At 64.2% G+C, this 56,602-nt stretch carries 53 protein-coding genes and 1 pseudogene (2 of these 54 cut by a window edge); 29 read left to right on the top strand and 25 right to left on the bottom strand.

Annotated elements, in window-relative coordinates:
• Window positions 1-378 carry the 5' portion of an ATP-dependent helicase HrpB gene (hrpB, locus tag EH240_RS15950; RefSeq protein ID WP_124999781.1) on the bottom strand. Its footprint begins 2,205 nt before the window's first position, so the window shows 378 of its 2,583 coding nt (coding positions 1-378); its start codon is at window positions 376-378; its stop codon lies beyond the left edge, outside the window.
• 329 nt (window positions 379-707) lie between these two features.
• On the opposite strand from hrpB, the gene EH240_RS15945 reads away from it, so the two are divergent.
• The 14 genes from EH240_RS15945 (at window position 708) to EH240_RS15880 (ending at window position 13,804) form a co-directional block, all read left to right on the top strand.
• Window positions 708-2,039 carry an ABC transporter substrate-binding protein gene (locus EH240_RS15945; protein WP_124999780.1) on the top strand — a complete coding sequence of 444 codons (1,332 nt, stop codon included), beginning with the start codon at window positions 708-710 and terminating at the stop codon, window positions 2,037-2,039.
• Window positions 2,040-2,146: 107 nt separating this feature from the next.
• Window positions 2,147-3,094 carry a carbohydrate ABC transporter permease gene (locus EH240_RS15940; RefSeq protein ID WP_124999778.1) on the top strand — a complete coding sequence of 316 codons (948 nt, stop codon included), beginning with the start codon at window positions 2,147-2,149 and terminating at the stop codon, window positions 3,092-3,094.
• A complete protein-coding gene (locus tag EH240_RS15935) occupies window positions 3,091-4,041 on the top strand; it encodes a carbohydrate ABC transporter permease (protein ID WP_124999776.1) in 951 nt (316 codons plus the stop codon). Before EH240_RS15940 ends, EH240_RS15935 begins: the two co-directional genes overlap by 4 nt.
• Before the next feature lie 190 nt (window positions 4,042-4,231).
• Window positions 4,232-4,435, top strand: coding sequence for a hypothetical protein (locus EH240_RS15930; RefSeq protein ID WP_124999774.1), 204 nt, complete (start codon window positions 4,232-4,234; stop codon window positions 4,433-4,435).
• Window positions 4,436-4,437: 2 nt separating this feature from the next.
• Window positions 4,438-5,544, top strand: coding sequence for an ABC transporter ATP-binding protein (locus EH240_RS15925; protein WP_124999772.1), 1,107 nt, complete (start codon window positions 4,438-4,440; stop codon window positions 5,542-5,544).
• The gene (locus tag EH240_RS15920; protein ID WP_124999770.1) at window positions 5,537-6,550 is read left to right on the top strand and encodes an ABC transporter ATP-binding protein; all 1,014 of its coding nucleotides are present in this window, start codon (window positions 5,537-5,539) and stop codon (window positions 6,548-6,550) included. Before EH240_RS15925 ends, EH240_RS15920 begins: the two co-directional genes overlap by 8 nt.
• Before the next feature lie 77 nt (window positions 6,551-6,627).
• Window positions 6,628-8,268 carry a dihydroxyacetone kinase subunit DhaK gene (locus EH240_RS15915; RefSeq protein ID WP_124999768.1) on the top strand — a complete coding sequence of 547 codons (1,641 nt, stop codon included), beginning with the start codon at window positions 6,628-6,630 and terminating at the stop codon, window positions 8,266-8,268.
• Window positions 8,269-8,278: 10 nt separating this feature from the next.
• A complete protein-coding gene (gene dhaL, locus EH240_RS15910) occupies window positions 8,279-8,878 on the top strand; it encodes a dihydroxyacetone kinase subunit DhaL (RefSeq protein ID WP_124999766.1) in 600 nt (199 codons plus the stop codon).
• Window positions 8,878-9,267, top strand: a complete 390-nt coding sequence (gene dhaM, locus EH240_RS15905; protein ID WP_124999764.1) for a dihydroxyacetone kinase phosphoryl donor subunit DhaM — start codon at window positions 8,878-8,880, stop codon at window positions 9,265-9,267. The genes dhaL and dhaM overlap by 1 nt, the downstream gene beginning before the upstream one ends.
• A 19-nt stretch (window positions 9,268-9,286) precedes the next feature.
• A complete protein-coding gene (locus tag EH240_RS15900; protein WP_124999762.1) occupies window positions 9,287-9,589 on the top strand; it encodes an HPr family phosphocarrier protein in 303 nt (100 codons plus the stop codon).
• Window positions 9,590-9,630: 41 nt separating this feature from the next.
• Window positions 9,631-11,205, top strand: coding sequence for a phosphoenolpyruvate--protein phosphotransferase (gene ptsP / locus EH240_RS15895; RefSeq protein ID WP_167484032.1), 1,575 nt, complete (start codon window positions 9,631-9,633; stop codon window positions 11,203-11,205).
• Between the two features lie 7 nt (window positions 11,206-11,212).
• Entirely contained in the window at window positions 11,213-11,644 is a 432-nt protein-coding gene (locus EH240_RS15890; protein WP_124999758.1) for a hypothetical protein, read from the top strand.
• An 80-nt stretch (window positions 11,645-11,724) separates the two neighbouring features.
• Window positions 11,725-12,711: a dihydroxyacetone kinase subunit DhaK gene (dhaK, locus tag EH240_RS15885; RefSeq protein ID WP_124999756.1), complete on the top strand. Its 987-nt coding sequence runs from the start codon at window positions 11,725-11,727 to the stop codon at window positions 12,709-12,711.
• Between the two features lie 67 nt (window positions 12,712-12,778).
• Complete coding sequence (locus EH240_RS15880) at window positions 12,779-13,804, top strand: nucleotidyltransferase family protein (protein WP_124999754.1); 1,026 nt, start codon at window positions 12,779-12,781, stop codon at window positions 13,802-13,804.
• 212 nt (window positions 13,805-14,016) lie between these two features.
• Here the strand turns inward: EH240_RS15880 and EH240_RS15875 are convergent, their stop codons facing one another.
• From EH240_RS15875 to EH240_RS15865, 3 genes are read right to left on the bottom strand one after another with little or no spacing between them, the layout of a single operon-like run.
• Entirely contained in the window at window positions 14,017-15,006 is a 990-nt protein-coding gene (locus tag EH240_RS15875) for a phosphoenolpyruvate carboxykinase (ATP) (RefSeq protein WP_124999752.1), read from the bottom strand.
• On the bottom strand, window positions 15,003-15,437 hold the full coding sequence (locus EH240_RS15870) for a lasso peptide biosynthesis B2 protein (RefSeq protein ID WP_124999750.1): 435 nt from the start codon (window positions 15,435-15,437) through the stop codon (window positions 15,003-15,005). The genes EH240_RS15875 and EH240_RS15870 overlap by 4 nt, the downstream gene beginning before the upstream one ends.
• Window positions 15,437-15,724 (bottom strand): PqqD family protein, encoded by a 288-nt coding sequence (locus EH240_RS15865; RefSeq protein WP_124999748.1) that lies wholly within the window; start codon window positions 15,722-15,724, stop codon window positions 15,437-15,439. The genes EH240_RS15870 and EH240_RS15865 overlap by 1 nt, the downstream gene beginning before the upstream one ends.
• 655 nt (window positions 15,725-16,379) lie before the next feature.
• Here EH240_RS15865 and EH240_RS15860 point away from each other — a divergent pair.
• The 3 genes from EH240_RS15860 (at window position 16,380) to EH240_RS15850 (ending at window position 20,482) form a co-directional block, all read left to right on the top strand.
• Window positions 16,380-18,287 carry a propionyl-CoA synthetase gene (locus tag EH240_RS15860; RefSeq protein WP_124999746.1) on the top strand — a complete coding sequence of 636 codons (1,908 nt, stop codon included), beginning with the start codon at window positions 16,380-16,382 and terminating at the stop codon, window positions 18,285-18,287.
• A gap of 133 nt (window positions 18,288-18,420) precedes the next feature.
• The gene (locus tag EH240_RS15855) at window positions 18,421-19,500 is read left to right on the top strand and encodes an acyltransferase family protein (RefSeq protein WP_124999744.1); all 1,080 of its coding nucleotides are present in this window, start codon (window positions 18,421-18,423) and stop codon (window positions 19,498-19,500) included.
• Window positions 19,501-19,708: 208 nt separating this feature from the next.
• Window positions 19,709-20,482, top strand: coding sequence for a metallophosphoesterase family protein (locus EH240_RS15850; RefSeq protein ID WP_124999742.1), 774 nt, complete (start codon window positions 19,709-19,711; stop codon window positions 20,480-20,482).
• A gap of 183 nt (window positions 20,483-20,665) precedes the next feature.
• Here EH240_RS15850 and EH240_RS15845 read toward each other — a convergent pair whose 3' ends face one another.
• The 6 genes from EH240_RS15845 to EH240_RS15820 form a co-directional block, all read right to left on the bottom strand.
• Complete coding sequence (locus EH240_RS15845; RefSeq protein ID WP_124999740.1) at window positions 20,666-23,047, bottom strand: polysaccharide biosynthesis tyrosine autokinase; 2,382 nt, start codon at window positions 23,045-23,047, stop codon at window positions 20,666-20,668.
• A gap of 167 nt (window positions 23,048-23,214) precedes the next feature.
• Window positions 23,215-24,111: a UTP--glucose-1-phosphate uridylyltransferase GalU gene (galU, locus tag EH240_RS15840; protein ID WP_124999738.1), complete on the bottom strand. Its 897-nt coding sequence runs from the start codon at window positions 24,109-24,111 to the stop codon at window positions 23,215-23,217.
• A gap of 75 nt (window positions 24,112-24,186) precedes the next feature.
• Window positions 24,187-25,137 (bottom strand): glycosyltransferase family 2 protein, encoded by a 951-nt coding sequence (locus tag EH240_RS15835; RefSeq protein ID WP_245436084.1) that lies wholly within the window; start codon window positions 25,135-25,137, stop codon window positions 24,187-24,189.
• Window positions 25,127-26,071, bottom strand: coding sequence for a glycosyltransferase family 2 protein (locus EH240_RS15830; RefSeq protein WP_124999734.1), 945 nt, complete (start codon window positions 26,069-26,071; stop codon window positions 25,127-25,129). Before EH240_RS15830 ends, EH240_RS15835 begins: the two co-directional genes overlap by 11 nt.
• Window positions 26,071-27,060: a glycosyltransferase family 2 protein gene (locus EH240_RS15825; RefSeq protein WP_124999732.1), complete on the bottom strand. Its 990-nt coding sequence runs from the start codon at window positions 27,058-27,060 to the stop codon at window positions 26,071-26,073. Before EH240_RS15825 ends, EH240_RS15830 begins: the two co-directional genes overlap by 1 nt.
• A gap of 25 nt (window positions 27,061-27,085) precedes the next feature.
• Window positions 27,086-28,258: a glycosyltransferase family protein gene (locus EH240_RS15820; protein WP_124999730.1), complete on the bottom strand. Its 1,173-nt coding sequence runs from the start codon at window positions 28,256-28,258 to the stop codon at window positions 27,086-27,088.
• 195 nt (window positions 28,259-28,453) lie between these two features.
• On the opposite strand from EH240_RS15820, the gene EH240_RS15815 reads away from it, so the two are divergent.
• Together EH240_RS15815 and EH240_RS15810 are read left to right on the top strand one after the other, a co-directional pair.
• Complete coding sequence (locus tag EH240_RS15815) at window positions 28,454-29,950, top strand: lipopolysaccharide biosynthesis protein (RefSeq protein WP_124999729.1); 1,497 nt, start codon at window positions 28,454-28,456, stop codon at window positions 29,948-29,950.
• A 77-nt stretch (window positions 29,951-30,027) separates the two neighbouring features.
• The gene (locus EH240_RS15810; protein WP_124999727.1) at window positions 30,028-31,050 is read left to right on the top strand and encodes a phosphoribosyltransferase; all 1,023 of its coding nucleotides are present in this window, start codon (window positions 30,028-30,030) and stop codon (window positions 31,048-31,050) included.
• A 22-nt stretch (window positions 31,051-31,072) separates the two neighbouring features.
• Here EH240_RS15810 and EH240_RS15805 read toward each other — a convergent pair whose 3' ends face one another.
• The 8 genes from EH240_RS15805 to EH240_RS15770 form a co-directional block, all read right to left on the bottom strand.
• Window positions 31,073-32,152, bottom strand: coding sequence for a glycosyltransferase (locus EH240_RS15805; protein ID WP_124999725.1), 1,080 nt, complete (start codon window positions 32,150-32,152; stop codon window positions 31,073-31,075).
• Between the two features lie 73 nt (window positions 32,153-32,225).
• Window positions 32,226-32,669, bottom strand: coding sequence for a hypothetical protein (locus EH240_RS15800; RefSeq protein WP_124999723.1), 444 nt, complete (start codon window positions 32,667-32,669; stop codon window positions 32,226-32,228).
• Between the two features lie 11 nt (window positions 32,670-32,680).
• The gene (locus EH240_RS15795; RefSeq protein ID WP_124999721.1) at window positions 32,681-34,126 is read right to left on the bottom strand and encodes a GMC oxidoreductase; all 1,446 of its coding nucleotides are present in this window, start codon (window positions 34,124-34,126) and stop codon (window positions 32,681-32,683) included.
• A 93-nt stretch (window positions 34,127-34,219) separates the two neighbouring features.
• Window positions 34,220-35,551, bottom strand: coding sequence for a UDP-glucose dehydrogenase family protein (locus EH240_RS15790; protein WP_124999719.1), 1,332 nt, complete (start codon window positions 35,549-35,551; stop codon window positions 34,220-34,222).
• 134 nt (window positions 35,552-35,685) lie between these two features.
• Window positions 35,686-36,558 carry an endo-1,3-1,4-beta-glycanase ExoK gene (gene exoK / locus EH240_RS15785; RefSeq protein WP_124999717.1) on the bottom strand — a complete coding sequence of 291 codons (873 nt, stop codon included), beginning with the start codon at window positions 36,556-36,558 and terminating at the stop codon, window positions 35,686-35,688.
• A gap of 135 nt (window positions 36,559-36,693) precedes the next feature.
• A complete protein-coding gene (locus EH240_RS15780; RefSeq protein ID WP_124999715.1) occupies window positions 36,694-37,086 on the bottom strand; it encodes a hypothetical protein in 393 nt (130 codons plus the stop codon).
• Between the two features lie 116 nt (window positions 37,087-37,202).
• Entirely contained in the window at window positions 37,203-38,219 is a 1,017-nt protein-coding gene (locus EH240_RS15775; RefSeq protein WP_124999713.1) for a glycosyltransferase family 2 protein, read from the bottom strand.
• 56 nt (window positions 38,220-38,275) lie between these two features.
• The gene (locus tag EH240_RS15770) at window positions 38,276-39,433 is read right to left on the bottom strand and encodes a nucleotidyltransferase family protein (RefSeq protein WP_124999711.1); all 1,158 of its coding nucleotides are present in this window, start codon (window positions 39,431-39,433) and stop codon (window positions 38,276-38,278) included.
• A 503-nt stretch (window positions 39,434-39,936) separates the two neighbouring features.
• Between EH240_RS15770 and EH240_RS15765 the strand changes: the two genes are divergently transcribed.
• The 6 genes from EH240_RS15765 to EH240_RS15740 all read left to right on the top strand — a co-directional run bounded on the left by EH240_RS15765 (window position 39,937) and on the right by EH240_RS15740 (window position 45,768).
• The gene (locus EH240_RS15765; protein ID WP_124999709.1) at window positions 39,937-40,089 is read left to right on the top strand and encodes a lasso peptide; all 153 of its coding nucleotides are present in this window, start codon (window positions 39,937-39,939) and stop codon (window positions 40,087-40,089) included.
• A gap of 173 nt (window positions 40,090-40,262) precedes the next feature.
• Window positions 40,263-40,562, top strand: a complete 300-nt coding sequence (locus EH240_RS15760) for a PqqD family protein (RefSeq protein WP_124999707.1) — start codon at window positions 40,263-40,265, stop codon at window positions 40,560-40,562.
• Entirely contained in the window at window positions 40,546-40,962 is a 417-nt protein-coding gene (locus EH240_RS15755) for a lasso peptide biosynthesis B2 protein (RefSeq protein WP_124999705.1), read from the top strand. The genes EH240_RS15760 and EH240_RS15755 overlap by 17 nt, the downstream gene beginning before the upstream one ends.
• Window positions 40,959-42,881 (top strand): lasso peptide isopeptide bond-forming cyclase, encoded by a 1,923-nt coding sequence (locus EH240_RS15750; protein ID WP_124999704.1) that lies wholly within the window; start codon window positions 40,959-40,961, stop codon window positions 42,879-42,881. The genes EH240_RS15755 and EH240_RS15750 overlap by 4 nt, the downstream gene beginning before the upstream one ends.
• Complete coding sequence (locus tag EH240_RS15745) at window positions 42,878-43,867, top strand: phosphoenolpyruvate carboxykinase (ATP) (protein WP_124999703.1); 990 nt, start codon at window positions 42,878-42,880, stop codon at window positions 43,865-43,867. Before EH240_RS15750 ends, EH240_RS15745 begins: the two co-directional genes overlap by 4 nt.
• An 8-nt stretch (window positions 43,868-43,875) precedes the next feature.
• Complete coding sequence (locus tag EH240_RS15740; protein ID WP_124999701.1) at window positions 43,876-45,768, top strand: ABC transporter ATP-binding protein; 1,893 nt, start codon at window positions 43,876-43,878, stop codon at window positions 45,766-45,768.
• Here EH240_RS15740 and EH240_RS15735 read toward each other — a convergent pair.
• Window positions 45,739-46,044, bottom strand: coding sequence for an exopolysaccharide production repressor protein (locus EH240_RS15735; protein ID WP_342634090.1), 306 nt, complete (start codon window positions 46,042-46,044; stop codon window positions 45,739-45,741). The genes EH240_RS15740 and EH240_RS15735 overlap by 30 nt on opposite strands.
• A gap of 576 nt (window positions 46,045-46,620) precedes the next feature.
• Here EH240_RS15735 and EH240_RS15730 point away from each other — a divergent pair.
• The 3 genes from EH240_RS15730 to EH240_RS15720 all read left to right on the top strand — a co-directional run bounded on the left by EH240_RS15730 (window position 46,621) and on the right by EH240_RS15720 (window position 49,897).
• Complete coding sequence (locus tag EH240_RS15730) at window positions 46,621-47,298, top strand: sugar transferase (RefSeq protein ID WP_124999699.1); 678 nt, start codon at window positions 46,621-46,623, stop codon at window positions 47,296-47,298.
• A 172-nt stretch (window positions 47,299-47,470) separates the two neighbouring features.
• Window positions 47,471-48,661, top strand: coding sequence for a polysaccharide biosynthesis/export family protein (locus EH240_RS15725; RefSeq protein ID WP_245436079.1), 1,191 nt, complete (start codon window positions 47,471-47,473; stop codon window positions 48,659-48,661).
• Between the two features lie 141 nt (window positions 48,662-48,802).
• Complete coding sequence (locus tag EH240_RS15720; protein ID WP_124999697.1) at window positions 48,803-49,897, top strand: acyltransferase family protein; 1,095 nt, start codon at window positions 48,803-48,805, stop codon at window positions 49,895-49,897.
• Between the two features lie 114 nt (window positions 49,898-50,011).
• Here the strand turns inward: EH240_RS15720 and EH240_RS15715 are convergent, their stop codons facing one another.
• Window positions 50,012-51,295 (bottom strand): O-antigen ligase family protein, encoded by a 1,284-nt coding sequence (locus EH240_RS15715; RefSeq protein WP_124999695.1) that lies wholly within the window; start codon window positions 51,293-51,295, stop codon window positions 50,012-50,014.
• Between the two features lie 309 nt (window positions 51,296-51,604).
• On the opposite strand from EH240_RS15715, the pseudogene EH240_RS15710 reads away from it, so the two are divergent.
• Window positions 51,605-51,718, top strand: a pseudogene (locus EH240_RS15710) (helix-turn-helix transcriptional regulator); the annotation flags it as partial.
• A gap of 640 nt (window positions 51,719-52,358) precedes the next feature.
• Here EH240_RS15710 and EH240_RS15700 read toward each other — a convergent pair.
• The 5 genes from EH240_RS15700 to EH240_RS15680 all read right to left on the bottom strand — a co-directional run.
• Window positions 52,359-52,937, bottom strand: a complete 579-nt coding sequence (locus tag EH240_RS15700) for a DUF1349 domain-containing protein (RefSeq protein WP_124999693.1) — start codon at window positions 52,935-52,937, stop codon at window positions 52,359-52,361.
• A 6-nt stretch (window positions 52,938-52,943) separates the two neighbouring features.
• On the bottom strand, window positions 52,944-54,383 hold the full coding sequence (locus EH240_RS15695; protein ID WP_124999691.1) for an aldehyde dehydrogenase family protein: 1,440 nt from the start codon (window positions 54,381-54,383) through the stop codon (window positions 52,944-52,946).
• 201 nt (window positions 54,384-54,584) lie between these two features.
• Window positions 54,585-55,070: a hypothetical protein gene (locus tag EH240_RS15690; RefSeq protein ID WP_124999689.1), complete on the bottom strand. Its 486-nt coding sequence runs from the start codon at window positions 55,068-55,070 to the stop codon at window positions 54,585-54,587.
• 177 nt (window positions 55,071-55,247) lie between these two features.
• Window positions 55,248-56,315, bottom strand: a complete 1,068-nt coding sequence (locus tag EH240_RS15685) for an ABC transporter ATP-binding protein (protein WP_124999687.1) — start codon at window positions 56,313-56,315, stop codon at window positions 55,248-55,250.
• Window positions 56,316-56,318: 3 nt separating this feature from the next.
• Window positions 56,319-56,602, bottom strand: partial view of a carbohydrate ABC transporter permease gene (locus EH240_RS15680; protein WP_124999685.1) — the end only. It continues 565 nt past the right edge of the window; 284 of the gene's 849 nt are visible here — the last part of the coding sequence; the start codon falls outside the window, past its right edge — the gene reads right to left on this strand; it ends in the stop codon at window positions 56,319-56,321.

The raw sequence follows: 56,602 nt of genomic DNA, 5'->3' as shown, positions 1-56,602 counted from the left end.
CACCGCCGAAACGCCGGGCAGTTCCGGATCGTCGAGGATCATGCGCGACAGCACGCCCTCGGTGACGACGAGGATTTTTGTCCGCGCCGAGGTGCGGTTTTCCATGCGCATGGCGTAGCCGACGGTGCCGCCCGGCTCCTCTTCGAGCAGCTCGGCCATGCGGCGCGCAGCAGCGCGGGCGGCGAGCCGGCGCGGCTCGAGCAGCACGATCTTGCCCTCGCCCAACCACGGCGCGTCGAGCAGCGCCAGCGGCACCAGCGTCGTCTTGCCGGCGCCGGGCGGCGCCACCAGCACGGCGCTGTTGCGCCCGGCGAGCGCGTCGACAAGCGCGGGCAGCACGGCGGACACCGGGAGCTCGGGCAGGGATCCTGTCTTCATCGCGCCCGCATATCAGCGGCCAAGGTCAGCGCGCAACCTGTCAGGTCAGTTTGCGTTCTGTGCAATTCCGGATGGAAAACCGCTGCGCAGTTTTCCTGGAATTGGTTAGGGCCGTCCGGCCATCTTTTCCCAACGATTTCAACCATTGCTTTCGCCATGCTGCGGCGCAGCAACGAATTCGCTTGCGTTGTTTAGTAAAAAGAGCATCACTAAACAAATTACTAAACATCGACAGCGCATCGCGCGTCATGTTCAGACCCTCGGAGGAGCGAGGGTTGAGGGCTCTTGAAACCGTCATCCGGACGCGTTTCGCAAATGGGAGGTAAGGCATGAAATCGACCTTGAAACTGGCGTTGGGACTGGCCTCGGCGACGCTCGCATCGACAGCCGTCTCGAACGTCGCGCATGCGGAAGACCTGACGCTTTGCTGGGCGGCCTGGGACCCGGCCAACGCGCTCGTTGAACTGTCCAAGGACTTCACCAAGGAAACCGGCATCGGCATGAAGTTCGAGTTCGTGCCATGGACCAACTATGCCGACCGCTTCCTCAACGAGCTCAACTCGCACGGCAAGCTGTGCGACCTGATCATCGGCGACAGCCAGTGGATCGGCGGCGCCGCCGAGAACGGCCACTACGTCAAGCTGAACGACTTCTTCGACAAGGAGAAGATCAGCATGGACGACTTCGTGCCGGCGACCGTGGTCGGCTATTCGGAATGGCCGAAGAACACGCCGAACTACTGGGCGCTGCCGGCCATGGGCGACGTCGTTGGCTGGACCTATCGCAAGGACTGGTTCTCGCGGCCCGAGCTGCAGAAGGAATTCAAGGAAAAATATGGCTGGGACCTCGCCCCACCGACCACCTTCGACCAGCTGAAGCAGATCGCCGAGTTCTTCCAGAAGCGGCAGATCGACGGCAAGACCGTCTACGGCGCCTCGATCTATACCGAGCGCGGCTCGGAGGGCATCACCATGGGCGCCATGGACGTGCTCTACAGCTACGGCTTCCAGTATGAGAACCCGAAGAAGCCCTACGAGATGGAGGGCTTCGTCAATTCCGAGAAGTCGGTGAAGGGGCTGGAATTCTACAAGGCGCTCTATGACTGCTGCACGCCGCCCGGCGCCTCCAACAGCTACATGGGCGAAGGCGTCGACGCCTTCAAATCAGGACAGGTGGCAATGCACATGAACTTCGCCTTCACCTGGCCCGGCCTGCAGAAGGACGAGAATGTCGGCGGCGACAAGATCGGCTACTTCGTCAACCCCAAAGGTCCGGATGGCGACCAGTTCGCGCAGCTCGGCGGCCAGGGCATTTCGGTGGTTTCCTATTCCGACAAGCAGGAATCGGCGCTGAAGTACATCAAGTGGTTCGCCAACAAGGACGTGCAGGGCAAGTGGTGGTCGCTCGGCGGCTATTCCTGCCTGAACTCCGTCGTCAAGGACCCGAAGTTCCCGTCCAGCCAGCCCTATGCGCAGGCCTTCCTCGACTCCATGGCGATCGTGAAGGACTTCTGGGCGGAGCCCAGCTACGCGCCGCTGCTGCAGGCCTCGCAGAAGCGCTTCCACGACTATGTCGTCGCCGGCCAGGCTTCCCCCAAGGACGCTCTCGACGGCCTCGTCAAGGACTGGACGCAGGTCTTCCAGGATGACGGCAAGATGTAAGGCTCCTCCCGAGCCAGACCGAAGCGTCCCGTGCCGCCCTTGGCACGGGACGCAGTTCAGATAAATTCCATCGCCGAGACTTACCAGTGACCGATGCAGGACTAACCATGCTCAATCGGACTGCGGACAACGTTGCCCGGGCGACACCGGAGCCGTTGGCCAAGAAGATCCGGGGCATCAGCGACAAGGGCCTCGCCTGGCTGTTCATCTCGCCGACGATCCTTTTGCTTTTAGCCATCAACATCTTCCCGCTGTTCTGGGCGATCTATCTCTCCTTCACCAATTACCGCGCCAACCGCCCCAACGAGGTGGTGAAGAACCTCGGGCTCGCCAACTACCGGCGCATCCTCGGCGACCAGGACATCTGGATCGCCATGCAGACGACGGCGCATTTCGTGTTCTGGACCATCCTTCTGCAGACGGTGATCGGCTTCACGCTGGCGTGGCTGATCGACCGCAAATTCCGCGGGCACGCCTTCTGGACGACGATCATCCTGGTGCCGATGATGCTGTCGCCGGCGGTGGTCGGCAATTTCTGGCGCTTCCTCTACGAGCCGCAGATCGGGCTGTTCGCCTACGCCGTCTCCTTCCTCACCGGCATCCCGCCGACGAACGTGCAGATGCTGTCCAATGTCGAGCTGGCGCCATGGGCGATCGTCATCGTCGACACATGGATGTGGACGCCTTACGTGATGCTGATCTGCCTCGCGGGCTTACGCTCGATCCCCGAATACATCTATGAAGCGGCCGAGGTCGACCGCGCCTCCAACTGGCGGCAGTTCTGGTCGATCACGCTGCCGATGGCGCTGCCCTTCATCATGCTGGCGGTGCTGTTCCGCGGCATCGAGAACTTCAAGATGTTCGACATGGTCAATCTGCTCACCGGCGGCGGACCCGGCTCGACAACGGAAGTCGCCTCGATCACGCTGAAGCGGCAGGCCTTCGAGAGCTGGCGCACCGGCTATTCCTCGGCCTTCGCCATCATCCTGTTCGTCGCGGTGTTCGGGCTGGCCAACATCTACGTCAAGGCGCTCAACAAGGTGAAGCAGAGATGAGCCTGACCACCGCCCACTCCGTCGTCGCGCCGTCGTCGAACTCGAAGCGGATCGCCGGCGCGCTCGTCGTCGGCTATGCGCTGATCTCGATCGTGCCGCTCTTATGGATCTTCGCCACCAGCTTCAAGACGCCGCCGGATTCGATCGCCTATCCGCCGAAGATCGTCTTCCAGCCGAGCATCGAGGGCTATTGCAACCTGTTCACCACCCGCACCAGGCAGACGCCGGAATACATCAACTCGCTTGGACCGGCGACCGGCTTCTGTGACCAGACGGTGCGCAAGCGCAACATGGTGATCGCAGGCCAATCGAACTTCCTGCCGCGCTTCGTCAACTCGCTGATCATCGCCTTCGGCTCGACCTTCTGCGCTGTGTTCCTCGGCACGCTCTCGGCCTACGGCTTCTCGCGCTTCAAGGTGCCTTTGGCCGACGACCTTTTGTTCTTCATCCTGTCGACGCGCATGATGCCGCCGATCGCGGTGGCGATCCCGATCTACCTGATGTACCGCGAGCTCGGCCTCTCCGACACCGCGCTCGGCATGATCCTGCTCTACACCGCGGTCAACGTTTCTTTAGCCGTGTGGCTGCTCAAGGGCTTCATCGACGAGATCCCGCGCGAATATGAAGAAGCGGCGATGATCGACGGCTATACCAGGCTGCAGGCGTTCTGGCGCACCGTGCTGCCGCAAGCGACCACCGGCATCGCCGCCACCGCGATCTTCTGCCTGATCTTTGCCTGGAACGAATATGCGTTCGCGGCGCTTCTGACCTCCGGCACTGCGCAGACCGCGCCACCCTTCATCCCGACCATCATCGGCGAAGGCGGCCAGGACTGGCCGGCGGTGGCCGCCGGCACGACGATCTTCCTGGTGCCGATCCTGGTCTTCACCATCCTGCTCCGCAAGCAATTGCTGCGCGGCATCACCTTCGGCGCGGTGCGCAAATGATGAAGTGTCGAGAAGTATGGAACCGGCGCCGCGGCAGCGTCCCTTCTCCCCGTTCACGGGGAGAAGATGCCGGCAGGCAGATGAGGGGCAGCTCCGGCGTTTGCGTTAGTCAGAGGCGTTTGCGCCGCCCCTCATCCGACCCTTCGGGCCACCTTCTCCCCGTGAACGGGGAGAAGGAAGGGGGTGCTGCATGAACCGCCCTATCGGCTCAAAGCGCTCATCATGGCCCCGTTGGGCGAGGCGCGGCTTGATGGAAAACATCGCTACCGCGATCATCGCCATCGGCTTCCTGATGCTTTTCCAGTCTTTCGCGCTGTCGCTCTACAGCTATTCCTTCGTCACCATGCTCTTCGGCACGGCCACGTTCATCATCGTCTCGAAATTCCCGGAATAGCCATGGCCGAGATCCGCGTTCAGAACCTGAGGAAAGCCTTCGGCGACTTCGTCGCCGTGCAGGATTCCAACTTCGTCGTCGAGGACGGCGAGTTCTTCGTCATGCTCGGGCCTTCGGGCTGCGGCAAGACCACGACGCTCCGCATGATTGCAGGCCTCGAGTTGCCGACCGGCGGCAAGATTCTGCTCGGCGGCGAGGACGTCACCATGCGCCGGGCGCGCGAACGCGACATCGCCTTCGTCTTCCAGCTCTTCGCGCTCTATCCGCACATGAACGTGCGCAAGAACATCGGCTTCCCGCTCTTAGCGCAGGGCATGGCTTCGGCCGAGATCCGCACGCGTGTCGAGGAAACGGCGAAGCTCTTGCGCATCGACCATCTGCTCGACAAATCGGTCTCCGGCCTTGCCGGCGGCGACCGCCAGCGCGTCGCGCTCGGCCGCGCCATCGTGCGGAGGCCAAAGTGCTTCCTGATGGACGAGCCGCTGGGGACCCTCGATACCGAATTTCGCGATCTGATGGTCCATGAGCTGCGCGAGCTGCACAACCGCATCCACGCCACCACGGTCTATGTCACGCATGACCAGATGGAAGCGATGTCGATGGCCGACAAGATAGCGGTGATGAACCACGGCGTCATCGAGCAGTTCGGCAGCCCACGCGAAATCTACGACCGGCCGGCGACGATGTTCGTGGCCGACTTCATCGGCTCGCCGCCGATGAATTTCCTGCGCTTCGGGGGCGGCCTCCCCAGAGGCGCGAAGGAGATCGTCGTGCAGGGCGCCAAGGTGACGGTGCCGGAAGTGCGAGAGGATGTAGCGGCCGCCGACATGGCGCTCGGCATCCGGCCCGAGCACATCCGCTTTGACGACACCTCGAAGCTGCGCGGCGCGATCTATGGCACCGAATATCTCGGCACCACGCAGATCGTCGCAGTGGAGACTGCGGACGGCATCATCAAGGCCCGGGTGCCGGCCGGCATCCATCTCGCCCCCGGCGAGCCGGTCGGGCTGGCGCTGAGCAGCGCTCGGCTATCGCTGTTCGAGAAAGGCACTGGACGCGCGGTCAAGACCGCCATGCATGATCAGGCAGCGGAGGCGCGCCATGGCTGACGTCCACATCCAGGGTGTGACCAAGAGTTTTGGCGAGACGGTCGCCATCAACGATCTCGACCTGCAGATCAAGGACGGCGAGTTCGTCGTGCTGCTTGGGCCGACCGGCGCCGGCAAGACGACGGCGCTCAGGCTGATCGCCGGGCTGGAGCGGCCAGACAGCGGCACGATCCACATCGGCGGCCACGACGCGACGGGACGGTCGCCGGCCGAGCGCGACACGGCCTTCGTGTTCCAGCAATATTCGCTCTACCCGCATCTTTCGGTCTACGACAACCTGGCCTTCCCGCTGCGCTCACCGGCGCGGCGCTTTCCCGAGGAGGCGGTGCGCCGCCGGGTCGAGGAGGTGGCCCGCATGGTGCGCATCGACCACAAGCTCAATAACCGCTCGACCAAGTTGTCGGGCGGCGAGATGCAGCGCGTCGCCATCGGCCGCGCATTGGTGCGCAAGCCAGCGATCTACCTGATGGACGAGCCGCTGTCCTCGCTCGATGCCAAGCTGCGCGCCGACCTCAGGCTCGAGCTCAAGCGCATTCAGTCCGAGCTCGGCGCCACCATGCTCTATGTCACGCATGACCAGATCGAGGCGATGACCATGGCAGACCGCATCGGCATCCTGGCCGATGGCGTGCTGGTGCAGATCGGCACGCCGCGCGCGATCTATTCGGAGCCGGCAAACCTTCATGTCGCGGCTCGTCTCGGCCAGCCGGCGATCAACCTTTTGCCGGCCGGACTGTTGCCCGACGGCGGCGCGCCGGCCGGCACGACGACGATCGGCGCGCGCACCGAGCATCTGTCGATCGAGAAGGCGGCCAACGGCCACGCCGACGGGATCGTCGACTGGGTCGAGCACCTCGGCGACCAGAACCACCTGCATGTGACGGTGGGCGCGAAGAAGCTGGTGACGCTGACCGATCCCGACACGCCGCTCGATAAGGGGGACAAGGTGACGATCCGCTATCGCTCGCCACTTTATTTCGGCTCGGACGGGCAAAGATTGATTTAGCTGGGGACTGATGCAGCCGGCTCGCGCACGCATCGCACACCGATTGACGAATAGCAGATACGGACTGGACGCAATCCATGAAGCACTTTTTCAATCGCAAGGACTCGATCGTCACCGAGGCGCTGGACGGCTTTCTTGCGACCGCCGGCTCGGGCACGCTGGCGCGCCTCGACGGCTATCCCGAAGTCAAGGTTGTGCTGCGCGTCGACTGGGACAAGACGAAGGTTGCCGTCGTCTCAGGCGGCGGCGCGGGGCACGAGCCTTCGCATGCGGGTTTCGTCGGCGCCGGCATGCTGACGGCCGCCGTCTCGGGCGAGATTTTTGCTTCGCCCAGCGTCGAGGCGGTGCTGGCGGCGATCCGCGCGACGACCGGCTCCGCCGGCTGCCTGCTGATCGTCAAGAACTACACCGGCGACCGCCTCAATTTCGGGCTGGCCGCCGAGAAGGCGCGCGCGGAAGGTTTTTCGGTCGAGATGGTGATCGTCGGCGACGACATCGCGCTGCCCGACATCGCGCAGCCGCGCGGCATCGCCGGCACGCTGTTCGTGCACAAGATCGCCGGGCACCTGTCCGAAACCGGCCATGACCTGGCCTCGGTCACGGCCGCGGCGCGCGCGGCGGCGAAGGAGATCGTTTCTCTCGGCATCTCGCTCTCCTCCTGCTCGATCCCTGGACAGGCGCATCAGGACCGCTTCGGCGCCGACGACGGCGAGCTTGGCCTCGGCATCCATGGCGAGCCGGGCGTCGAGCGTATTGCCCTGCAAAGCGCCGGCAAGCTGGTCGCCATCATGGCGGAGCGCCTCGCCGCGCGGCTCGATCCGGGCAGCCGCTATGCGCTCTTGATCAACAATCTCGGATCGGTGCCGCCGCTCGAAATGTCGCTGATCGCCAATGCGGCGCTTGCCTCGCCGCTGGCAAAGGCGGTGACGCTGACGATCGGTCCCGGGCATCTGATGACCGCGCTCAACATGAACGGGTTTTCACTGTCGCTGATCAAGCTGGATGCGGAGCGCGAGGCGGCGCTGCTGGCGCCGGTCGGCCCGCACGCCTGGCTGCCGGCGAAACCGGTTCGCCTACCGGTCGTGGTGGCAGCGGCTAAACCGGCCATTCGCGACGCCGCCAGGGCGGCCAGCAGCGACGTCGGCGCCGAGCGCCTGATCGCCACGGTCTGCGAGAAGCTGATCTCGCTCGAAGAGGCGTTGAACGGCCTGGACGCCAAGGCGGGCGACGGCGACACCGGGTCGACGGTGGCGACGGGCGCGCGCAGCGTGCTCGACCGCATCGACACACTGCCGCTTGCCAAGACCGCAACGCTCGCCGCAATCGGCGATATATTGGGGACATCGATGGGCGGTTCGAGCGGCGTGCTATTGTCGATCTTCTTCACCGCCGCGGCGCAGTCGCTCAACGGCGGCGCATCGTTCAGCAAGGCGTTGCTCGCCGGTCTTGAGCGGATGACCTTCTACGGCGGCGCCAAGGTCGGCGACCGCACCATGGTCGATGCGCTGGAGCCGGCGCTCAAAGCGCTCGACGCGGGCGGGCCCGAAGCGGCAGCATCGGCCGCGCGGCACGGCGCGGAGGCTACCGCCGCGATGCGGAAGGCAAAGGCCGGGCGCTCCGCCTATATCGGAAGGCAGCTTGACGGCGTCGCGGATCCGGGCGCCTTTGCCGTGGCAGAAGTATTCGCGGCCGTGGCGGCCATGTTCGCCCCGGCATGAAGGACAGAGAATGGCCGCATCCGATTTCTCACGATTGATCGCGGCGGCGGCGGACACGATCGCGGCGCATGCCGAGGAACTGACCGCGCTCGACCAGGCGATCGGCGACGGCGACCATGGGTTGAACATGCAGCGGGGCTTCGAAGCCGTGCGCGCCGAAGCGGACGCATTTGCGGCCAAGTCCCTGCCGGACGCGCTGACGGCGGTCGGCACCAAGCTGGTGATGACGGTGGGCGGCGCCTCCGGTCCGCTGTTCGGGACGCTGTTCATGGCCCTCGGCAGGGAACTTCCGCCAGCGCCGGACCGCGCCGCGCTGACGGCGGCGCTGGGCAAGGCGATCGAGGCGGTTTCGGCGCGCGGCAAATCGCAGCCGGGGCAAAAAACCATGCTCGACGTGCTGCAACCGGTGTATGAGGCGCTGGCGCAAGGCAAGGCCGGCACGGAGATCGCCGAGGCCGCCGACAGGGCAGCAGATGCAACCGTGCCGATGAAGGCCCTGCGCGGGCGCGCCTCCTTCCTGGGCGAACGCTCGATCGGACACATGGACGCCGGGGCGCGTTCGACCGCGCTGCTGGTGCGCGCAGTCGCTGAAACCGTCGAGGGGTTTTGATGAGCAATGTCGGTATTGTTATCGTGTCGCATTCGCCGCTGGTCGCCGAAGGCACGGCCGACATGGTGCGCCAGATGGTGGGCGACGAAGTGCCGCTTGCATGGTGCGGCGGAAACGGCCATGGCGGGCTCGGCACCAGCGTCGAGGCGATCATGGGCGCGATCGACAAGGCATGGTCGGAAGCGGGTGTCGCCATCCTGGTCGATCTCGGCGGCGCCGAGACCAACAGCGAGATGGCGGTCGAGATGATCGGCGAGCCGCGCTCCCACAAGATCGTGGTCTGCAACGCGCCGATCGTCGAGGGCGCGGTGATGGCGGCGACGGAAGCTTCCGGCGGCGCCTCGCTCAAGGAAGTGGTGGCGACGGCGCATGAATTGTCGCCGTCGTGAGTGAACGGGAACCGACTGAATGTCCGCATCCGCCGAAGCCACGGTTCTGATCACCCACAAAGTGGGCCTGCATGCGCGCCCTTCGGTGAAGTTCACCAAGCTCGCCAAGTCGTTCGCGGCCGATGTGGAAGTGGCCGTCGCCGCCAATGGCCCTTGGGTCGACGCCAAGAGCATCGTCAAGGTGATGGCGGCCAAGGCGCCGAAAGGGACCGTGCTGCACATAAGGGCGCGAGGTGACGGCGCCCAGGAAGCGGTAGGCGCGCTGGTCGACCTGGTGCAGCGCGACTTCGACGAGGACAGGGACCATGCCCGGTCCGCTTGAAACGGGTCTGGGTATCCCTGGCCTCGCAAGGGATGCGGGCCATGCGGATTGACGGTGTTCCCGCGTCTCCAGGTTATGCCGAAGGGCCGCTGTTCGAGCTCGACCGGCCGCCGGTTGCCTACAGACGCAAGGCGAGCCCGGCAGGGGAAGAAGCAGCGCTGAAGGCGGCGATCGGCAAGGCGGTGCGCCGGCTGACATCGCTTACCGACGCCGCCGACGCCGATGCCGCCGGCATACTCGAATTCCACATCGCGATGCTGCAGGACGACGCGCTGAGCGGTCCGGCCATCGCGGCGATCGGTTCCGGCGAACCGGCCGACGCTGCCTGGCGGCAGGCGCTGGATGCCGAGATCGCCGGCTACGAGGCGTCCGACCAGGACTATTTTCGCGCCCGCGCCGCCGACCTGCGCGACATCCGCGACCAGGTGCTGCGGGCGCTGAGCGAGGACAGCGAGGACGCAGCACCCCCGGGCGCCATCCTCTACGGCACGGACATCCCGCCGACGCGCTTCCTTGAGACCGACTGGAGCAAAGGCGGCGGCATCGCGCTCAAGGCCGGCAGCACGGCCAGCCATGTCGCCATGCTGGCGCGCTCGCGCGGCGTGCCGATGGTGGTGGGGCTCGGCGACTTGGCGGATAAACCAGCAGGGGTCGCTTTGCTCGACGCCGAGCATGGCGGCATCGTGCTCTCGCCCTCGCCGGCGGAGATCGAAGCCTTCCACCAGTCGTCCTCCTCCTTCGCCGTGCAACAGGGCAAAGCGCAGACCTTTCTCATCCAGCCGGCGGTGACCAAAGCCGGCACTCCCGTGCGGGTGCGAGTGAACATCGCCTACCCTTCCGATGTCGACGGCATCGATATCGCGACTTGCGACGGCGTCGGCCTGATGCGGACGGAGTTCCTGTTCGGCAAGGCGCTGCCGGATGAGGAGACGCAGTACCACGCGTATCGCAGGGTGCTGGAATGGGCCGGAGAAAAACCGGTGACCATACGCACCGTCGACGCCGGCGGCGACAAGCCGGTCCCCGGCTTCACCGTCGAGGAAACCAATCCTTTCCTTGGCCTGCGCGGCATCAGGCTGTCGCTGGCGCGGCGCGATATCTTCCGTGTTCAGATCCGGGCATTGCTGCGCGCCGCCATCCACGGCAATCTGAAGGTGATGTTTCCGATGATCGCCACCGCCGAAGAGTACAGCCAGGCCGCCGCGCTGTTCGCTGAAGAGCAGGCGGCGCTTGCCGCGCGCGGTGTTGCGCACAGGCTGCCGCCGCTTGGCATCATGGTCGAGGTGCCGTCTGTCGCCATCGCGCCGGAGGCGTTTGCCAACGTCGCGTTCTTCTCGATCGGCTCCAATGATCTGACGCAATATGTGATGGCGGCGGCACGCGACAATGGTGCCGTCGCGCCGCTCAATTCGGTCCATCATCCGGCCGTCCTGCGGCTGATCGCTTCGGTCGCGGCCTTCGGACGCGAGAAAGGAATTCCGGTCAGCCTCTGCGGCGACGCGGGCGGCGACCCGGCCGCCATCCCCGCGCTGCTTGAAGCCGGCCTGCGTGATCTTTCGGTCGCTCCGCCGCAACTCGCGACGGCCAAGGCGGCCATCGCGGACGTTTCGGTGTAAGCGCGGCATGGCCAAGGCAGCCAAGATACAGGAAGCCGGCGCGGAAGACGCGATCCGCGCCTACAAGACGATCCTGTCGCAGGTCATCGACCAGCGGCCGTCGGGCATGCGCCAGCGCCTTGCCGATGCGCTCGGCAAGCACCGCAGCTTCGTCACGCAGATCTCGAGCCCGGCCTACTCGATCCCCATTCCGTCGAAGCATTTGCCTTCTATCTTCACCGTCTGCCATTTCAGCCCGGCCGAGCGCGACCAGTTCCTTGCCGCCTATCATCAGGCGCATCCCGGCAAGCTGCCGGCCGCCTCTGGTCCGCGCAAGACACGCCACGTCTCGCTCATCGTGCCGGATTTCGGCGACGACAGGCAGAACGCCGCACTCGACCGGGCGATCAACGAATTCATCCAGAAGATCACTAGCATCGCCGGCAAGAGCAGCAGCTGACCGCAGCAATTCCAGGAAAAAGTGTGTAGCGGTTTTCCGTTCGGAGTTGCTTATATCAAGGACCATTCGGGAGGACGGCCATGAAGAAGTTTCTCAATTCGGTGGACACGGTCCTCACCGAAAGCCTGGATGGCTTCGTCGGTGCCCATTCGGACATTCTCGTGCTCGGCGATGAGCACAAATTCGTCCGCCGCAAGGAGCTTAAGCCTGGCAAGGTGGCGCTGATCTCGGGCGGCGGCTCCGGCCACGAGCCGCTGCATGGCGGGCTGGTCGGCCACGGCATGCTGGACGCCGCCTGCCCCGGCCAGGTCTTCACCTCGCCGACGCCGGACCAGATGCTGGCCGCGGTGCAGGCCGTCGACACCGGCGCCGGCTGCCTGTTCATCGTCAAGAACTACGAAGGCGACGTGATGAATTTCGACATGGCCGCCGAGATGTCGGAAGGCGTGCTGCAGGTGGTGACCAATGACGACGTCGCGGTCGAGAACTCGTCCTATACCACCGGGCGGCGCGGCGTCGCCGGCACGCTGGCGGTGGAGAAGATTGTCGGGGCCGCCGCCGAGCAAGGCATGGCGCTGCCCTGGCTCAAGGCGCTTGGCGATCGCGTCAATGCCGCGACACGCTCGATGGGCGTGGCGCTGACCAGCTGCACCGTGCCGGCGGCGGGCAGGCCGACTTTCGAGATCGGCGACACCGAGATGGAGTTCGGCGTCGGCATCCATGGCGAGCCCGGCCGGCGGCGCGACGCGCTGAAGAGCGCCGACGCCATCGCCGAGGAGGTTTGCGCGGCGATCGCCGGCGACCTTGGCGATCGCGCCAAAGGACCGGCGCTGCTCTTCGTCAACGGCTTCGGCGGCACGCCGGCGATGGAACTTTACCTGATGTACAACAGCGCCCGCAAAATCTTCGAGAAGAGCGGCGTGACGGTGACCCGCTCGCTGGTCGGATCCTATGTCACCTCGCTCGACATGGCCGGCTGCTCGATCACGCTGACCATGCTGGACGAGGAAATGACGGCGCTGTGGGACGCGCCGGTGCATACGGCGGCGCTGCGTTGGGGGATGTAGCTTCGCGAAGGCTTTTCTGCGACATATTCCGGGGAGTCCGCTTTTTGTCCGCACCATTGCCGGTTTGATGCTGCCACCGCTTTCGCCTACCGAAGAGAAATTGCTGCTCGACTTTGCCGACCCGGAGACGTCGGCCGACCGGGGCCGGAGCCTTTCGGTAGACAGCTTGAAGGCGTTGCTCGCCAATGGCGAGTTCCACGGCGTGCTGCCGATCATGCTGCGTAAGCTCCGCGAGCGCGGCGATGCCGGCCTGCCGGAAGATGCCGCCTTGCGGCAGAAGCTGGCCGAGTTGCGCGACCAGGCGACGCTGGCGACCGGGCAGTCGATGCTGCTGCAATATCACGGCGACCGCATCATGAAGGCTTTGGCGGCGAAAGGCGTTCCGGCCCGCATCGTCAAGGGCCCGGTGTTCGCGCGCAAGCTCTATCGCCATGCCGCCGACCGGCCGTTCACCGACATCGACATACTGGTCGATCCCGGCAGCATCGGCGAGGCCAACAAGACAATCGGCGAACGCGGCTTCAAGCTTGCCAGCGGCGAGGCCGAGTCGCACGAGCTTCAGGAGTTCAAATGGCTGGAGAAGGAGAACTCCAGCCTGCTGATCGAGCTGCACGGCAACCTGGTGCATGACACCGGAATGCGGCGGCGGCTGTCTCTCGGCTTCCGTGAGTTGAACATCATTGACGGCGGCGAGGCCGACACGCCGGCGTCGCTGCTCGCCATCGCCATCGTTCACGCCGCCGGCGGCCACAAATTCCACCGGTTGCAGCTCTGTGTCGACGTGCTGCAGGGGGTGCGCGCGCTGCAGTCGCCGGAGGCGGAAGCGCGCCTGCTCGAGGCCGCGCGCATGACCGGCATCGAGCTCGAGCTGGCGACCGTTCTCAACGTGACCGGGCGCCTGTTCGAGGAGCCGCGCGCGATCGAGCTTGCCGGCCGCATCAAGCCCGATCTTTCGATACGGCTCGCCAAATGGCTTATAACCGGGAACATGCTGCTTAGGGTCAATTCGCGGGACAAGATGCGCTCGCGCCTCAGCCGCGATGCCTTCCGCTGGGTCCAGCGGCTGGCGCGGCCGAAGCCCTATCCGGCCTGAGAGCCCATTTGGAAACTCTACTCCTGCGGCCATCTGAAGGTGTTTTCCGCGCTCGCGGTGCTCACGCACTCAACGTACGCTCCGCTCCGGCCTTCGCCGGCCAAAGCCCTCATAAGTGTCTCCGCCCTACGAAGGCTACGGCCGGCGTAGGCCGGTTCTCGAAAACACGAAACGGGCTCTGCGGATCCTTAGATGGGATTGAAGATGTCGGTCTACGCCCGATCCAGCGCGGCACGGATCAGCGCCGCTGCGTCCGTTGGGCTTGAACCGACTTCCAGGGTGAAGGTCGGCACTGCCTTGACCAGCGCCGCGATCGACGCCATGCGCTGTTTCTGCATCGGCAAGAGCCCGGTCATGCCGGTCCTGACATTGTCGGTGGCAAGCGCGACCATCGCATCGGTCCTGGCCAAGGGCATGAGCCGGGTCTGGCGGTCGGCCGAGCGCGCGAGATGCAAAAGCCCCGCGATCGGCCTTGCCCGCACATCCTCGACACGGACTATCTTGCCGAGGCATTCCAGTGAAACGGGCTGCTCGCCCTCGGCGTCCCATTTGTCGCCCAGACAGGGGGCGACGAACGGCAGCATGGCCGCGGTGTTGCGGTGGACCTTCACTTTGCGCGGCATGCCCCAGGCTATGATGCCGTCCGGTCTCGCACCAAGGATCATGACATCGTCCGAGCAGAGGCCGAAACCCTGCGATGCCAGCGCCAGCGACGTCGTCGACTTGCCGGTGCCGCTCGGCGCATGGATCAGCACGAGCGCCTCGCGGCCGGGCAGCGTCAGACCCGCGGTATGGAGCATGTGCTGCCCGCCCGCATCGAGCGCGGCGTCCAGCACCATCATCAGCAGCGTCCATTTGACCTTGCTGCCGGGATGAACGCGGATTTCGGCCCAGCCCTCGTCGGTATGGATCGAGGCCGTCTGGAGGCCGGGAAAGATCAGATGGACGACGTCTCCGCCGTCAATTATCCGGCAGTAGCCGTCCAGCGGCACTTCGCCATCGAAGGCGAGCTTACCTTCGGGAGCTTCCGGCAGCGCCGACGTTTCGAGGACATCGATGCGAAACCCAGCTTCGACGGGTTCGCTGACACGCAAGGTGCCAAGCATCAGGTCGAAGCTCGGCCAAAGCTCGGCGCGCGATGCCGAAATGCCGATGACCTGGCCGTTGAGGTCATAGCAGAAGGTGGTTGCCGCGCCGGTCAAGCGGCGCGCGCCTTCGCCGCGTCGGCATGGTGGCGATAGATCTCCACCATGCCGGGCAGGCTGTCGCTGACCACCGGCTTGCCGTCGAGGCAGACCCAGCAATGCGCCGACAGGCGCGGCGCATGCATCGATTTCGAATCGACGCCGAAGCGCAGTTCGGGGTCGAAACCGGCCATGCGCAGGAAGCGGAAGCCGAGCAGCCCTTCCCTCAGGCATCTGCGATCGCGCATCAGCCAGGGGTGCCGGACCGTTCGGTTGACGCGGGTGACGATGTAGGCCGAAGGCAGGCCGCGATAGGGCGTGGGCGCGTCGAGCGGCGCCCATTTCAGCACCGTCTCGAAGTCGCGCCGGCCGATCAGGGCCGGCATCAGCCGGGCGCTGAGCCACAAATGGGTGCGGAACAGGGCGCGCAGGAACGGTGCGCGGGCCATCACGCGCCCGGGCCGGCGAGGATGCCTTCCGCCACCAGTTCGGCGGCCAGCGCCGTCATGTCGTCGCCGAGCGTCGCCTTGTCGACCTCGAATTCGTCCGACAGGAGATCGACGATCTGATCGAGGCTGCGCGCGCCGTCGACCTTGTCGAGGAAGGCTTCGGTGGTGCCGTTGCAGGTGTAGAGTTGGCCGCTGCGCGCCAGAAGCACGACGGCGCCGTCGCCGACATGCTGCACGGAGGCGTCGTCCGCCATCCGCAGAACCGTTTCAGAGGCGATTTCGACCATGCGCCCGCTCCCTTTGATGCAGAGCAATTAGCGCGACCTATCGGCGCTGTCCATTGTCAGCGGATGCCATGGCGCAGGCGTCGACCATCCGGCTTTCTCAGCAGTTGCCAAGAAAAGCCCGCTTCGATCAAAGCAGGCTCGCCATGGCACCCAATATCACGGGGCTCCCGAACTCGGGGGCCTTGCCGTCACCTCCGACAGCTTCTCGCGCTTGTTCAACGCAGGTTTTTCATACTTTTTCTTCACGGGAGTCCCCACCACAAATTGACGGACGCAGGTGACAATCACTGCGCTGCGTTGTCAAGCCGGTGAAATCCGGCCAGTGTTGCATCTCTTCCCTTGAGTAAGCTAAAAAGCTCGCGGGCTTTGGGGAGTGAATAAGTATGCGTTACAATTGGAATCGGGCTCCGACCGCTTTCGAGCGCCATCGGAAGGCATTTGCGGCTGCCATTCTGATCGCGGGCGGCGTCGGGCTGATGCTCGCGGCACTGCCGCTCTAAGCCGACTTCAATCCGCGACAGGCGGAACGGCGATTCAGCCGAAGCGCCGGCTAGATTCGTTTGTCGCACGTCGACCAAAATGCAGGAAGACATGGTCGGCAAAAGCGGCTTAGGCTATTGCCAGACGACCAAATGCTCCTGGGGAGGAAAAGACGATGGCCTCACGCTACCACGAAGTCTATGAGGGCTGGAAACGCGACCCCGTAGGTTTCTGGGCCGAGGCGGCCAAGGCGATCGACTGGTATACGCCGGCCGAAAGCGTCTTCGATCCGACGGCCGGCGTCTACGGCCGCTGGTTCACCGGCGCCACCTGCAACACCTGCTTCAACGCCATCGACCGCCATGTGGCGGGCAGCCGCGCCGACCAGCTGGCGCTGATCCACGACAGCGCGATCACCGGCACGGTGCGCAAATTCACCTATGCCGAGTTGAAGCGCGAGGTCGTTGCGCTCGCCTCCGTGCTCAAGAACCGCGGCATTACCAAGGGCGACCGCGTCATCATCTACATGCCGATGGTGGCGGAGGCGGCGATCGCCATGCTCGCCTCAGCCCGCATCGGCGCCGTGCATTCGGTCGTCTTCGGCGGCTTCGCCTCGCACGAGCTCGCCACCCGCATCGACGACGCCAGGCCGAAGCTGATCATCACCGCCTCCTGCGGCCTGGAGCCCGGGCGCGTGGTCGCCTACAAGCCACTGCTCGACAAGGCGATCGAGATGTCGAGGCACAAGCCTGACGCCTGCCTTATCCTGCAACGCGAGCAATTGCGCTGCGAGATGAAGGACAATTACGACTTCGACTATGCCGACGCGGTCGCCCGCGAGCGTGCAGCCGGCGCCAATGTCGACTGCGTGCCGGTTTTAGCCACCGACCCGCTCTACATCATCTACACCTCCGGCACGACCGGGCAGCCGAAGGGCATCGTGCGCGACAATGGCGGCCATATGGTCGCGCTGACATGGACGATGGACAACGAGTTCGGCGTCAAGCCGGGCGAAGTGTTCTGGGCGGCCTCGGACGTCGGCTGGGTGGTCGGCCATTCCTACATCGTCTACGGGCCGCTCTTGCATGGCTGCACCAGCGTGCTTTTCGAAGGCAAGCCGATCGGCACGCCGGACGCCGGGACCTACTGGCGGGTGATCTCGGAACACGGCGTGGTGGCGCTGTTCATGGCGCCGACCGCTTTCCGCGCCATCAAAGGGCAGGACCCGCGCGGCGAGTTCGTGCCGAAATACGATTTGTCGAAATTCCGCACGCTGTTCCTTGCCGGCGAGCGCGCCGACCCCGAGACCATCAAATGGGCGGAGCAGAAGCTCAACCGTCCGGTGATCGACCATTGGTGGCAGACCGAGACCGGCTCGCCGATGACGATCAACCCGGCCGGGCTCGGGCTTTTGCCGGTGAAATACGGCTCGCCCGGCGTGCCGATGCCGGGCTACGATATTCGAATTCTCGACGATGCCGGTCATGAGGTGCCGCGCGGCATGCTCGGCAATGTCGTGGTCAAACTGCCGCTGCCGGCGGGTTGCCTGCCGACGCTCTGGAATGCCGACGCCCGCTTCCGGCAAGCCTATCTCGAGGAGTTCCCCGGTTTCTACAAGACGGCCGACGCCGGCATGATGGACGAGGACGGCTATCTCTATGTCATGGCCCGCACCGACGACATCATCAACGTCGCCGGGCACCGTCTCTCGACCGGCGCGATGGAGGAGGTGCTGGCCGCGCATCCCGATGTCGCCGAATGCGCCGTGATCGGCATCGCCGACGCGATGAAAGGCCAGGTACCGCTCGGCTTCGTCGTGCTCAACGCGGGTGTGTCGCGCGACACCGGCACCATCGAAAGCGAAGTGGTGGGGCTGGTGCGCGAACGGATCGGCCCGGTCGCTGCCTTCAAGACGGTGGTGACGATCAAGCGGCTGCCGAAGACGCGCTCCGGCAAGATCCTTCGCGGCACGATGCAGAAGATCGCCGACAAGGAGGAATGGACGATGCCGGCGACCATCGACGATCCCGCGATCCTCGACGAAATCACGGCGGCGCTCAAGGGACGCGGCATCGTGATCTAACCGCCTCGCAGCGTCGAGGGCGGATCGCAACGTCAGGCGTTTTCACGAATTCATCCCGCACCGCAATCGGCTGTTGTGCAATGCAGCAACAGCCCGTAAAGTTTGCCTTGGGGGGTCATTCCGAAGGCACGGCATGGCTCAGCACAAGACGACATTCGGCGGCGTCGACATATTGCGTTTCCTGGCCGCCGTCATGGTGATGTTCTATCACTATGGCTTCTGGGTATGGGCATTTCCCGACGGCGTCTCGGCGCGCTCGACCGGCGGCATCCCAGCCCATCCCGAAATGGCGTTTGTCGGCTCCGGCTGGGTCGGTGTGCAGGTGTTCTTCGTCATCAGCGGCTTCGTCATCGCCTTCAGTGCCGAGAATTCAACGCCGCTCAAGTTCTTCGAGGCCCGCGTCAGACGGCTGGCGCCGGCGGTCTGGGTCTGCGCGCCGATCTCGGCGATCGTGCTGCTCATGGTCGGCCTTTCCTGGCCGACGGACGCGGTGGTGCGGCTTGCCCGCACGGCACTGTTCGTGCCCTTCGAGCCTTGGGTGGACAGCGTCTACTGGACGCTCGGTATCGAGATCGCCTTCTACGCCATCGTCTGGATCCTGCTGCGGCTCGGCCGGTTCGATCTGATGGAGAGGGCCGCGATGATCATCGGCCTCGGCAGCACGCTGTTCTGGTGCCTCTATTTCGCTTTCGGCTGGACCGACTTCGGGGAGACGCGCTGGCTGCAGCTCACCCTGGTGCATCACGGCGCCTTCTTCGCCGTCGGCGTGCTCTTGTGGCTGATGCGCTTCAAGGCGGTGACCATCCCGCGCCTCGGCTTCTCGGCCCTGTTCCTCGCCGGCGGCGTGCTGCAGATCGCCAGTTCGGTCGATGTGCACAGCATCAAGGTGGAAGCCGCGATGCCCTACGCGCCGCCGATCATCATCTTCCTTGCCGCGGTGGCGCTGATGGCTTGGTCGCTGCGGCTCGATCTTTCCTGGCGCGGCTGGCGCCGGATCGGACTGATGACCTATCCGCTCTACCTCATCCACGATGTCGTCGGCGCGGCGATGCTCGGCGTCCTGATCCGAGCCGGCGTGCCCTACCTCGTCTCGATTCCGATCGTCGGCGCGGCCATGATCGCGGCAAGCTGGCTGGTGGCGGCCGAGGCCGAGCCGCGCATCCGCCTGCTGCTCGACCACACGCTCTTCCGCTACCGGCTGAAAGCCGCCTAAGCGCGTCGCGCTGAAACAGATTCAGGCGGCGCGTTTTAGGGTCTTGTTATTGATGCATGTCGTTCCCCCAAAACCGCTGCGCACTTTTGGGCGACATGCATTAAGCAGCGCCGGGTTTCCGGTGTGGAATTGTTTGCATTCGGCATGATATCGAGGCTTGGTCCACGCTCCGTGGCATGATCCTAGTTTGAGTACCGAGCCTCAATCCGTGAGCCTGTTCCAGCGATCAAGACGACCCCGCCAGTTGCCGCGCGAACGGCTGGTGATGGATATGCGCGACACGGTGGTTTACGCGATCGGGGACGTGCATGGCTGCTATGACGCGTTGCGCGCGCTGGAACAGAAGATCCTGCTCGACGCGCGGCAGTTCCGCGGCCGCAAGATCATCATCATGCTCGGCGACTACATCGACCGCGGGCCCAATTCGCGGCGCGTGGTCGAGCACCTGATGGCGCCGCCGCCAAAAGGCTTCCTGCGCGTCTGCCTGGCCGGGAACCACGAAGTGGCGATGCTCAACTATCTCGACGGCTCCCTGTCGCGCGAGCCATGGCTCGCGGTCGGGGGGCGGGAGACCCTCTATTCGTACGGCATCGATCCGGCGCATCTCGCCAATCTCTACGCTTCGAGTGAAGAGGTCGACGAAAGTATCCGCGAGGCGATTCCTGCCGGCCATATCGGCTTCCTTAGGACGCTGCCGGTGATGGTCTGCTCGGAGCGATTCGTGTTCGTGCATGCCGGCATCCGGCCCGGGATCGCGCTCGAGGAGCAGGACGAGGCCGACCTGCTCAACATCCGATCCGATTTCCTCGCGGCGGCGCATCGCCTCGACCACTGGGTCGTGCATGGACATACGATCGTGGACGTCCCAACGCTCGACGGGCGCCGGCTCGGCATCGACACGGGCGCTTTCCAGAGCGGCCGGCTGACCGCCCTCAGGATCGTCGGCAAATATGGACGGCTGCTGTCGACCGGGGACGACTAGCAGCGCTGCGCAAAGGATTTGGCAGGGGTCGAAGGCTTGCCGACAGGCAACATTCATCGTCTGCTTGAGCGGACTATTGCAAGCCCTGGAGATTGCCCCACGCCTTACCGACTTCGGCATCCTTGGGCTTTGAGCCGAGGATGACGAAGGCAGGACCTTTCGGCCAACCAAACGTCAATTGCTTCAGGCGGCCTGCTTGGCGCGCGATTCCGACTTGTCCAGATAGTAGCTCGAATAGCGGTCGAAGAACTTTTCCGAGCCGCCAAGCGAGCCGTATTTCGCCAGCTTCTTCAGCTCGACCTTGTTGAGCACCGCGCCGGTGATCTTTTCGGCGATGTAGGGCTCCTGTTCCAGCATCGAGCGCACCATGGCGCGCGGCGTGCGTCCCCATTCGGTGACGAGCACGAAGCCGTCGACCAGCGGCGCGAAGGCCTTGGCGTCGACCACCGGGCCGAGCGGCGGCAGGTCGACGATGATGTATTCGAAGGTCTCCTTGGCGTTCTCGATGAAGCGGCGCATGCCGGCCGAGCCCAGAAGCTCGCTGGTGTGCGAGAACTGGCCGCGCAGCACGGCGGGGATGATAGCCAGCTTGGTCTGGCGGTCGACCTTGCCGACCGACTGCCAGGTCTGCCCGTTGACCACGGCTTCCATCAGCCCGTGCTCGGACTCCATGCCGAGGCTGCGGCTGAGGCCGGGATTGCGCAGGTCGGCATCGATCAGCAACGTCTTGGCGCCGTTGGCGGCGAGCAGGCCCGCGAGGTTTGCCGCAACCGTCGACTTGCCTTCGCCGGGCAGGACCGAGATGACGCCGATCACCCGGCTGCCCTTGTCTTCCATCACCACGTCGAAAGCGATCTTGGCATTGCGAAGCGTCTCGGCAAACATCGAGGCCGGCGCATCGAGGCTCACCCGCATGCGCGCCCGTTTCTCGGCGGCCGACAGGCTGGTGACCTTGCCGTCGGCCGGCAGGTCGTCCGCCTTCGCCTCCTTGGCCCTGCCGCCGCCGATCGTCGGCAGATAGCCGAGGAACTTCAGCCCGACGCGGTCGCGAACGTCCTCGCCCGTCCGGAAGAAGCGCTCGTTGAATTCGTTCATGCCTCCGAAACCGGCGCCGAGCATGAGGCCAAGCAGAAGCGAGAGCGCCAGCACCCTGACGGTGCGGGGGCTTGACGCGGCAAGGGGCATGTTCGCATCCGAGATGATGCGCACCTTGCCGACAGGGAAGGATTGCTGCTGCGAGGCTTCCTGATAGCGGCTGAGGAAGGTCTGGTAGAGCGTGGACAGTGCCTGCGCCTGCTGATCCAGTTCCCTCAGCCTCACCTGCGACTCGTTGTCGACCGAGTTCTGGCCGGCAGCGGTCGCGATCTTCTGCCTGAGCTCGACCTCGCGCGCCTGCGCCACTTGGAAGTCGTTGCGATAGCTTTCGGTGATCTGCTTCAACTGCCCGAAGATCTGCGCCGACACATCGGCCTTTTCCCTGGCGAGCGCCAGCGCCTGGGGGTGGTCCTTGCCGAAATTCGCCTCGACATCCTGCAGCCGCTTGGAGACGGCGAGATAACGGGTCTTGAGCCCGATGATGACCGAGCTGCTCGGCTGATCGGATGCAATCGCCGAATCGTTGAAAGCATTCTCGGAGCCGCTGTCGACGATCGCCTTGTACTGCTGATAGCGGGCGCTGGCGCGCGCCGTATCGGCCTGCGCGATGATGAGCTGGGCGTTGAGGTCGGACAGCTGCTTGCCGCTGATCAACTGGCCGTCGCTGTTTGAGGACAGCCCGTGCTCGGCCCGGAATTTCTCGACTTCCATGGCGGCAGCCTGCGAGCTTTGGCGCAGTTCGGTCAGCCTGCCCTGCAGCCAGACAGCCGCGCGCTCGGTGGCGTCGAAGCTGGCATTGAGCTGATCCGCGAGGTAGGCCTCGGAATAGGCCCTGGTGATGGCGGTGGCGAGGGCCGGATTCGTCGACTGATAGCCCAACGTAATGACGTTGCTGCGGCCGTTGCGATCCGCCATCAATCCGGTCTGCAGAACGAGGACCGCATAGTCATGGGTCGCGGCCTTCATCATGGCTTCGCGCGTTGCGGCATCCACATTCTCGATCCCGGGGAGTTCGTTGGCCGTGTTGCCGCGGAAATAGGCGACGACGCCGCGCAGGAACCCGATACCCTTGGCCAAAGCCGACTGCGGCGGGTTCATGAATTCCTGGTTCTGATCGAGCTTCAGCTTGTCGACCACCTCCGACGCCAGTCGCGCGGAGCTGAGAATTTCGATCTGACTGAGGATTGTCGCGTCCGTCTGCTGCGTAGCGCTGACCGCCGAGATGTCGTCCACGACCTTGTTCAGGCCCTCGTCGATCAGCACGCTCGCAATGGAGGTGTATTGCTTGGGCGTCGTCTGGAGATAGATCACACCGAGGAACAGGCCGATGACGGCGCAGACCGCCACCACCTTGGCCTGCCGGGCCGCCATGCCAAGCAGACGCTCGACGTCGATGAAGTCTTCACCCTTTTCCGGTTCGGTGCTGGGCAATGGCATCCTCTTGTCGAGAGGAAAGTTGGCATAATTCATCTTCGGTCCAATTCCAGGTTGCAGGCGCTACCGGCCTTCGAAGAGTGGCGTCGTTACCAGAAAAGACCACGCAACATCCGTGCCATGGGGCGCCTGGCCAGGAAGGCCAAGCGCTTGCGCGGCTGTCGCGCCATCGCGATTTCGCATATGCACCCAAAAAATGGGCATTATGCGGCTACTTCCCGGCGCTCATGCGACCGGACGAATTGCTGCAGCATCTCGAAGACAGGTCCTTTCATGTCGTCGCGCGCCAGAGCAAAGGCGATGGTGGCCTCGATGAAGCCCTCCTTGGAGCCGCAATCGAACATGCGGCCGTTGAAGGGCTGGGCATAGAACGACTGGCTCTCGGCCAGGCGAACCATGGCGTCGGTAAGCTGAATCTCGTTGCCGGCGCCGCGCTGCTGGTTGCCGAGCAGCGCGAAGATCTCCGGTTGCAGGACATAGCGGCCGTTGATGTAGAAATTCGACGGCGCGTTGGCGGGGGCCGGCTTCTCCACCATGGCGGTCACCTCGAAGCCGGAGGCCACCTCGGCGCCGCGGCCGACGATGCCGTATTTGCCGGTTTCCGAAGGATCGCAGCGCTCGACGGCGATGACGTTGCCGCCGGTCCGCTGATACAGGTCGACGGTTTCGGCCAGGCAGCCGCGCGCGCCGAAGGACACCATGTCGGGGAGCAGCAGCGCGAAGGGCTCGTTGCCGATCACGTCGCGCGCGCACCATACCGCATGGCCGAGGCCCTGCGGCGACTGCTGGCGGATGAAGGAGGTGGCGCCTGCCACGGGCAGCAGGCTTTCCAGCGATTGGAGCTGCGCCTTCTTGCCGGTCTGCTCGAGGGTCCCGATTAGTTCAGGATGCAGGTCGAAATAGTCTTCGATGACCGCCTTGTTGCGGCCGGTGACGAAGACGATGTGCTCGATCCCCGCCTCGAACGCCTCGTCCACGGCATATTGCACGACAGGCTTGTCGACGACGGGCAGCATTTCCTTCGGCATCGACTTGGTCGCCGGCAGGAACCGCGTTCCGAGCCCCGCCACCGGTATGACTGCCTTCCTAACTTTCTGCATCGCTTATTCCTTCTGAGGAGATCGATTTTTACCTATCGCCGGCTATGAAAATGCATTCCATTGCGCCCGCATGCTTCACCTCCCCGTCCCCACGGCAAATTGCGCCGCAACCCTTCTCAGCCGAACCGCGATCGGCATGCCCATGTGCCTGACCGCGGCCGGATCGCTGAGCGCCGTGAGTATCGCCTTGAGCGGCGCACGCGCCTTGATGTGCTGAACCAATGACAGGAACGAGGCCGCCCTGCGCAGGCTGCGGCCGCGCCTTGCGAAAGCCGTTTTGGCGTTATCGTCCATGATGTGCGCGGCGGCGAAGGCGGCATCGGCTTTGGCCATTGCCTCGACATGGTGCAATTCGAGCACCCGCGAGATCGAACCCGTGCGGATGTGGTAGACATAGCCGGTGGCCGGCTCGACCACGCAGCGGCCGCCTTTGGCCAGCGCGCTCGCCAGAAGAATGTAGTCTTCGCCGATGCGCAGATCCTCATCGTAGCGAAGCCGGTTCTCATCGAGGAAACGACGCTGGAAGATCGGCTTCAGATAACCGAGGTTGAAGCGCGACTCGAAGACCACGTTGCCGGCGATGTAGTCGGCAAGCGAGATTTCGCCGAGCTCTTCGAGATAGGCGGTCGGGAACATGATGTCTTCGGGCGTGCCGTCCTCGCGAACGACCTGGACATTATCGACCGCGATCTCGGCACCCGCCATTTCCGCCCGCGCGATCATGGCCGCCAGCCTGCCGGGCAGGACGGCATCGTCGGAATCGAGCACGGCCACCCAGCGGCCGCCGGCCTGGTCGAGCCCGGCATTCCTGGCGCCGCCGGGGCCCTGGTTGGCGGGAAGCGCGACCACCTTCACGATGTCCTCGGGATAGGCGCGCGCGACATCGAGCGTGGCGTCGCTAGACCGGTCGTCGACGACGATGACCTCGATCGTGACATCGCGCTGCGCCATCGCGCTGGCGATCGCCCGGTCGAGGGTCGCTTCGGCGTTATAAGCGGCGATGACGAAGCTCACGTCAGGCTGCACGCTTGTCCCCTTCCTGCGGTGTGAGGCCGTACTGGCGGATTTCGCGGACACCGACCAGACCGCTGACGACGCCGACATGCATAATGCCGCGCAGCACGCTGCGGTTCCGCCGCACCGGGCTGACCGCCGTCAAAAGCGCCATGCCGAAGCAATAGGCCGCCTTGGCGCAAGCGAGGCCGACCTGGCCGGCACGGCGCACGCCGCCGGTGTCGCGCCCGATGAGGTGGCCATGCGTCTGCCCGAAGCGGAAGCGGCGGCGGCGCAGCCAGTCGAAGGCGGCCCTGGCGCGCGGCACCACCTCGTCGACGAAGGCCTGCGGGGCAAAGGCGATACGACCGCCGGTCTTGACCATGTTGTCAAAGAATTCCGTGTCCTCGCCGCCGGTCTGGCCGCGCGCCAGGCTAAAGCGCCGGTTGCGCAGGCTCTGCTCGGTCATCCTGAGCAGGACGTTGCAGGTATAGCCGGTGCGGATCTCGCCGCGCACCCAGACAGGCAAGGTGGAGTGGAAGTCGCCCTTGCGCATCCAGTCCGGCGCATCCTGGCGATATGTCGCGCGAACGGGCCCGAGCACCACCGTCGCGCCGGTCGCCTGCGCGGTCGCGATGAGCTCCACGAGCCAGCCCGGCGAAGCCGTCTCGTCGTCGTCGATGAAGGCGACGATGTCCGATACGCTGGCATCGAGGCAGGCGTTGCGGGCGATCGAGATGTTGCGCGCCGGCGCGTGGCGGTAGCGGATCGGCAGCTTCAATTCCTGCGCCAGCGCCTTCACCAGCGGCTGCGCGCTCGGCTCGTCGTCATTGTCGGCAACGACGATGCCGATCTCGAAACCTGCAGGCTTCTCCAGTGCGGCGATGGAGCGCAGCGTGTCAGCAAGCTCCGGCCTGCGGAAGGTGCAGATGCAGATGTCGACGCTGCCATTCTTCTTCGCACCCATTACGCCGCCTCACGCGATGGCTGCGGGCCGAGGAGTTGCAGCCAGAAGCCCATGGACCAGCCCAAGTGCATGACCATCACCGACACGCCGGCCAGCGCGATGGCTGGATTGCGCTGGCTGATCGCGGTCCGGATGCCATAACCAAGGCAGACCGCCGCCCATATCAGAAACGGCACGCCCGCCAGCACAAAGATCGGAGACAAGGCGCTCAGCAGCACCACAGGGAATACCAGCAACGGGATCATCTGCCGCAGCTTCGGCACCATGCGATGCTTCAGCACGTTCCTGGCGCGGCCGCGGCCATAGCCGAGATACTGGAAAAAGAGGCTCTTCAACGTGGAGCGCGGATAATAGACCATCTGCGTCCTGCCACTCATCCAGATGCGGTAGCCGGCCAGACGGAGGCGATGGTCGAGCTCGGCGTCCTCGTTGTGGCTGAAGCTCTCGTCGTAGCCGCCTACCGCCCTGAAGGCGGCGATGCGCATCAGCGCATGGTGGCCGTGGTCGACCCACTCGCCGGTCGACATGTGGCGATGCTTCGAACCGCCGGTGCCGAGCTTGGAATTCTGCGCTGCCGCCACTGCCTTCTGCACCGCGCCGGTGCCGCTGGTCAGCATCGAGACGACGACCGAATCCGCGCCCGTGGCAAGCGCCTCCTCGATCACCCTATCGCAATAGTCGGCGGGATATCCGCCATGCGCGTCGATGCGGATGAGATAGTCGGCGTCGTCGCCGAACGTCGCCACCGCCAGGTTGATGGCGGCGCTCTGGATGCGCTTCGGATTGGCAAGCAGCACGACCCGCGGATCCTCGGCAGCGATCTCTTCGACGATGCTTTGTGTGCCATCGGTGCTGCCACCATCAGCCACGACGATGCGCGCGCCGAGCCGCGCCGCTGCCGGCCGCAACTGCTCGAGCAGCCCGCCGATATGGGCGGCCTCGTTGAGGCACGGAATGACGATCAGACTTGGTGCCGTGGTCCGCGTCATCGGCTTTTGTCCATTCTCAGCCATCCTATGCCAGCGCCTCGGTCGCAAAGGTCCCGCGAACGGCGGTCAGGCCGCGCAGCTTGTCGACGAAAGCCAGGCAATCGCCGCGGTCGTAGCTCCAGGTCCTCGGATTGCGGGCCAGCACTCGGGATTTCAGCTTGCCGAAGCCTTCCTGGGCCATCCGGCCGAGCGCGGTGTCGAGCCCTTCGGGCGTGGCTTCGGACAGAAGCACGCCGATGTCCTGCTGCTTGAGGAACCGGCCGGTTTCGGTGCTCGCCATCGAGATCGGCACGGCGCCGAAGCGGCAGCCTTCATAGAGGCGGTTGGGAAGCAGCCATTCGGAATTCTGGCCTTGCTCGAAGAAATCGATCGCCCAGGAGAAATGCACCTCCCGGTAGATCGCCGCCATGTCCTCCGGATTGCGGTAGGGGCCGCGAAAGGAAAGCCACGGCTCGGCTTCTACCAATGCATGAAAATCCGGGAATTCGGACAGCGCCGGACGGCCCCTCAGCACCACTTCGAAACGTCCGCCTTGCCGGCGGGTGAATTCGGCCAGAAGCTCCAGCGAGCGGCGGCAGCGCAGCGCGCCGAACCAGCCGATGCGCCAGGGCGGCGCCTCCGGGCCGTCATTCTCAAGCCGATCGTCCGCCGGCGCCGGCATGGTGTCGAAATATTTGTTCTCGATCAGCTCGACCGGTGCGGCGATTTGTCCGAACGGCTTGAAATAGTTGGCGATGAAGGCGGGGGAACTGGTCACCAGAAGCTTCACGTCGCGGGCGAGATAGCGTTCGGCGCCGCGCAGCGCCTTGCCGATCAGGTCGTTGCGCAACACCAGCCGATGGATGTCCAGGCATTCGTAGACGATCGGCACGCTCGCACCGAAAGCGTGCCTGGCGCGGCGGGCAAGCGCCAGCATTTCGAGATTGCGCGCGATGATCAGGTCGGGTCGCGCCACGCCAGCGAACTTCGCGCCGATCGACATGGCGGCCTTGGCCACCGCGCCGATGCGCTGCGCGAATCGGCCGTCGCGCGTCGGGCCGAGGTCGACCGGCTCGAGACCTTCGATCTCGGCGATCGGACTGGGGGTGCGGCGGAAGCCCGCCAGGGTTATCCTGGCACCACCTGCCTTGAGCATTTTGACCCTACGGCGCACCGCCGGGTCGGATACGTCATGCACAAGGTACAAGACATGCAGCATGAAACTCGACCGCTGTTGGGCCCGCCACCCAGGAGGATGCTAGTACAGCTTTTGCTGCATCGCAACATTTTTGGTGCAGCGTAGCAAACGCCGCATGTTTTTTTGTTGCGCTGCAAAAACCTCTTGCGGTAGTTTGTGGATGGCGGCGGGCGCCGGTCGCGATGACGACTGGCGCAAAAAACAGGGATCCTGAATTTGGAAACCAGTGCATTCGATCCGCCCGAGGGCTCACTGCGCAGATCGGTCGGGCGCGGCGCCGTCGTCACCGCGATGGCGCAGGGCGTGCGGGTTGCCACTCAGATCGTGTCCGTCATCGTGCTGTCGCGGCTTTTGTCGCCCCAGGATTTCGGCGTGGTGGCGATGTGCGCGCCGGTGCTTGCCTTCATCGCGCTGTTCCAGGACTTCGGCCTGACCCAGGCGACGATCCAGAAAACCGGCATCCGGCATGAAGAGGTCAACTACCTCTTCTGGATCAACACGGCGGTGAGCGCGATCCTGGCCTGCGTGCTTGCGGCGGCGGCTCCCTTGGTGGCCACCTTCTATGGCGAGCCGCGCGTAACGGGGCTGGTTGCCGCGTTCGGCCTGCAGATCATGGCCTACGGCCTCGGCGCCCAGCATCTGGCGCTGCTGACGCGCCGCATGGAATTCACCCGGCTCGCGGTCATCGACGTCGCCAGCGCCGTTTCGGGCCTTGTGGTCTCGATCGCCTGGACCTTCATCGACCGCTCATATTGGGCGCTTTTTGCCGGCACGCTGACCGGCGCGGTGCTGCCGACGCTTTGCTACTGGGCGTCATCGCGCTGGCGTCCCGGGGTGCCGCGCAAGGTTGAGGGCATCAGCCAGCTGATCAATTTCGGCGCCGGCATCACCGGCTTCAACTTCGCCAATTTCTTCGCCCGCAACCTCGACAACGTGCTGATCGGCAAATATTGGGGCGAGGCGCAGCTCGGCCTCTACGACCGCGCCTACAAGCTGCTGCTCTTCCCGCTCAGCCAGATCACCAACCCGTTGTCGAAGGTGATGGTGCCGGCACTTTCGCGGCTGAAGGACGAGCCCGATCGCTACCGCAGCGCCTATCTGCGCGTTATGCCGCTGATCCTTCTGGTGGCGCTGCCGGGTGTGGCCTTCGCCACCGCCATGTCGGATACGCTCATTCCCTTCGTGCTCGGCGAGCAGTGGCGGGAGAGCGCCAACATCTTCCTGGCGCTGGGTTTCGCCGGCCTGCTGCAGCCGCTCAACAATCCAGCCGGATGGCTGTTCGTCAGCCAGGGCCGCTCGGGCGACTTCATGCGCTGGGGCATCATCACCGCCGTGACCTCGGTGCTGGCCTTCGCCATCGGCCTGCCTTACGGGGCGCTCGGCGTCGCCGTCGTCTACGCGGTCAGCGAGTATCTGCGGACGCCTTTCCTCTGGCTCTATGTCGGCAAGGCCGGACCGTTGCGCGCGAGCCATGTGCTACGCGCGGCGACCCCATTCGTGCTCGGCGCGCATCTGGCGCTGGCCCTGGTCTGGCTCGCCAAGCCGATGCTGCCGGCACAGCCCGTCATCGCGCTCGCCGGCGCCGCGGTGCTGTCCTATGTCGTCACCATCATCGTCGCGCTCGTCTTCGGCGCCGGTCGCGAGGCGCTTCGGGAGGCCTTGCGGCTGATCCCGGCGCGCGGGTTCTCGCCGGCGCCCAGCGAGGCGAAATAGCTCGACGCAACTGCAACTGCGCTCCGGTCGCAGCCGCACAGCCGGCAGAACCGCTTATTTGAGGGTAAGGCAACAGCATGAATTACCGATCGATTTCAGATATGAACGACGCGATCGTGCGGAACCTGCACCGGCTGCCGCGCGACATCGACCTGGTGGTCGGCGTGCCGCGAAGCGGCATCCTCGCCGCGACGCTGGTCAGCCTGACGGCGAATATCCCGATGACCGATCTCGACAGCTTCCTCGCCGGCAAGATCTACACCTCGGGGATCACCAAGCGGCGCGCGGCGCTTGACCGGCAGCATTCCGAAATGCGCAAGATCCTGGTAATCGACGACAGCGTCAGCGGCGGCAACGCCATGCGCGACGCGCGCAGCAAGATCGAGGCCGCCGGCATCAAGGGCGATTTCGTCTTCGCCGCGGTGTTCGGCCTTTTGTCGCAGCACAAGGAGACAGACATCGTCTTCGAGGTCGTGCCGCACCCCAGGATGTTCCAGTGGAATTTCATGCACCACGTCTTCCTCGAGCAATGCTGCGTCGACATAGACGGCGTGCTTTGCCTCGACCCGACCGAGGAGGAGAATGACGATGGTCCGGCCTACGAGAAATTCCTCGCCGAAGCGCGGCCGCTGCTCGGGCCGACCCGCAAGATCGGCTGGCTGGTGACCAGCCGGCTGGAAAAGTACCGCAAGCTGACCGAGGCATGGCTCGCCAGGCACGAGATCAAATACGACCGCCTCATCATGCTCGACCTGCCGAGCAAGGCCGAGCGGCAACGGCTCGGCGCGCATGGCAGCTTCAAGGCCGATTTCTACCGCAAGTCGGATGCCATCCTGTTCATCGAGAGCGAGCATGAGCAGGCGCTCAAGATCGCCAAGCTGTCGGGCAAGCCGGTGCTGTGCGTCGAAACCAACATGGTGAGCTTTCCCGACGCGCTTTCCCTGCCGGCGCTGGAGCAGGCGGCACGCAACCTGCCGGCGCGGCTCAGGCAAATCAATTCGCCCGACGGGCGGAAAAAGGTCGTCAAGACCGCCGCTCGCGCCCTGCTTGGCGAACGCGCCTACGAAATGCTGAAAAGCCGCGTCAAAAGGACTGCGTAAGCAAAATCTTACAAATTGCGCATCAAGCAGCGCGCTGGGCGCGCTGCCGGGAGGCCCTGTCCAGCAAGGCGAAGAAGGTGGCGAACTGGCGCTCGGGGTCGAGTTCCGGACGCTGCGAGAAGGTGAGCGCCGCCTCCGAGAGCCGTTCATACTCGTCACGGTCGTTCCACAGCCGCCTGACCGCCGCGACCCAATCCTCGAGCGGCGCGTCATAATCCAGCACGATGCCGCCGGAGCCGATCGCCTCCGGCAGACCGCCGCGCCGCGAGCCGACGACGGGAATGCCGCTGCAATGGGCTTCCGAGGCGACGCGGCCCCAGGCCTCTTCCCATTTGCTCGGCGCCAGCAGGATCCTGGTGCGGCCGTAGAGGGTCTTCATGTCGTCGGTGCGGTTCTCCAGCTTGATGTTGGAGAACGACGCGATCGTCTCGGCGATGCGGGCGCGGTGATCGTCCTCCAGCTTCCAGCTCTCGACGAACAGGAAAGGTATTTCCGGGCAGGCGGCCGCGACGCGCACGGCCAGCTCAAAACCCTTTTCCTCATACGGGTTGATGAAGGTGACGTGCTCGCCCGTCGTCTGCGTGCTGTAGGCGGCCGGATTGATGGTCGGCGGGATCACCGTGGAATCGATGCCGAATTCCCGCTTATAGGTGCGCGCCGTGAATTCGGAGTTGGCGATGTAGGACGCCGAGCTCAGCTCGCGCAGGTCGCCGCCCAGTTCATGGAATTCCACATTCCTGAGATAGACCACCAGCGGCACGCCCTCGGCCTGCAGCGCCTTTCCGAGCGGCACCGACTTATGACACTGCACCACCGCGACGTCCGGCTGCAGCTTCTTGACGGCAAAGGCGGCCGCTTCCCAGGGAAACCAGGCGCGCACCACCGGATAGCCGGGGAAGCTGTCGATGACGGCGCGCTGGCCGAGGAGCTTCATCTTGGCGCGCGCCTTGTAGCCGAACATGCCCTGGCCGAACAAAGCCGCAAGCACCGAAGCCTCATGGCCGTGCTCGATCAGCTGCTCCGCCAGATGGTGCGTGCTCGACTGGACACCGCCGCTGAACTGCGGCGGATAACCGTTACCGCCTGCGAAGAGAACTTTCATGGGTCGGCTCCTTGTCACATTTTTCTTGGCCAAGTTGTTTCTTGGCTTGCCGGCGAAATGCCGCCGGGCAGCGTCAGGCATTCTGCTGCTCGAGATTAGCAAAGGGATTGGTGCATGGATGCCAGCCGGTGAAGCGGATCGGATCGTTGGGCGAGCTGCGCCATGCGTAGTCGGTCAGCATGTGGAACTCGGCGATGACCCAGCGCTCGAAATTCCCGACATCCTGCTGCTTCTGCCTGGGCAGGAATTCGCGCGCTTTGTCGAGCCGCACGGTCTCCAAAAGCGTGACCGCATCCGCCAGCTTGTCGCTCGGGAATATCCACGGGTTGCGGTTGCGGAATTCGAGCACGAATTGTTGCAGATGCTCGATGCGCATGTTGAGCGGGCCGAAGTATTTCTCGAGCGTGACGCGGACCAGATCCTCATCCGAGAAGGACGATACGGCGGCAGCGGCGATGCCGGTCGAAGCAATGCCGCCGGCAACAACGGCCAATGCGGTACGTCGCGTGATCTTCATCGGCTCCTCCTTCACGCCAGCAGGGTCGCCGCCCGCAGCGAAAGGGCGGCGGCGGTCAGGCTTGGGTTGGCGCAGGAGCAGCTCGGATAGGTGCTGGTGCCGACTACGACGAGGTTCCGGAGCTGGTGGTGGATCATGTCGCGGTCGACCACCGAGTCGGCCGGGCCTGTGCCCATCCGCAAGGTGCCCTGCACATGCGATTCGGTCGGCCTTATGCCGCGATCGAAGATTTGCTCGACCGGCAGCGGCTTGAGCAGCGACGGCAGTCTTTCAAGCGCCTTGGCCATGCCTTTGGTTGCATAGTCGGACGCGCCCTTGAAGCTGACGAAGGCGTTCTCATCCTTGTCGAGGATCACCCGGTTTTCCGGGTCAAGCAGATTTTCGGTGACGATGACCAGCGGCAGCACTTGCCGCAGCCGCCCCTTGTCGGCCCGCATGCCGTGTTGCCAGCGGTTCTCGAAATAGACCAGTGCTGCCGCATGCTCGGCGCGATGCGGGCCGTCATAGAGACCGAAATTCAGGCCGGTGGTGATGGTGCTGCCGTCGAAATTGTCGACGCCGTCGAGATAGACCTCGTAGTTCCAGCCATAAGATTCGTGCAGGCCAAGCCCGACGAACTCGCCGCCGAGCCCGGAGCGCAGCATGATCGCCGGGCTCTGGATGGCGTTGGCGCCAAGGATGACCAGGTCGCCGCTGACAGAGTAGTCCTTGCCGTTGCGCACGAACGCGACCGAACGGACCGAACCGCCTGAATGATCCAGCCGGCGCACTTCGGCGCCCAGGCACACCGACACGTCGGGGTGCTGGAAGACGTGCATCAAACCGTTGTTGGCGGTGAACTTGGCGTCGGCCGGACACAGCCAGCATCGAAGGTTGGCGCAGCAAGAGCCACGTTGCGCCGTCGCCACGCGGGCGCGGGCGGTCGGCATGACGAAATGCTGCTCCGGCTGCGCCGCCTTCATCATCCGGTCCGGCGTCGACATGCGGTGCGGCGGCTGCGGGAACGGCCGCGAGCGCGGCAGCATCCGTGCCATGTCGGGGTCGCCGGAGATCGACATGACCTCCTCGGCATCGCAGTAGAACGGCTCCAGCTCGTCATAGCTGATCGGCCAGTCGTTGCCGACACCGTAGGTGCTCTTCAGCCTGAAGTCGTTGGGGTGGAAGCGCGGCGTCTGCGCGAACCAGCAGTTGGTGCCGCCGCCGAGGCCGATCGTGTAGTTCCACGGCTTGTCGGCATTGTCGGTCTTGTACGTGCTCTCGTCGTCGATATCGGTGTTGGCGTTCTGGTTGAGCTGCCATTCATGCGTGTTGTGGCGGCCCCATTCCAGCACCAGGACGCGGGCTTTGCGGCGCTTCAAGAACTCATGCAGGAAAAAGGCTGAACCGAAACCGGAACCGATAACGACGAGATCGAAATGCTCGTTGGCGATTTGTTCGGGCTGAACGTCCAGCGCCATCAGATCGAACCCTTTCCCGAAACGCGTACGATCATTGTCGGCTCCACTGTCGTTCGCCGGAGACGTTTGACGGAGAGCTGGCGGCGGACACGGTCATGCCGCCATCCTACCGATCGAGTGGTATTCGATGCCGTAGCGCGCGATGACCTTCGGATCGTAGAGGTTGCGGCCGTCGAAGATGACCGGCGTGGTCAGCGCGTCCTTGAGCGCGTCGAAGGAAGGCGCCCGGAAGCTCTTCCATTCGGTGCAGATCAACAGCGAGTCGGCGCCGCGCAGCGCCGCTTCCTTGGTGCCGCACAAGAGCAGGTCCTCGCGCAGGCCGTAGATGGCCTGGCATTCCTGCATGGCCTCGGGATCATAAGCCTGCACCTTGGCGCCGGCCGCCCACAGCGCCTCCATCAAGGTGCGCGACGGCGCCTCGCGCATGTCGTCGGTGTTCGGCTTGAAAGCCAGGCCCCAGACGGCGAAGGTCTTGCCCCTGAGGTTGCCCTGGAAGTAACGGTCGACCTTCTCGAACAGCACCGATTTCTGCGCGTTGTTGCGCTCCTCGACGGCGCGCAGCAGCTTGGCGTCGAATTTGACGCCCTCTGCGGTCTTGATCAGCGCGCGCACGTCCTTGGGAAAGCAGGAGCCGCCATAGCCGAGGCCGGGATAGATGAAGTGGTAACCGATGCGCGGATCGCTGCCAATGCCCTTGCGCACTTCCTCGATGTCGGCGCCCAATTGCTCGGCGAGATTGGCCATCTCGTTCATGAAGCTGATCTTGGTCGCCAGCATGCAGTTGGCCGCATATTTTGTGAACTCGGCGCTGCGCACATCCATCACGATCATCTTCTCGTGGTTGCGGTTGAACGGCGCGTAGAGCTCGCGCATCACCACCTCGGTGTCCTCGCTCGACGTGCCGACGATGATGCGGTCCGGCTTCATGCAATCGGCAACCGCCGAGCCTTCCTTGAGGAATTCCGGGTTGGAGGCGACATCGAATTTCAGGTCCTCGCGGCCGCGTGCCTTCAGCGTCTCGGCGATCTTGGCCTTGATCTTCTCGCAAGTGCCGACCGGCACGGTCGATTTGCCGACGACAATCTTGGGCTCGTCCATCTCGCGGCCGATCGCCTCGGCGACGGCAAGCACGTATTTCAGGTCGGCCGAGCCATCCTCGCCGGGCGGCGTGCCGACCGCGATCATCTGGATCTGGCCATGCTTGATCGCCGCGGCCGCGTCGGTGGTGAAGCGGATGCGGCCGGCGGCGTGATTCTCCTTGACGAGAGCTTCCAGCCCGGGTTCGAAAATCGGAATGAAGCCCTGATTGAGCCGCTCCACCTTCGCTCCGTCGATGTCGACGCACACCACCTCGTGCCCGACCTCGGCGAGCACCGCGGCCTGGACGAGACCGACATAGCCAATTCCAAACACCGTCAAGTTCATTCGGTTCTGTTCCTGTTCAAGGCCGGGCCGCAATGCGGCCCGGCCGGTTCAGATGTCCCCCAGGCCCCTCGCGGGCCTAGTATGTTGCGCATGATCTTATCCCAAAACCGGTTTCCCGCCTTTGGGGATCATGCCTAATTGCTGTTACTTATGCTGCATGCCAGCGATTCAGGGAACTGACATGGCTGGCCCAAAGCGGTGAAGGCGATGCGCTTGACCTGCATGGTCACCTTGCGGCCGGGATCGGCGAAAGCGCCCATCCAGTTGGTCAGCTTGTCGCTGCCCCACAGACTGAAGAAGATCTTTTGCGGATTGGTCGGCAGTTCGTCCGGATTGGTCACCTCGTTGACCAGCTTGCCGTTGACATACCAGCGCAGCCGGTCCTTCTCCCAGACGAAGCCATAGTCGTTGAAACCCTTGTCGGCGCCGCCTTCGACATCGACTAGCTTGCCGTTCTTCGGCTTGCCCTGGATGTAGCTGTTCACCTGGACTTTCGTCGGGTTCTTGGTGAGGACCTCGAAGTCGATCTCGTCCCAGGGCTTTTTGTCCTGCGGCCCGATATAGGTGAAAAAGGCGGCGTTGAGGCCGGATCCGGTATCCGTCTTCATCCGCGCTTCATAGACGCCGTAACCGTAGCGCTGCTTGGTCTGGACCTCGGCGCAGGCGAACTCACGATCCTTCAGCTTGCGTTTTTCAAAGCTCAGCGAAAGCACGCCGTCGGAAAGCCGGACAAGGTCCTTCGACCATGTGCAGTTCTGATGATTGCCGTTGTTCCAGCCGTCGGAGACGAACCAGCGCGAACGGTCGAAATTCGAAAAATTATCGACGAAGGACGGCGCGCTCTGCATCTCCTCGGCATGCGCCGTATGTGGTGGGGCCGCAATAGAGGCCGCAGCCGCAAGCAACGCGCCGGCGAGGCAGCGTTGCAGGCTCGTTGACCTATTCGAATGCGCGCGCGGCATGCTGGAAGCAGCCACGGTGGAGGTGTTGTTCGGATATGCGTTCATGACAAACTTTACCTTTGTGCTGTCCGCCCCAACCCAAAGTCATTCCTGGCCCGCCTCCAGAGAGCCGCTTCTGATCCTCCGCCCTTTGGTCTCCTCTAATGCCTCGTACCGATAACGGCGCGCCTGGACGCGCCGTCAGCCTCTTCCCGCAGACCTTGCCTGTGCGGCCTGTGAACCGGGTTGCCGGGCACTGTCGTCGACAATCGCGTCGAGCGAATGACGCAGTTCCTTCATCAGACCTTTCTGGCGCGTGAGCTCGGCGATGCGCCGCTCGTAATTCAGGATCGCGACGGTCATCGCGCTGACGTCCGACGATTTATCTGTCGACGCGGAGCCGTTCTCCATTGCCTCGACCAGGAAGGCGGCGTTGGTCGCCGTCGACCGATAGCGGTTTTCCAATCCGCTCTTTTCGGCTTCGATCTCGGCGCTGATCTGGTCGAACAGCTTCGCCAGACGGTCGAAACGCTGGAGATCGGTCTGCCGGTCGCGGGCCGGGTCCCTGGATCTGAAGCCAAAAATCGAAGCCATGCGATCGGCCTTTCAAAAATTGCTGCACCGCAACATTAGACTGCCATTCTCGGGGCAAGTAGGCAACCTCGTAGTTTCGGAAAGCGGATTTTTTGGGGAACGGCGCGTTTGTCCGATCATTCTTTTGCCGCACTTGTTGCCGACATCAGGAAGCGCATCGGCGGTACTTGCTGCTTTGCGGCAATGCCGGCGCGGCGGAACAGCGCATCCAGCTTGTCGGCGGCCACGCCGCGAACGATCGGGATCAGATTGGACTGGCTGGCGAAGGCATAGGCGGCGGCCGACGCTAGGCCACGCTCCGCCTTCACGTCGAGGAAATTGCGCAGCCGGTATTTGTCGCGCACGTGGCGCTCGTGGCGCCGCAACGCGGCTTTCGAGCCTTCCGGCAGCGTGCCCAGCGTCAGCAGCGCCAGATCGGCATCGGCAAGCCGCTTCAGATCCTGCGTCCTGTGGCGGCCGCTCAGCGAATCGGCGCGAACGATCGCACCGTAGCCGCAGGACTTGATGATCTTGAAACGCGCCCCGCAGGCGACCGCGCGCGCATAGAGCTCGTAATCCTCGCCGAGCCGCAGGTTTTCGTCATAGCTCAATCCGTGACGCTCGAGAAACGCCCGGCTGATCACCGGCTTGAGGAAGCCCAGCTCGCCGCGTAGCACGCGGCGGCGCGAAATGTTGCCGTCGATGAAACGCTCGAAATCGAGAAATTGCGGTTCGGGCGCAAAGGAGGGAGCCGCGACCTTGGTGGGGTCGGTCGCGGCATCGTCCCTGATCAGCATGATGTTATCCGCCGCGAAATCCCAGTCGGCGCTGGCAAACAACCGGCGGAAACGGCCCTCGATGAAGAAATCGTCGGCGTCGAGGATGCTGATGAAGGGCGAAGCAGAGGCTTTGATCGCGGCGTTGCGGGCGAAGGACGGACCGCGATTGACGTCGAGACGCATCACCTTGAGCCGGCCGCTGCCGTCATCGGCGGCGCGCGCCACATGCTGCGTGTCGTCGGTGGAGGCGTCGTCGACCACGATGACTTCCGCCACCTCCGCCTCGCGCAAAGCCGAAGCGATGGCGACCGGTATGGTCCGCTCCGCGTTGCGAGCGGCAATGATGACGCAGACCCTGGGGGTCGTCACTGGCATAATTCACCTTTCCATTGCATGAATGACAGCCCGCCCTTGATGTTGAATACCGAACCTCATCCATTGCCCCGCGCCGGCGCGATGGCGTCCGGCCGCTCGAAGATGCGCCGGCTGAGATCGGCGGAGGCCGCCCAGCCGGCCTCGGCCAGATAGCGCACGGGCTCGCGGCCGCAAAGCTCCCACAGCACCGTCCGACGCTGCGGCCAGCGCAGCGACGACAGCCAGGGCGCGATCACCATGTGGAAGAGATCGGCATTGTCGATGCGCGCCAGGATCCGGGTGGCGCGGTCCGAAAGCAGAGTGGCGGTGCCGCCAAGCAGAACATCGGCCGCGCGCAAACCAAGCAGCAGCGTATCTGCCAGGCCCTGCTCGGCGGCGTGGTCGACCACCATTTGCTGCTCGGCTTCGCTCAGCCGGCTGGCCGCGGCTCTGACGTCGCAGACATAGCCGGCGCAAGGCTCGCGGTTGAAGAAGGCCTTGGCGACGCTGATGCAGGACAAGAGCAACGTGTCGGACGCTGAAATCAGGGGCATGGCGGCTCCGGCAACCTTGACCTCGCGCTTGCGGCGCAGGAAGCCGTCGATATTGCGCGGGCTCGGCGAACCCGGCTGCTGCAGCCGATGATGGAGATCGACCGTGGCGGCCCGCACGCCGTCGTCGCGGACCATATGCTGCTCGCCCAGGAAGCGCACCCACCAGACCGAACGGGACTTGCCGGCGACCTCGTAGCCGGCCGAGCGGAGGGCTTCGCGAGCCGCTGCGAAACCGGCCGGCGAAACCAGGATGTCGACGTCGCCCGACGGCTTCATGAAATGATCGCCGTAGAGCAATTGCTGCTGCAGCGGCCCCTTCAGGAAGACGAAGTCGACCTGCCTGCCCTGCAGCACCTGATGGATGGCGATCGCATCGCCGATGCAGGCGGCGTTCATCGACATAGTGCGCCGGCGATAGGCCCCGAGCCACGCGAGCAGCCCGGCAGGCGCGGCGCCGGTCGCCGCGTGCGCCAGAGCCCTGAGCACGAAGACAGCGACCTTGTTCAACCTTGCGATGTCGGCAACGTCGGCCACGGAGATTGCCGGAGCCGGCGCGCCGCCATGGTCGGCGGCACCTGCAGCCGGATTGAAGAACAGCCGCAGACAGGCTTGCACGTACGCGACTTCGTCGGCGCAGCCGGCCGCACGCAGCCTGTCGTAAGAAGCGTCCTGCACGGCCATGCCCGTCGTCGTTCTCCGCAAAACCGCCCGCGGCGGCGTTTATACCGCAACTGCGAAGAAAAGCATCGCCAAAAATCAGACCGGCCATCCGAGCGCGCTCCGAGGCGGCCTCGCTTTTGCAACCTCCACGTTCAGATTCGCCTGGTTGCCGATCACTTTTGAAGACGGAACAGACTCGGGGCGACGTAAGCCGGCAATCGGTAGCTTCCGCAGCATTTTCTTCGCAATAGCGGGACAGGTAGTTGAGTTCATAAAGTTATTGCAATCAAAACATAGACTTACTTAGGCGGCGAAATTGCGGCGTCGAGCCGGCGGATAACATTCGCCCGAAATACGAATGCCCGGGACTTCATCGCCGGCGAATGCAGGTGCAACCAAGAATTGATTAACGCATGGTAAATCAGGCTTGACTCATAAATGTTGCCGTGCAGCAATTGTTTTGCAGCATAGCAATGTGCTGGCGGCATTCTGACGCCGCTTCCAGTCCTCAGTTGGAGAGTAAAATGGAACAGAATGTTGAGAAGCATGAATACGAGACCCCCAGCCTGACGGTTCATGGTTCGATCGAAACGATCACGCAGGGCGGCGCTGGCACGACGGCGCTGGACGCGGCATTTCCCGCGCACACGCCGTTCGACCAGCTCACCTTCTCCTGAGCTTGCCGGTGCCCGGAGTTGTCGCAGTTGGGGCTCCGGACGCTTTTTAGACAGGTGAGCCGGGGGGCGCCGTGTCCCCCGGTTTCCTGGCCGGGGATCGCAGGCAACCGATCCCGGTCCAGGTCGGAAGACGCTTGCTTTCAACATGGGGCGTCCAACAATGAGGTTTTAGGATGCACTGGAACCCATCTGACCATGATCGCGTGGTCGCAACCGACGATGCCGTGGCTTGCGAATTCGGCAACGGACTGGCGCTGCTCCATCTCAGATCCAACATCTACTACAGCCTGAACGGAGTCGGCGCCTACATCTGGGAGCTGATCCAGGAGCCGCGATCGATCCTCGACATAAGAAGCGCCGTGCTGACGCGCTACGACGTCGATGCGCAGCGCTGCAGGGCCGATATCGAGGGCTTGCTCAGGGGACTGATCGAAGCTGGGCTTGCGAGGCTCCACCATGAGGAACTGGTCTAGAGCCCTCTCGCTGAGCGGCGCGGAGATGCTGTTCCTGGCGCGCTGCCTGGCGGTGGTCGCCGCCGTACGGCTGGGGCTAACATTTTCTTCTTACAACCGCGTGCGCGCTCTGGTGACCCGGCTGGAGGCAGGAGATGACGCGGATATCGCCGCTCTGCGGCGCGTCGCCTGGGGCATCGCCGCCGCGGCGCGGTTTGTGCCCGGCGCCAGCTGCCTCACCCAGGCTCTCGCCGGGCAATATCTGCTTGCCCGCCAGGGCAACGCCGCCAAGATCCGCATCGGCATCGAGCACGACACCGGTGCTGAGCTCAAGGCGCATGCCTGGCTGGTCAGCGGCAACCACGTCGTGCTTGGCGGCTCGATCAACGGCTTTGCCCATCTCGTCGATCACGGCCCATGAGCGGCGTCGCCGGAATTCTGCTGAGGCAAGAGGGCAGGCCCGCCGCGGCAGCCGACATCCAGCAGATGCTGGCGCGCATGCGCCACCGGGCCCACGACGGCAGCTCGTGGTGGACGGACAGAAGCGCAGCGCTTGGCCATGCCTGGCTCGACACGACGGGCGAAGACGGCCCCGGCCCGCTGACGATGGCCGGCGGCAGGCTCGCCGTCACGGCCGATTGCCGGCTGGACAACCGCGACGAGCTGCTGGCGCGGCTCGGCATACGCGACCGGATGGCCGCCGACGCGATGCTTCTGATGCGCGCCTATCTCGAATGGGGCGAGGCCTGTCCGACCTATCTGCAAGGCGATTTCGCCTTCGCGATCTGGGATGCGGAGCGCCGGGCGCTGTTTTGCGCGCGCGACCATTTCGGCATCAAGCCGTTCTACTATCACTCGACTGCCGGGCGCTTCGCGTTTGCCTCGGAGATCGGCCCCATCCTTGCCCTGGACGGTGTCGGCACGCGCATAAGCGAGCATCAGATTTCAGGCTTCCTCGCCGGATTGCCGGATGACCCGCAGGCGACCCATTATGCCGAAATCTTCCGCTTGCCGGCGCGTCACACGCTGACCGTGACGGACAGCCAAGTGACGCTTCGCCGCTACTGGCAGATCGAACCTTCGCCAAAGCCGCTGCGCGCGGATGCCGCAGACGAATTCAGGCATCTCTTCTCCCGGTCGGTACAGAACCGGATGCGCGGCACCCCTGCCATCGGCGCGATGCTGAGCGGCGGCCTCGATTCATCCTCGATCGCAAGCGTTGCAGGCCTGCGCGCAGCGGCGGAGGGCAGACAGAGGCTCAAGACCTTCTCGCTGGTCTTCGAGAAAGGCTCGCCGATGGACGAGAAGCCGTTCATCGATGCGGTGCTGGGCCGCCATCGGCTGGACGGCACGCTGATCGCGGTTGGCGACCACGCGCCCTTCGCCGAGTTCGAACGCATCCTGGAGGAGCAGCAAGGGACGTTCCTGGCGCCGGGCCTGTCGCTGACCCGCAGCATCTACCGGACCGCGGGCGCCAAGGGGGTGAAGGTGCTGCTCGACGGCCACGGCGGCGACGAGGTCGTTTCGCACGGGCATGGGCTGCTGCATGAGCTCGCCAACGCGGGCCGGTGGCTGGCGCTGTGGCGCGAGCTTCACGGCGCCTCGGGCACCTATGGCGAAGGAATGCTCGCCATGTATTTCCGGTTCCTGACCATCTACGGACCGGCATGGCGGATCGCCAGATGGAGGAACCAGGTCAACCGGCTGCTGTCCCGGCTGCGGCTGAAGCCCGCCGCGCAGCGACGCGCCCCGGCCTGGGGCGGCCTGGTCAATACCGAGCTTGCCAGGCGTACCGACCTTATCGACCGCTTCCACCGGGCCGGCTATATGCCATCCAAGGTGAGCGCCAGCGAGGCGCTCACCCATCGCTGGGTGCTCTCGACCGGACTGGTGCCGCACGCTTTCGAGGTGCTCGACAAGGCCGCGGCCATTTTCGGCGTCGAGCCACGCTATCCGTTCTGGGACAAGCCGCTGGTCGAATTCTGCCTGGCGTTGCCCGGCGAGGAAAAGCTGCACAACGGCTTCGGCCGCCATGTGCTGCGCCGGGCGATGGAAGGCGTGCTGCCGCCGGCGGTGCAATGGCGGCAGGACAAGATCGATTTCACCGCCAATCTGGTCAAAGGCATGCTCCGCAACCATCGCGACCTCCTGGACACGGTGCTGATGTCGGAGGGCGATCGCATCGCGCCCTATGTCAACCTCCCCGAGGTCAATGCCGCCTATGCGCGGCTGCTCGAGAAGCCCGACGAAGCCGCGCCGCTCGACGTGCAATATGTCTGGCGCTCGATCTCGCTGTCGCTCTGGCTGCGGCAGATCCAGCCCGCGGGGAACCCGGCATGAATGTTTCAATCGCTCCGCCCGCCATCAGGCCGGAACCCGAGATTGGACCGGAAGCTCAGAGCAGGCGCGTTCGCCGCTTCTACCGGGCCTATGGCCTGACGATCAGCTCGGAGGTGGCGTTGCCGGAACTGCAGCCGGCCGTGCCTGCGGCGCCCGATATCGCAATCGCGGTCCGGCCGGTCGACTTTCCCAAGCCCGCAGCGGAAGGCGGAACCGCCTTTCGTTTCGAGCCGACGCGTCAATATCTGTCCTGGCAAGCCGTCGGCACCTTCCTAATCAGCGACGCCGCAAGGATCGATGTCGATCCGGCGCCGGGCATCGATGATCCGCTGCTGGCCTTCCCGCTTCTCGGTCCGGTGCTGGCGCTCACCCTGCATCAGCGCCGTCTGCTCATCCTGCACGCCAGCGCGGTCGCCGTGGGCGGCCGAAGCGTGATCTTCATGGGCGACAAGGGCGCCGGCAAGTCGACCACGGCGGGCGCCATGATCCGCGCCGGTCACCTTCTGCTTACCGACGATGTCGTGGCACTGGACCTGTCCAATCCTTCGCGGCCGATTATCCTGCCCGGTTTTCCGCAGCTCAAGCTTGCAGCGGATGCCGCGGACGCCATCAGGATCGAACAAGCGGAAGTGCGGCCGCAGGCGCATCCGCAGATCGAGAAGGTGCAGCATCGCCTGCAAGACGGATTTTCCGGCGAAGCCGTGCCGGCGGCCCGGATCTATGTGCTGGAGCGCGGGGAGCGGGCGGCGATCACGCCGCTGCCGGGCGCCGGCGCCCTGCCGGCGATCATCAAGTTCTCCTACGTCACGCGGTTCGGCCGGCAGGCGCTGGTCGGCGATTTCGCGTCCACGCATCTCGGTCAATGCGCCCAGCTTGCCGCCCGGACCGGCGTCCGCCGGCTCGAAGTGCCGGCAGGCCTGGAGCGGATCGATGAGGCCGTCGCCCTGATCGAACACGATCTGGCGGCCGGCGCGCAAGCAAGGTGAGCTAAGGCATGGCCGGGTCCGAGAAGATTCGCTTGTCGCTTTTGCGGGATGTCGCCGGCTTCGGCGGCATGATGGCGCATATCGGCGGGCAGCGCACGCTGACGGCTTTGGCCTTCCTGATCCTGGGAAGCCTGACCGAGGGGCTCTCTATCTTGCTGCTGATCCCGCTCCTGCATCTGATCGGCAGTGCCGACCAGGATTTCGCCGTGCGGGTACCGGGCGCCCTGCGCTGGCTGGTGCCCGGCGGCACGCTGTCGCTGGCGACGGTGCTCTGCCTGCTCGTCGCCCTGGTGGCGTTGCAGGCGATGTTCAACCGCTTCAAGTCGCTCTACATGGCGCGGCTGCTCTACGACTTCGTCAACCGCGTGCGCATGAACCTGTTCGAGAGCATCGGCAAGGCGCACTGGGGCGTCTTCACCCGCATGCGCAGCTCCGATCTCGACCACGCGCTGACCGGCGACATCGACCGTGTGCAGGCGGCCGCCTTCTCGCTGCTGATGCTCGCCCAGACGGCGCTGCTGCTTGCCGGATATCTCGTTGTCTCGCTGTTCATCTCACCGGTGATGACGTCCTTCGCCATCCTCATCGGCGTGCTCCTGTTCGCTGCTCTGCAGCCCTTCCGTGCGCGCGCCACCGCCTATGGCCGCGTGCTGACCGGCAGCCGCCAGGACCAATACCGCACGGTTTCGGAGTTCCTTGGCGGCATCAAGGTAGCCAAGAGCCTGAATGTCGAGGCCAGCTATTTCGCGCAGCTCCGCGCGACGCTCGAGAAGATGAAGGCGGACAATGTCGCTTATGTCCGCAACAGCACCATCGGCACCGCGCTTTTCCAGGTGGCGAGCGTGATCGGGCTCAGCCTGTTCATCTACATCGCGCTGGTGCGCTTCCACCTGTCCCTTGCGGAAATCGTCGTGCTGCTCCTGGTCTTCATGCGGGTCGCGCCGCGCTTCATGGATATGCAGGTGCAGGCGCAGCAGGTGCTGATCAATTTGCCGGCGTACACCGCCATGCAGGCCCTGCAGGCGCGCTTTGACGCCGCGCGCGAGACGGAGCCGGGCGATGCCGCGCAGAACGCAAGGCTGCCGCTCGACGCGGGCCTCAACGTTCGCGACGTCTCGTTCGCCTATGGCGATGGAACGCCAGTGGTCAGCGGCATCACCTTCGGGCTTCCCGCCGGCAAGGTGACGGCGCTGATCGGCCCGTCCGGCTCGGGCAAGAGCACGATCGCCGACATGCTGCTTGGGCTGCTCGAGCCGACGGACGGCAGTATCCTGGTAGACGGCCTCGAGATCACCGCCAAGAACCGCAGGGCGTGGCGCGATCAGGTGGCTTACGTGCCGCAGGACGTGTTCCTGTTGCATAACACGATTGCCGCCAATCTGCGCCTGGCGGCGCCGCAGGCCGGCGACGAGGAGCTGTGGGCGGCACTGCGCAAAGCGCAAGCCGCCGACTTCGTCGAGCGGCTCGACGGGAGGCTCGAAACGGTGGTGGGAGATCGCGGCGTCAGGCTCTCGGGCGGCGAACGCCAGCGCATCGCGCTGGCGCGGGCGCTGCTGCGCAAACCCTCATTGCTCATCCTCGACGAGGCGACGAGCGCGCTCGACTGGCAGAATCAGTCGCTGATCGCCCAATCGATCGAGGAACTGCGCGGCCAGATGACGATCCTGACCATCGCGCACCGGCCGTCGATGATCGCTTTCGCGGATTGGGTCGTGGCCATCGAGGGCGGACGCATGGTCGAGGTCGGGCAATATCGGCGGCTGAAGGCGAAGTCCGGCAGCCGGCTGGCCCGGATGCTCTCCGGCGAACGGGCCGAACTGGAAACCGCAACACCGGCGGACAGCACGCCAGTTCCGGAAACGGCTGGAAGATCAGCGGAGGCTACCGCGCCTGGCGGTTAGCTTCTCGCGCTCGGCCACCTTGTCCAAGACGATGCCGCGGTCGGCCTCTCGGGTCTTGTCGGCGGACATCGTCCTGCTCCTGGCAATCATGGCAAAGACAAGAAGGAAATAACCCACCTGAATGACGACGGCGCAGATCACGGCACGCATAACGATGGTGTCAAGCGATGCGCCGTCGAAGTAGGACCAACCGACCACGATGGCGAGCGTGAATATCATTCCGACGATGAATTTTGGCAAAGACATGCGCGTCGGCCCGTCAACCGACACGAGCATGCAAAAGGTGTGACTTACCCACCCGCGTAACTCCCCGTTCCGCCAAAGAGCTATTTCTGGCTGCCCAATTCGGCCGGTTGCTTCCGGCCTTTCTGACCCATCCAGACTATGACAGAAACAGTTTGCGACTCTATTAAGGCGAGACCTTCGAAGCAAGGCCAAGCGCAGGAGATTTCCAATGGTTTTGCGGAATCGACTCTACCATGCTGCGACGCACACTCCGGCATCGCCATACATTCAAGGTAGCTAAACCTACCGTAGTAAAACCCAAAATATTAATAGTATTTTACGCTAAGAACTTACCTCCGCGAGTGATTCGGTCGATCTGCAACCGCCAATCGTCTGCGGCAAAGAATGCGCTGTCCAAAAACGGCCCAAATGGAGCACTACATTTCCTCGATTATCTCTCATCTCGTCATAAACATGCCACAAAGGCCAAAATTTGAGCAGGGTGCGTTTATTATTTAGTCAATTCATGACGTGAACATTTCATCCCGATGGGAAATTGTGTGTTGCGCTGCAGCATTTTTTTGATATCGTGCCGTAAACCATCCGTTCAACGTATGGAGCTTTTGCATGAGGGACGTCGCCAAGTCGGCCAATGCGGGTTTTTCGCATGCCGGCATTGATTTTCCACCCCCCATCGGCGGTCTGCTCAAACGCAGTTTCGATATCGTCGGTTCCCTAGCGGGCCTGGTTCTGCTCAGCCCGCTCTTCCTGATGGTCGCCCTGCTGGTCAAGCTTTCCGACCGCGGTCCGATCTTCTATGGTCATAAGCGGATCGGTCGCGGCGGAAGGATCTTCGCCTGCCTCAAATTCCGCACCATGGTGCAGGACGGCGAGAAGGTGCTGGCCGCGCATCTCGCCGCCAATCCGGACGCCGCTGCCGAATGGGCGGCGACGCGCAAGCTGAAGAACGATCCGCGCGTGACGCGTGTCGGCAATGTGCTGAGGAAGCTCAGCCTCGACGAGCTGCCGCAGATCATCAACATCCTGCAGGGCGACATGAGCCTCGTCGGACCGCGCCCGGTCGTGCGTGACGAGCTCGAGATCTACGGCAGCGCGGCCGTCTATTACCTGAAGTCGCGCCCCGGCCTCACCGGGCTGTGGCAGGTGAGCGGACGCAACGACGTGTCCTACGACACGCGCGTCGCTTTCGATCGCCACTATGTCGAGAACTGGTCGATGGTCGAGGACATTCGCATCATCGTGAAAACCGTGCCTGCCGTGTGGATGTCGCGCGGCAGCTATTGACCGACGGGCCTGCCCGCCGAACTCGGCGCAGGCATCCGGCAGTGATCTCATCGGGCGGATGGGGCCAAAGCGGATCGGAAACGTTCATTTGAAAAAGCACTCCTTCGGACTGTCTTTCGCCTGCAGTCTTCTTTCCATGGCGCCCAGCCGGCTCGCGGCTGCGGCGCTTGCGATGTCTCTCCTGACGCCGCAGATGGCGGCGGCCGAAGACTATCGTCTCGGCCCGCAGGACAAGCTCAACATCCGCGTCGCCGAATGGCAGACGGTCGACGGCACGTTCCGCGACTGGTCGGCGCTCAACGGCGACTATTCGGTCGGCCCCGCCGGCACGCTGTCGGTGCCGTTCGTCGGCGAGATGCAGGCGGCCGGCAAGACAACCTCGGAGATCGCGGCGGCGATCGGGCTCGCGCTGCAGCGCAAGCTGGCGCTGCCCGACAAGCCCGAAGCCTCGGTCGAAATGGCGCAATTCCGGCCATTCTACATTTCGGGCGAAGTGCAGAATCCAGGCCAGTTCCCCTACGTGCCGGACCTGACGGTGCTGAAGGCGGTGAGCATCGCCGGCGGCATCCGGCGCAGCGCCGATTACGGCCCTCAGCTCGGCAAGGACCTGGTCACCGCCAAGGGCAGTTTCGACATCTATGACGACCAGCGGCTGCGGCTGATCATCAAGCGCGCCCGCATCGACGCGGACCTTGCCGGCAAGACGAGCTTCGAGGTTCCGAAGGAGGTCGAGGGCGACCCGAGAACGCAGGCCATCGTTGCCGACGAAATGCAGATCCTCACGGCCGACCAGAAGGCGCTGAAGCTGAAGCTGGACGCGCTCGACGACCTGAAAGGGGTCCTGCAGGGCGAAGTCGAATCGCTGCAGAAGAAGATCGCCAACCAGCAGCAGCAGGTGGACTTGGCGCAGCAGCAGCTCACCAGCATCGGTCCGCTGGCGCAGAAGGGCCTGGTCGCCAATGCGCGGCTGCTCGATTCGAAACAGACGGTGGCCGACCTGCAGGGCAAGATCCTGGACTATGAGACGGCCATCCTCACGGCCAAGCAGTCGATCAGCAAGGCCGAGCAGGACGCCATCGATGCCCGCAACACGCTTAACTCCAATCTGGCCGCAAGCCGCCAGCAGACCGAAGCCGACCTCAACGAGGCGACGCTGAGGACAGCCATGCAGAAAGGGCTGATCGCCCAGGCGTCGGACCCCGCGACGATGGCTTCCATCACCGGCAGCGAGGAACCGACCCTGCTTTACTCGCTGCTGCGTGTTGCCGACGGCAAGACCAGCGAGGTCGAGGCCAAGGAAGACACGCCAGTGCTTCCCGGCGACGTGATCAAGGTCAAGCTGGCGCCGACGGCCAGCCAGTAGCGCCACCCGCTGGAGCGGTTCAATCGCCGAACCGCTCCAGCGCTTGTGGCGGCCCGCGCTATGGAGGCGGGAGGAACAAGTCAGGCTCGTTCGCGCCAAGGCGCGGGCGGGCGATCTGTTTGGACCGCTTGAAGGCACAGAATGCAGCCCGCCGCTCCGCGTCACGTTTACCTCAACCTCGACGCCATCCGCGGCGTGGCGGCGATAAGCGTCATGCTCTACCACTTCTCGCCGTTCCTGGCCGACGGCAAGGTGCTGCCGTCGAGCTATCTCGCGGTCGACCTGTTCTTCCTGCTCAGTGGCTTCGTCATCGCGCATGCCTATGATCGAAAGATCGAGAACGGCATGGGTTTCGGCACATTCGTGGCCATCCGCCTGATCCGGCTCTATCCGCTCTATCTCGCCGGCACGCTGCTCGGCTTCTTCTACCTGCTGGTCAAGAACAGGCTAATGCCGGCCGAATACATGCCGTTGTCCGAGATCGGCATGCAGCTGACGACCGGCATGTTCTTTATTCCGCTGATCGGCGAGGCCTACCATACGATCTTTCCGCTCAATCCCGCCTCGTGGTCGCTGTTCTTCGAGCTGATCGTCAACGTCGCCTATGTCGCCGTCTTTTTCCTGCTGTCGAGGCGGGTGCTGACGGCGCTGATCGCTGTCAGCCTCGTGCTGCTGGTCGTCGCCTCGGTTATCGTCGGCACGCTCGATTTCGGCATGACCGGAAAGACCATCATCAGCGGGCTGCCGCGCGTGTCGTTCTCCTTCTTCCTGGGCGTGCTCTTATGCCGGTCGATGGCGCGTTACCAGGACGGTCTCGGTTTCCTGCGGCGCGGCTGGTGGGTCGAGGCCGCGATCCTGCTCACGCTGATCGTCTTCGCCATCGCGCCTGCGGGTGCTGCCGGGCGCGTCGCCTATGACCTCGCCTGCGTGGCTGTCGTGTTCCCGATCATGGTTGTGACTGGCGCGGTGGCGCCGACCGCTCCGCGACTGGCGGGCTTCTATGGCTGGCTGGGGCGGGTCTCCTACCCGATCTACATCATCCACACGCCGATGCTGATGATCATCGCCGGAACCGGCAAGGCGGTGTCGGTCGACCCGTTCGCATATCATCCCTGGTTCGGCCTCCTGATGGCCGCCGCGGTCATCGTCATCGCCGACATCGCCACCCGCGTCTATGACGAGCCGGTGCGCCGGTTCCTGCAGCGGCAAATGCAGCGCGCGCGGGCCGTGGCCTAGACTGGTTTCTCGACACAACAGCTAGGCGTCGTCATCCTTGGGCGCAGCGACGCGAAACGGAGCGAAGACTGGGCGGAGCCGTTCCGCACCTCCGCAGTCGGACACCCCGGTCGGTCAGACCGGGGCCGGCATGTGGCCCCTCGCGGGCTTCTCATCCTCGACCGGGAGGACAACCCGCCGCCGCCGGGCGACCGGCTGCGGGCTCAGCTTGAACAGGCCGTAACAGACGATGAAGGAGGCCATGAAATAGGGGCCGAGGATCTCGACCTCGAAGAAGGAGCGGATCAGCATCAGCCCGACAGCGCCGGCGAGCACCACCGAATCGGCGTTCCAGGCTCCGAACACCACCTTCGATACATGACCGTAGAAGGCGCGCAGGATGACCAGCGCCAGCATGGCGACGCCGACGAAGCCGATCTCGACCAGGGTTTCGATATAGGTGTTGTGGAAGTGGAAGCCGGTGCGGGTCGTGATGTAGAATTCCGCCCACAGCCGCTCCGGATCGGCGAAGCCCTGCACCCAGTAGGCGGCATAGCCGTAGCCGAGCAGCGGATGCAATTGCGCCGCCTCCCAACCCTGCTCCCAGAGGTAGGTGCGGCCGGTCAGCGTCGAATCCTTGCCGAAGATGCCGAGCACGAAGTCCAGCAGGCCAAGGTTCAGCGCGGCCACCACCCCGGCCACCAGGGCGCCGCCGCCGACCACGAACAGCACACGGCGGTAGCGGCGCGACAGGACCCTGCTCATGGTGAGCAAGATGACGATGCCGAGCACCGCCGGCAGCGAGGCGACGGATGTCGCCGAATGGGCGATCGCCAGCATGTATGCCGACATCAGGATGATCGGCGCGGTCCAGAAGAAGCTCAGCCAGTTGCGCCGGTAGAACATCAGGAAGACGAGCGAGAAGAAGATGCCGAGCGATGAGAAGAAACCGACCTGGTTCTTCGAGGCGAAAGCGCCGACGAAATTGAAGGTGCCGTCGATAATGTCGAGCGCGTAAGCGTTGACTTTCAGTGAGTAGAGCAGGACGAAGAAGATGCCGATCAGCGAGCCCAGCACCAGCGTCCGGACGCTGATGGTGCGGGCCGCGATATAGGCACAGAGGATGTGCGAGGAATATTGCACCGCCGCACGCGCGCTGGTGCCGGCAGCCTGCGACCAGAAGACCGACAGGCAGACATAGCCCGCAAACAGTATCGGCAGCCAGGCGCTCGATAGCTTCCAGGTGAAGCGCCTATAGTCGACAAAGAGCAGCGGCAGCCAGACCGCGTAGTAGGCAAGGATCAGGATCTGGCCGAAACTGCTGGAATAGGCAAACGCAAAGACGGAAATGACCACGGCAAAGGCGCCATAGGCCTTGTTTGCCTCCGGATCGAGCAGAATGGATTTCGGAATCTTCATGCCGGATTTTTTGTCCGTTCAGCTTGGAGCGGTTCAGCGTCTGGTAAACGGCGCAAGCCAATGTTCGGCCTGGCCGGAACTCATTGTGCACCGCAGCATAACCTACCGCCCTATTGCCGGCGGCTCAACCGGAAATGTTGTCACGGGCTAAGGGCACCGGATGCTCTATCGCATGGCGAAAAGGCTGGAATAGGGCGGGAGCGCGGCTCGGGCTCAAGCCATCGTCGATCGAGCGACGGCCGCCTGGATCAGTCGGTCGGCGAGGATCGCGAGGAAGGCGATGGACAGGCCGGCAATCAGGCTCATGCCGGCATCACCGTCGATACGGTGAAGAACCATCGCCGCCGCATCTATGAAAAGCTCGACATCACCACCGAGCGCGAGCTATTCCTGCAGTTCTTCCGGCACAGCATGGACGCGTAACATTCGAATGTCATTTATGGGCTCCGCTGAGCCAGCCAGCTCTTGATATCGGCGGTGCGACGAAGATGCGATTTGTCAATCGATGCTTGGCTTGACGGCAGTGCCGCCGGCTAGGGAAGATGCAGGGGGATGTCACGGGGATCGCGGACAGCTTTCGCATGCAGGCTGGGGCACTGACGGACTATGCCGTGAGGCTGCTCGAGCGCGGCTTTATATGCGTGCCGCTTCGCGCCGGCGGCAAGCATCTCGACCTCGCGTCCATGGAGTACGACCCGCTGCATCTGCGGACGCTGCGCAAGGATCTCAAGGAACTCGCCTTCACGTCCATCGCTTTCCAACTGTCGCAGAAGCCGCCGGGCAGCGGCGACATCGCGCGGTGGTTTCGCGACTTCTCGGGAAACGTCGGCATATTGGGCGGCTATTCCAACCTGTTGATCCTGGATTTCGATGACGTCGCCGCTTATCGAGCCTGGCAGGTAGACCACGAGGAGATCGCAAGCCGCACGCCCCTGGCAAGATCGCCGAGTGGATTTCACGTCTATCTGAAAACACGGGAGCCGATGATTTCCTCCAGCCGCGTCGTCTTACGCTCTTCCCGCCGGTACGGGAAGGATAGTCGACTTTCCCATCCGTGCTTCGGTCAGTCGTGCAATTCCCTGGAAATCGGCGGACCGACCACAAAGTTGGAGAAGGTCACTTCGAACCCTTCGCGCTGCGGCGAGCAGCACATCATGCCGACATCGACGCTCCGCGAAATCGGGAAATAGGCCAGCCGCACCGGCTTCCAATGGCCATCCGTGGCATCGAGGTACTGAACCCGAATAGCCTCGGTGTGACGGGTCAGACGGATCCGGACGCCATTCGGATCCGCAGGAATGGCGACCAGCGACCAGTCGGAGGTGTCGTTGGTGACGACGACGGAAAAATAGGCGCGGCCGTCGGTGTATTCGATGCCGGCCTTGATCCAGTGCGTTTCGCTGAGGCGCAGCATCAGCCCGGCCTGGTCGTAAAGCACCTTGTATTCGCCCTTGACCGTGACCTCGGCGCTGAAGTCGCCCGCGACCGGGCGACAGAGGAAGTGGCCATTGTCGCGCCGGAAGCCATAGAACGTCTCACGCCAGAAATCGGTCTCCTTGCCGGTGCGGACATGGACCATGTCGTCGCCGAACACATGGTGCGGCGGCGGGTTGAGCCAGGTCATTCCGGCAAGGTCCGACATCTTCCGTTAGCCGGCAAACGTATAGGCCGTCTTCACGGTGGTGTAGAACTCCATGGCATAGCGGCCCTGCTCGCGCGGGCCGTAGCTCGAGCCCTTGCGACCACCGAACGGAACATGGAAGTCGACGCCCGCCGTTGGCAGGTTGACCATCACCATGCCGGCTTCGGAATTGCGCTTGAAATGCGTCGCGTGCTTCAGGCTCGTCGTGCAGATGCCGGAAGTCAGGCCGAACGGCGTGTCGTTGGCCACAGTCAGCGCCTCGTCGTAATCCTTGACGCGGATGACGTTGGCCACGGGGCCGAAAATCTCCTCGCGCGAAATGCGCATGGCGTTGGTGGAGCCGGTAAACAGCGCCGGCCTGAGATAGAAGCCGGGCGTCTCGCGTTCCAGCCGCTCGCCGCCATAGGCGAGCTCGGCGCCTTCCCGGCGGCCGATGGCGATATAGTCCTCGTCCTGCTTGAGCTGGGTCTGGTCTACGACCGGACCGATCTGCGTCTTGGCATCCAGCGCGTCACCGATGACGAGCTTGTCCAGGCGCTCCTTCATCGCATCGACGAAGCGGTCGTGGATGCCTTCGGTGACGATCAGGCGCGAGGACGCCGTGCAACGCTGGCCGGTCGAGAAATAGGCGCCGTTGATGGCGCAATCGACAGCCACGGCCAAGTCCGCATCGTCGAGCACGACGAGCGGGTTCTTGCCGCCCATCTCGAGCTGGAATTTGCGCATATGCTCCACGCTTGCCGCGGCGACGCGTTTTCCCGTGCCGACCGAACCGGTGAAGGAGATGGCATTGACGTCGGGGCTGTCGAGCATGGCCTGACCGACCACCGAGCCCTTGCCCATGACGAGGTTGAGCACGCCCTTGGGCAGGCCGGCGCGATGCAGGATGTCGACGATGGTCCAGGCGCTTTCGGGGACGAGCTCCGCCGGCTTGAAGACGATCGTGTTGCCGTAAGCGAGCGCGGGCGCGATCTTCCACGCGGGGATGGCGATCGGGAAATTCCATGGCGTGATGATGCCGACGACGCCGACGCCTTCGCGGGTCATCTCGACGCCGACGCCCGGCCGGACGCTCGGCACCAGCTCTCCCGAAAGACGCAGCGTCTCGCCGGCGAAGAAGTCGAAGAGCTGGGCCGCCCGGATGGTCTCGCCGACGCCTTCGGCCAGCGTCTTGCCTTCCTCGCGCGCCAGAGCATGGCCGATTTCATCTTTCCGCGCGGTGATCTCGTCGGAGGCCTTCTTCAGTACCGCATGGCGGGCCAGCGGCCCGGAGCGCGACCAGGCCGGGAAGGCCGCCTTGGCGGCGGCGATGGCCTGTTTCGCCTCCTGCGGCCCGGCCGAGGCATATTCGCCGACCACATCGTTGGTGTTCGACGGGTTGATGTTGCGCGAGCCGGCCTCGCCCAGCCACTCGCCGTCGATCAGGTTCTTGCGGAGCACGGTCATCTTCATTCCTTCGAGATTGGGCCTTCGAGATTGAGCCTTCGAGATTGGCAGCGCTGGCAAAGCGTGCCGGTCATTTGTCAGACAAATGATATATGCATTGTCCGCTGAAAGGTCTAGCCAAGAGCTTTCGATAAACCTAGGCGCGCCACAGCGAAAGTCCATCGAGCTCGCCCGCGACCACCTGTCACGATGTGGCGGGTCTCAGACGGAGAACGACCAGAACAGGCAGGCCAGCGTCACCGCGGCGAAGACGACGAAGAACAGGCTTCTGAGCAGGATGTTGCGACGAAGCTCGTTCATGGCGAGATGCGCCGCCACGATCGCCACCGCGAACAGGAAGCGCCAGTTGAGGAGCACCGAAAGCACACCGCTCTGGCCAAAGGCCCATCTGGCGAGAAGCGAGCCGACAATGGTCGAGAACAGCACGATCGTCGCCCAGAAGATCGCGTCGGCGGCATGCGTGAGCACGACGCCGGCGGCGCGGATCGGCAGGATCATCATCAACAGCGCGCTGAAGAAATAGACGGCGGCGATCGCGAGGAACGAACCCGCGTCGGCAATGCCGTCGAGACGCTTCACGCCGAAGGCGCCTTGGGGGTAGCCGTGCCTGGCGACCGCGAGCGACAGCGCCATCAGCAAGGCGCTCAAAACCGTGACCAATGCGAATGTGCCGAGGGCCTTGCTCATGCCGTTCCCTGTCGAGACGAATCAACGAGGGTGATTTTAGCCTACGGCCAGCAGCCCCGCACCGACCCCGAACTAATGCATGTCGCGCAAAAGTGTGCAGCGGCTTTGCGAAAACGACATGCATAAAAAACAAAGACCTAAAGCGCGTCGCGCTGAAACCGATTCAGGCGACGCGCCTTAGCCGATACGGTCGCCCGTGTCCGGATCGAACAGATGCAGCGCCGCGGGCTCGGCCGACAGCCGGACCGTGTCGCCTGGCCTGATACTGCTGCGGCCCATGACGAAGACGCAGATCTGCTGATTGGCCAGCCTGACATAGAACTGCGTCGACAGGCCGAGCGGCTCGACGACCTCGACCTCGGCCTTCAGCGCGCCATCGTCGGCGAGCCTGATATGCTCGGGCCGCAGCCCGACGGTGAGCGCATCGCCGTCCGTCCAAGGCAGGCCGTCCGGCAGTCTCAGCTTCTGGCCGTCGGCCAGCACGGCGTCGACCTTGCCGCCTTTGGCGACCTTGGCCGGCAGAAAATTCATGCCGGGCGAGCCGATGAAGCCGGCGACGAAGATGTTGGCCGGCCGGTCGTAGACTTCGAGCGGATGGCCGACCTGTTGCACATAGCCGTCATGCATGACGACGATGCGGTCGGCCATGGTCATGGCTTCGACCTGGTCGTGCGTGACATAGACCGATGTGGTCTTGAGCTGCTGGTGCAGCGCCTTGATCTCGGCGCGCATATGGACGCGCAGCTTGGCGTCGAGGTTGGACAGCGGTTCGTCGAACAGGAAGACCTTCGGGTCGCGCACGATGGCGCGGCCCATGGCGACGCGCTGACGCTGGCCGCCGGAGAGCTGGCGCGGCAGCCGGCCGAGGAAGCTTTCCAGACCAAGCCGCTTCGCGGCAGCGCCCACCCTGCCGTCGATCGTCGTCTTCTCGGCCTTCTTCAGCAGCAGGCTGAAGCCCATGTTGGAGGAGACGTCCATATGCGGGTAGAGCGCGTAGGACTGGAACACCATGGCGATGTCGCGGTCCTTGGGCGCGACGTCGTTGACAAGCCGCTCGCCTATGCGGATCTCGCCGCCGGTGACCTCCTCCAGCCCGGCGATCATGCGCAGAAGGGTGGACTTGCCGCAGCCCGACGGGCCGACCAGCACGACGAACTCGCCATCGGCGATCTCGAGGTCGACGCCGTGCAGGATGCGCAGCGCGCCGTAGTCCTTCTCGACATGTTGCAGCGTGACGGAAGCCATCGATTACCCTTTGACCGCGCCGGCGGTGAGGCCGGTGACGAGATAGCGTTGCAGGAAAGCGAAGAAGATGCAGACCGGGATCAGCGCCAGGATGGACGCCGCCATCATCTGCCCCCAGTCGACGGCGAACTTGCCGATGAAGGTGAGCAGGCCGACGGCGAAGGTCTTCTGCGCGTCGCTGGAAATCAGCATCAGCGCGAACAGCAATTCGCTCCAGGCTGCGGTGAAGACGAAGCCCAGCGTCGCGCCCATGCCGGGCAAGGTGAGCGGCACGATGACCCTGCGCA

Origin of the sequence: Mesorhizobium tamadayense (assembly GCF_003863365.1) — a bacterium.
Lineage (GTDB): Bacteria > Pseudomonadota > Alphaproteobacteria > Rhizobiales > Rhizobiaceae > Mesorhizobium > Mesorhizobium tamadayense.
Note: the sequence above shows the minus strand (reverse complement) of the source record. Positions and strands in the feature narration are given on the sequence as shown.

Coding starts and splice junctions, on each gene's coding strand:
- EH240_RS15690 (WP_124999689.1), bottom strand. CDS start 55,070: ATGAGCAAGGCCCTCGGCACATTCGCATTGGTCACGGTTTTGAGCGCC.
- EH240_RS15780 (WP_124999715.1), bottom strand. CDS start 37,086: ATGGCTTCGATTTTTGGCTTCAGATCCAGGGACCCGGCCCGCGACCGG.
- dhaM (WP_124999764.1), top strand. CDS start 8,878: ATGAGCAATGTCGGTATTGTTATCGTGTCGCATTCGCCGCTGGTCGCC.
- EH240_RS15940 (WP_124999778.1), top strand. CDS start 2,147: ATGCTCAATCGGACTGCGGACAACGTTGCCCGGGCGACACCGGAGCCG.
- EH240_RS15695 (WP_124999691.1), bottom strand. CDS start 54,383: ATGACCGTGCTCCGCAAGAACCTGATCGACGGCGAGTGGCTGGGCGAG.
- EH240_RS15700 (WP_124999693.1), bottom strand. CDS start 52,937: ATGTCGGACCTTGCCGGAATGACCTGGCTCAACCCGCCGCCGCACCAT.
- EH240_RS15790 (WP_124999719.1), bottom strand. CDS start 35,551: ATGAACTTGACGGTGTTTGGAATTGGCTATGTCGGTCTCGTCCAGGCC.
- EH240_RS15725 (WP_245436079.1), top strand. CDS start 47,471: ATGTCTCTCCTGACGCCGCAGATGGCGGCGGCCGAAGACTATCGTCTC.
- EH240_RS15755 (WP_124999705.1), top strand. CDS start 40,546: ATGAGGAACTGGTCTAGAGCCCTCTCGCTGAGCGGCGCGGAGATGCTG.
- EH240_RS15750 (WP_124999704.1), top strand. CDS start 40,959: ATGAGCGGCGTCGCCGGAATTCTGCTGAGGCAAGAGGGCAGGCCCGCC.
- EH240_RS15930 (WP_124999774.1), top strand. CDS start 4,232: ATGAACCGCCCTATCGGCTCAAAGCGCTCATCATGGCCCCGTTGGGCG.
- EH240_RS15945 (WP_124999780.1), top strand. CDS start 708: ATGAAATCGACCTTGAAACTGGCGTTGGGACTGGCCTCGGCGACGCTC.
- dhaK (WP_124999756.1), top strand. CDS start 11,725: ATGAAGAAGTTTCTCAATTCGGTGGACACGGTCCTCACCGAAAGCCTG.
- EH240_RS15730 (WP_124999699.1), top strand. CDS start 46,621: ATGAGGGACGTCGCCAAGTCGGCCAATGCGGGTTTTTCGCATGCCGGC.
- EH240_RS15865 (WP_124999748.1), bottom strand. CDS start 15,724: ATGGTCGAAATCGCCTCTGAAACGGTTCTGCGGATGGCGGACGACGCC.
- EH240_RS15775 (WP_124999713.1), bottom strand. CDS start 38,219: ATGCCAGTGACGACCCCCAGGGTCTGCGTCATCATTGCCGCTCGCAAC.
- EH240_RS15740 (WP_124999701.1), top strand. CDS start 43,876: ATGGCCGGGTCCGAGAAGATTCGCTTGTCGCTTTTGCGGGATGTCGCC.
- EH240_RS15900 (WP_124999762.1), top strand. CDS start 9,287: ATGTCCGCATCCGCCGAAGCCACGGTTCTGATCACCCACAAAGTGGGC.
- EH240_RS15915 (WP_124999768.1), top strand. CDS start 6,628: ATGAAGCACTTTTTCAATCGCAAGGACTCGATCGTCACCGAGGCGCTG.
- EH240_RS15855 (WP_124999744.1), top strand. CDS start 18,421: ATGGCTCAGCACAAGACGACATTCGGCGGCGTCGACATATTGCGTTTC.
- EH240_RS15870 (WP_124999750.1), bottom strand. CDS start 15,437: ATGGCCCGCGCACCGTTCCTGCGCGCCCTGTTCCGCACCCATTTGTGG.
- EH240_RS15760 (WP_124999707.1), top strand. CDS start 40,263: ATGCACTGGAACCCATCTGACCATGATCGCGTGGTCGCAACCGACGAT.
- EH240_RS15825 (WP_124999732.1), bottom strand. CDS start 27,060: ATGACGCGGACCACGGCACCAAGTCTGATCGTCATTCCGTGCCTCAAC.
- EH240_RS15770 (WP_124999711.1), bottom strand. CDS start 39,433: ATGGCCGTGCAGGACGCTTCTTACGACAGGCTGCGTGCGGCCGGCTGC.
- exoK (WP_124999717.1), bottom strand. CDS start 36,558: ATGAACGCATATCCGAACAACACCTCCACCGTGGCTGCTTCCAGCATG.
- EH240_RS15920 (WP_124999770.1), top strand. CDS start 5,537: ATGGCTGACGTCCACATCCAGGGTGTGACCAAGAGTTTTGGCGAGACG.
- EH240_RS15800 (WP_124999723.1), bottom strand. CDS start 32,669: ATGAAGATCACGCGACGTACCGCATTGGCCGTTGTTGCCGGCGGCATT.
- EH240_RS15685 (WP_124999687.1), bottom strand. CDS start 56,315: ATGGCTTCCGTCACGCTGCAACATGTCGAGAAGGACTACGGCGCGCTG.
- EH240_RS15925 (WP_124999772.1), top strand. CDS start 4,438: ATGGCCGAGATCCGCGTTCAGAACCTGAGGAAAGCCTTCGGCGACTTC.
- EH240_RS15820 (WP_124999730.1), bottom strand. CDS start 28,258: ATGCTGCATGTCTTGTACCTTGTGCATGACGTATCCGACCCGGCGGTG.
- EH240_RS15720 (WP_124999697.1), top strand. CDS start 48,803: ATGCAGCCCGCCGCTCCGCGTCACGTTTACCTCAACCTCGACGCCATC.
- EH240_RS15805 (WP_124999725.1), bottom strand. CDS start 32,152: ATGAAAGTTCTCTTCGCAGGCGGTAACGGTTATCCGCCGCAGTTCAGC.
- EH240_RS15860 (WP_124999746.1), top strand. CDS start 16,380: ATGGCCTCACGCTACCACGAAGTCTATGAGGGCTGGAAACGCGACCCC.
- galU (WP_124999738.1), bottom strand. CDS start 24,111: ATGCAGAAAGTTAGGAAGGCAGTCATACCGGTGGCGGGGCTCGGAACG.
- EH240_RS15810 (WP_124999727.1), top strand. CDS start 30,028: ATGAATTACCGATCGATTTCAGATATGAACGACGCGATCGTGCGGAAC.
- EH240_RS15880 (WP_124999754.1), top strand. CDS start 12,779: ATGCTGCCACCGCTTTCGCCTACCGAAGAGAAATTGCTGCTCGACTTT.
- EH240_RS15935 (WP_124999776.1), top strand. CDS start 3,091: ATGAGCCTGACCACCGCCCACTCCGTCGTCGCGCCGTCGTCGAACTCG.
- EH240_RS15735 (WP_342634090.1), bottom strand. CDS start 46,044: ATGCTCGTGTCGGTTGACGGGCCGACGCGCATGTCTTTGCCAAAATTC.
- EH240_RS15745 (WP_124999703.1), top strand. CDS start 42,878: ATGAATGTTTCAATCGCTCCGCCCGCCATCAGGCCGGAACCCGAGATT.
- EH240_RS15765 (WP_124999709.1), top strand. CDS start 39,937: ATGGAACAGAATGTTGAGAAGCATGAATACGAGACCCCCAGCCTGACG.
- dhaL (WP_124999766.1), top strand. CDS start 8,279: ATGGCCGCATCCGATTTCTCACGATTGATCGCGGCGGCGGCGGACACG.
- EH240_RS15715 (WP_124999695.1), bottom strand. CDS start 51,295: ATGAAGATTCCGAAATCCATTCTGCTCGATCCGGAGGCAAACAAGGCC.
- EH240_RS15845 (WP_124999740.1), bottom strand. CDS start 23,047: ATGAATTATGCCAACTTTCCTCTCGACAAGAGGATGCCATTGCCCAGC.
- EH240_RS15890 (WP_124999758.1), top strand. CDS start 11,213: ATGGCCAAGGCAGCCAAGATACAGGAAGCCGGCGCGGAAGACGCGATC.
- ptsP (WP_167484032.1), top strand. CDS start 9,631: ATGCGGATTGACGGTGTTCCCGCGTCTCCAGGTTATGCCGAAGGGCCG.
- EH240_RS15795 (WP_124999721.1), bottom strand. CDS start 34,126: ATGGCGCTGGACGTTCAGCCCGAACAAATCGCCAACGAGCATTTCGAT.
- EH240_RS15830 (WP_124999734.1), bottom strand. CDS start 26,071: ATGGGTGCGAAGAAGAATGGCAGCGTCGACATCTGCATCTGCACCTTC.